Raw genomic sequence first — 57,671 nt, forward strand, 5'->3', positions numbered from 1 at the left:
CCACCCACCGGGCCGCGGCCTCGGGGCCGGGAACCCGGGGCACGGCCCCGGCGCCGAGCCCGGACGATGCCGCCGCTGACGTACCTGTCGTTGCGCGAGCGCCCGCTGGCCCGGCTGCCCAGGCTCTTCGGCGGGCTGGCCCTCTACGGGTTCAGCCTGGCGCTCATGGTCCGGGCCCGGCTGGGCGTCAACCCGTGGAGCGTCCTCTACGAGGGGCTGGAGCGGCACACCCCGCTGAGTTTCGGCACGATCAGCGCCGTCGTCGGGGTGCTCGTACTGCTGCTGTGGGTGCCGCTGCGGCAGCGGCCCACGTTCGGGACCGGCGCCAACGTCGCCGTGCTCGCCGTCGCCTCGGACCTCGGCCTCGGCCTCGTCGCGCCGCCCGCCGGGCTGCCCGCGCGGGTCGCGCTGCTGGCCGCGGGGGTGCTGCTCAACGGCCTGTCCGTCGCCGTGTACGTCGGCGCCCGCTACGGGCCCGGTCCGCGCGACGGGCTGATGACCGGGGGCGCCGCGCTCACCGGCCGCTCGGTACGGGCGGTGCGGACGGCGATGGAGGCGGCCGTCCTGGCAGCGGGGTGGCTGCTGGGCGGTTCGGTGGGTGCCGGCACCGTGCTGTACGCGCTCGCCGTCGGCCCTGTCACCCAGTTCCTGCTGCCCCGCCTGGCCTTCCGCGATCCGGGGAAAGCGGAAGCGACCGGAGGGCGTCGGGGGCATTGACAGCGGGCGACGCGCGGTCGAGCCTTGACCGGCACCGCGGGGCCACGGGGCGGCGCGGGCCACCAGGGGAGGGTGCGATGCGCGGGAAGACGGCCGGGCACACCGCGGGGCAGGGATCGGGAGCAGGCGGCAGGGGACGGCGGGCGCCGGCCCTCGGGATCGCGGCCCTCGGCGCCGCCCTCGCCCTCACGGCGGGGGCCGTCACCCCGGCCGCCGCGGGTACGACCGGGACGGGGCTCGGCTCGCACGCCCCCGGCCACGGCTCGCACGCCCCCGGCCACCCCGGGTACGGGCACTACACCGCGCTCGGCGACTCCTACACCTCGGGCCCGCTCATCCCGACCCAGGTGGACGCGGCCTGCGAGCGCTCCGACCACGACTACCCGTCGCTGGTCACCGCCGCCGGCGCGGCCCGGCGGCTCGACGACGTGAGCTGTGGCGGCGCCACCACCGTCCAGATGCGGCAGGCCCAGGGCGCCAACCCGCCGCAGCTGGACGCGGTGCGGCGCGACACCGACCTGGTCACCCTCCAGATCGGCGGCAACGACATCGGCTTCGGCTCGATCATCTCCACCTGCGCCTCGCTGGGCGCCACCGCTCCGGCCGGCGACCCCTGCGAGCGGCACTACACCTCGGGCGGCACCGACCAGCTGGCCGGCGCCGTCCGGGCCACCGCGCCCAAGGTGGCCGCCGTGCTGCGGGCGGTCCGCGAGCGCGCCCCGCACGCGAGCGTGGTCGTCGTCGGCTACCCGGACCTGCTGCCCGACCGCGGCCCCGGCTGCTTCCCGACGGTGCCCTTCGCCGCCGGGGACGTCGCCTACCTGCGGAGCACCGAGAAGCGGCTCAACGCCATGCTGGAGGCCGAGGCGCTGCTGCACGGTGCCCGGTACGCCGACACCTACACGCCCACGGTCGGGCACGACATGTGCCGGCCGGAGGGCGTGCGGTGGATCGAGCCGCTCGTCCCCGCCGCGCCCGCCGCCCCGGCCCACCCCAACGCCCAGGGCGAGCGGGTGATGGCCCACGTGGTCCAGGAGCGCCTCGGCTCCCCGGTCCTCTCCGGCTGGTGACGTTCGTGACGTTCCCGGGGGCGGCGGCCTGACGGTCCGGCCGCCGCCCCCGGACCGTCACCGCAGGTCGGGCCGTACGGCGGCGGCCGGTGCGGCCGCCGGGCCGGAGCCGCGGAACCCGGACCCGGATTCGCTCCTGACCGGCGTGTCATGGATCATGTCTCCATGCCCGTCCTGGTAGCCGCTGGCGCTTTCGTGATGACCCTGATCGGCGGACTCGTCGCCCAGCGCATCGGAGACCGCCGCCACATGGTGCTCGGGCTGGCCGCCGGACTGATGCTCGGAGTCGTCGGCTTCGACCTGCTGCCGGAGGCGCTGGACAACCACCCGGGACACGTCTTCGGCGTCCCCGCCGGGCTGCTGATGTTCGTGACCGGCTTCCTGGCCCTGCACGTGGTGGAGCGCTCGGTGGCCATCCACCGCGCCCACGAGGGCGAGTACGCCTCCCACACCCACGGCCACGGGCACGCCCACGAGCCGGTCAAGGGCATCGGGGTGGCGGCGGCGGGTGCCCTGGTGGGCCACAGCGTCATGGACGGCTTCGCGATCGGCGCCGCCTTCCAGGCCGGCCAGACCGTCGGCATCGTGGTGGCCATCGCGGTCATCGCCCACGACTTCGCCGACGGCTTCAACACGTACACGATCACCCGGCTCTACGGGAACGGCCGCCGGCGCGCCCAGGCGCTGCTCACCGCCGACGCGCTGGCCCCCGTGGTCGGCGCCGCGATCACCCTGGCGTTCACCATCCCCAGCGGCGTGCTCGGGCTCTACCTGGGCTTCTTCGCCGGCTTCCTGCTCTACCTGGCGACGTCCGACATCCTGCCCGAGGCGCACACCCCGCACCCGTCCACCTCGACGCTGGTGTGCACGGTGGCCGGGGCCGGGCTGATGTGGCTGGTCATCGGCCTGGCCGACTGAGAGCGGGTCCCGGGGAGCGGGTCCCCGGGCCCCGGCGCCGTCACGACCCGGCCGCACCCTCGCGGTCGGCGTCCCCCGGTGCCTCCGCGCGGTTCGCGGCGGACTCCTTCCCGTCCCGGCCCGCACCGCGGCCGATGCCCCTGCCCAGCCCCCGTCCGCCTGTCCGCGCCGAGCGGGCCGGGCCGGTGGCGGCCCTCGTGACGTCCCCGACCAGCTCCACCACGTCGGCGCCGTACGCCTGCGAGTTCACCACCCGCAGCAGCAGGCAGAACGTCGCGTCCAGGCCGTACCGGCGGGCGAGGCGGACCTGGTGGCGGGCCAGGTAGCGGGTGGCCGCCTGGTCGGCGATGCCGCGCTGCCCCGAGGCGAGGAAGACCGGCCGGTCGTTGCCGGACTCGCGGTTCGACGCCAGCCGGGCCAGCAGCACGTACTCCACCGCGCCCTTCTCCATCCGGTAGGTCTCCCCGCCGACGGTGATCGCGCCCTGGTCCGGCCCCGGCGCCGGGCTGGTGTCGACCTCCAGGCCCGGCAGCATCGACCTCAGGTGAGCGGCCAGCCGCAGGTTGGAGGCGGGGTTGCCGACGCAGAACTCGGTACGGGCGCCGAACCCCTGCCACGCCGTGTCGTGCGCCAGCACCTCCGCGTGCGCTCCGCACTCCTTGATCGCGGCGGACAGCTCCAGCAGCGCGAAGGCGTCGTGCCGAGCCAGGCTCCAGCCCCGGGAACCGGGGTCCCGGGGCACCACCAGCAAGCACTCCGACTCCGGTGGCAGGCCGAGGAAGCGCTGCTTGCGGGCGAGCCGCCGTCGCCCCAGCTGCCCGTGGAGGAGCCAGCCCGCCAGGCCGCCGACGACCAGGGCGGCTGTGACCAGAACGAGGTCGAGCACGTCGTCGCTCATGGCGCGGCATCGTAGCGGTGTTCGAGCCGGGCTGTGGCCCTTCGCGCGCACCCGACAGGCCGGCCTGCCCTTCGGCGCCCGTCCTCCCGCCCCCAGGGGCCCGCGCTCCCGCCCCCGGACGCACGCCGGCCCCGCCGTCCGGGGGTCGGGGTGGACGGCGGGGCCGGTGTCGCGACGGGCCCGGCCTGACGGCCGGACCCGCGGGCGTGTTACTTCGCGGCCAGCAGCGCCAGCACGTCGTCGGTGCCGCAGGTCTCGCCCAGGCGCGGGAAGATGCGGGTCACGGCGTTGTGGTGGGCGTCCGCGTCGGTGTCGGTCACGGCGTCCACGGCGACGGTCACGTTGTAGCCGTGCTCGTACGCGTCACGGGCGGTGGACTCCACGCCGATGCTGGTGGAGATGCCCGTCAGCACGATCTGGGTCACGCCGCGGCGGCGCAGCTCCAGGTCCAGGTTGGTGCCGTAGAAGGCGCCCCACTGCTTCTTGGAGACGGTGATGTCGCCGGACTCCTGGCCCAGCTCCTTCACGAGCTCGGTCCAGCCCTCGGGGAACTGCACGGAGCCGCCGGGGCCACCGTCGTTGCGGCCGGGCGCGACGTCCACGACGTTCACCAGGACAACCGGCAGGCCCTTCTCACGGAAGGCCGCGGCCAGCTTGGCGCTGCGCGAGATGACCTCGGCGGCCGGGTGCACGGTCGGCAGCGCGACGATCCCCTGCTGGAGGTCGATGACGACCAGGGCGGTACGGGGGTCAAGGGTGGTGGCGGGCATGTGCGCTCTCTTCCTTGGGTGTGGTTCTCGTTCGGGACCTTCCGGGGTGACCCGGGAGGCGGGGATGGTCTTGGGGGTGGCGGCGCCGGTCGCGGGCGGTCGGCGCCGCGGTGCGCGCGGGTGGCCCGGCGCCGGCCGGTTCGGGCCCGGACGGCCGGGCCCGGCGGGGCCGGACCGGCGGTCCGGGCACGTCCGGCTCATTCCTTCGCGGTCCGCAGCGAGCGGTCCAGCACGGTCAGCAGCAGCACGGCCACACCGAGGGCGGCCGAGGTCAGCGCCATGTCGTGCAGGCCCGAGTCCGTGGCGCGGTTCCCGTAGAACAGGCCGATCAGGCTGGCCGCGGTGATCGCGCCGATGTACTGGGCGGTGCGCTGGAGCCCCGCCGCGCTGCCGATCTGCCCGGCCGGCGCCTGGCCGTACACGGCGGCCTGGTTGGCGGTCGAGGCCAGGCCCTGCGGCAGGCCGAACAGCGCGCCGGCCGCACCCAGCGCCAGCCCGGGGGCGGTGTGCCCGGCGACCAGCAGCGTCCCGCAGCCGGCCAGCATCAGCACGGCCGCGACGGTCAGCGGCGCCCGGATGCCCTTGGTACGGGTGCCCAGCATCGAGGTGACCATGGCCGCCACCGACATGGGCAGCATCAGCAGGCCCGCGGTGGCCGAGGAGTAGCCGTGCGCGTCCTCCAGCCACTGGGCGTAGCCGTACATCATGCAGTAGATGACCAGGTAGGTCATGCCGTGCCGCAGGTACGTCAGCGTCAGAGGACGGTTGGCCGCCAGCATCCGCAGGTCGACGAAGGGCGCCTTCTGGCGCAGCTCCCACACGGCCATCAGGGCGGCGAGCACGGCGGCTCCGCCGAGCACCGGCCAGTTCGGCGCGTCGAGCCGCATGAGGAAGAGCATCAGGCAGATCAGCACGGCGGCGAAGAGCAGCACGCCCACCGGGTCCATGCCCGAGCCGGCCCTCCCGGCCGCCCCCTGCGCTTCGGAGCCCTGCTCGGCGGGCTTCGTACGGATCTCCGGCAGCCACAGCAGCGCCAGGAGGAAGCCGACCAGGGCCAGCGGCAGGTTCACCGCGAACACCGCGCGCCAGCTGAGCGTGGACGCCAGCACACCGCCGAGGACCGGGCCGACGGCGGCACTGGACAGGCCGGCCAGCGACAGCAGCCCCAGGACCGGGCGCGGGGTGGGTACCCCGAGTGCCTGCGAGTGCGCGCGCAGCAGCGCCATGGCCGCCGGGTAGGCCGCCGAGGTGCCGATGCCCAGCAGGACGCGGGAGGCGATCAGCCAGCCCAGCGACGGCCCGAACAGGCCGACGGCGCCGGCCGCGGCGACCACGAGCAGGCCCGCGAGGAAGACCCGGCGCGGCCCGAGCCGGTCGGCCAGCCGGCCCATGGCCGGCTGGGCCACGGCGCTGGCCACGTACAGGCTCGACACCAGCCAGGCGGTGTCGGCCGCGCCGACGTGGAAGCTGCCGCCGATCGCCACCAGGACGGTGGCGATCATGGTCGAGTTGATCGGGTTCAGGACCGAGCCCAGCATCAGCGGGACGATGAGGCGGGGGCCGAAGTTGCCGCGGCCCTCGGCCGCTCCGCCCTGGCCGGCGGACGTGTTCGCGGAGGTCTTCGCGGACGTGCCGGCGGGCTGGTCGACGGAAGGGGCCGCGGCCGCGCCGCGGCCGGATATCCGGGGGGCGCTCATGCTTCCACCAGCCGGCGCAGCAGCGGCAGCACGGCGGCGAGCGCCTGGTGCTCCTCGGGGGTCAGCTCGGCGTCGAGGGCCTCGGCGAGCCAGCCGCGGCGGGCGCGCCGCCCTGAGCCGAGCAACTCGACGCCCTCCGGGGTGAGCGAGAAGACGACCTGACGGCCGTCGGTCGGATGCGGGGCGCGCACCACGAGGGCGCGCTCCTCCAGGGCGGCGAGGGTGGCCCGCATCGACTGCGGGCGCACCAGCTCGCCTCGGGCGAGTGCGGCGGTGGTTGCCGGGCCGGTCCGCTCCAGTCGCCCCATGACGGAGTTCTGGGAGGGGGTCAGCTCGGCTTCGGAGGAGACAGCCCGCAGTTTGCGCGACATCTGCGAGACAAGCGTCGTCAGCTCGTCGGCGGTGCGGGCCCGGTCGGAACGTGGCATGGCCCCACCATACGAGTTCGACAGGCAAACTTGCAAGTTTGCCTGTCGGCATGTCGCTCTGGCCTGCAACTTTACTCTCCTGGTCATGAGAGTCCGCACCGGCGGTCCAACCGGTCGGCGCGATCCGCCGCGCGCGGGGCCGCTCCCCGCTACCGTGGGTGGTGAAGCCGACGCGGACGGGGGCGGGCCATGGACGGCGTGTCGGCGGCGGCGCTCGCCGCACTGGCGGGCGGTGCCGGCGGGGAAGCGGGCCGCCAGGCGTGGGCCGCGCTGGCCGCACTGGTTCGCCGACCCTTCCGGCGAGCCGGGGCCGAAGAGGCCGAAGAGGCCGAGGGGGGCGAAGAGGCCGGGCAGGCCGCTGAGGCCGTGGCCGGAGAGGGCGACGTCGAGGCGACGGCCCCCGCCCCCGGCGAAGCCGCGCTCGCCGCGCTCCAGGCCGCCCCGCACGACCTCCCGCGGGCCGAGGCCCTGCGCTCCGCCCTGGCCGCCCGGGTGGCCGCCGAGCCGGAGTTCGCCGCCGCCCTCGCCGAGTGGCGGGCCGCGCTGCCGTCCCTGGACGCCTCCACGGCCACCAACACCCTGTCCGGCACCGCCTACGGACCGGTCGTCCAGGCCCGGGACATCTCCGGCGGCCTGACCTTCGGCTACCCGGCCGTCTCCAACGCCCCGCCCCCGCCCCCGCCGCCTCCCGCGGACCCCTCCTGAGCGGGGGCCGCGGCCTCCCCGCAGTCGGCCCACGCGGCGCGAACCGGCCCAGGCGGAGGGTGTGTTGGGGTCGCGGTGGACCCGGGCCGGGCGCGGGCGGGGGGACGACCGGCTGACCGCGGGCGCCCGCCGTCTGCTTTGATGGCCGTATGGGCAACGAGGTCGGTACACCGGCTGGCGGGGTGGACGCGCAGGACGTCGACGGGGAGCTGCTGGCCGCCGTCGAGCGGATCGTCAGGGCGGTCGTCGCCGAGGAGGTCGTGCCGCGGTGGCGGCGGCTGGCCGCGTCCGACATCGCCGAGAAGAACGGCCCGCACGACCTGGTCACCACCGCGGACCGCGCCGCCGAGGCCCAACTCGCCCAGCGGCTGACCGCGTTGCTGCCCGGCTCGGTCGTGGTCGGCGAGGAGGCGGTGAGCGCCGATCCCGGCCTGCTCGACCTGCTGCGCGGCGACGCCCCGGTGTGGGTGGTCGACCCGGTCGACGGCACGGCGGCGTTCGTCCGCGGCGAGACCGGCTTCTCCACCCTCGTCTCGCTGGTGCGCGGCGGCCGGCCGATTGCCAGCTGGACCTACGCCCCGCAGCGCGGCCAGTTCGCCACCGCCCGGCGCGGCGGCGGTGCCCACCTCAACGGCGAGCGGCTGCGCACCGCCACCGACCCCGGCCGGCTGCGGCTGTGGATCTCCAACCCCGTCTTCCGCACCCCCGCCGAGCAGACCGCCGTCGCCCGCCTGGCCGCCGCCGCCGAGACGGTGCCGTGCGTGACCAGTGCCGGCCTCGGCTACCTGGAGGTCGCCCGGGGCGACGCCGACGGCGTGGCGTTCTTCTGGGAGGCGCCCTGGGACCACTCGGCCGGGCTGCTGCTGGTCCAGGAGGCCGGCGGGACCAGCCGCACCACCGCCGGGCAGCCGTTCCAGGTGGCCGGCGGCAACGCGCTGCCCTTCACCGTGGCCCGTGACGTCGCCACCGCCGACCGCGTGATCGACCTGCTCACCGGGGCCGAGGAGGATCGGTGAGCCGGGCGGTGGTGGCCGACGCGGTCGTGGTGGGCGCGGGCCCCAACGGCCTCACCGCGGCCGTCGAACTCGCCCGCGCCGGGCTGTCGGTGCGGGTCTACGAGGCGGCCGACACGGTCGGCGGGGGAGCGCGTACCGAGGAGCTGACCCTCCCCGGCTTCCGGCACGACCCGTGCTCCGCGGTGCACCCCTTCGGTGTCGGCTCACCGGTGTTCGCCGGGCTGCCGCTGGCCCGGCACGGACTGGAGTGGCTGCACCCCGAGGTGCCCATGGCGCACCCCTTCCCCGACGGCACCGCGGCCGTGCTGGCCCGCACCGTCGGGCAGACCGCCGCCTCGCTCGGTCCGCGCGACGCCCCCGCCTACCGGCGGCTGCTCAGCCCCTACGTCGGGCACTGGGACACCGTCGCCGCCGACTTCTTCCGCCCGCCGTGGGCCGGACCACCCAAGGACCTCTACCGGTTCGCCCGCTTCGGGCTCACCGGCACCCCGCCGGTGGCGGTGCTGGCCCGGCGCTTCCACGACCCCAAGGCCCGCGCCCTGTTCGCCGGGCTGAGCGGCCACGCGATCTGCCGGCTCACCGAGCCGTTCACCGGCGCGATGGCGATGATGTTCGCCCTCGCCGCGCACGAGCGGGGCTGGCCCGTGGCCCGTGGCGGCTCGCAGGCCATCTCCGACGCGCTCGCCGCCCACCTGGTCGAACTCGGCGGCACCATCGCCACCGGGACGACCGTCCGCAAGCTCGACGAGCTGCCGCCGGCCCGTGCCTACGTCTTCGACACCTCGCCGACCGCGCTGGCGCGCATCGCCTCGCTCGGCGGCCACTACCGCGGCTACCGGTACGGCCCGTCCGTCTACAAGATCGACTACGCGCTCGACGGGCCGGTGCCGTGGACCGCCGAGGCCGCCCGCCGGGCCGGCACCGTCCACGTCGGCCCCACCTACACCGAGATCGGCGACGCCCTCAACCGCGCCGTCACCGGCCGCGCCCCCCAGACGCCGTTCCTGATCACCGCGCAGCCGACCGTCGTCGACCCCGGCCGCGCGCCCGAGGGCAAGCACGTCTTCTGGGCGTACGGGCACGTGCCGCGCGGCTGGCGCGGCGACGCGACCGACGCCGTCGAGCGGCAGATCGAACGGTTCGCCCCCGGCTTCCGCGACCTGGTGCTCGCCCGCTGCGTCACCGGCCCGGCCGGGCTGGCCGCCCGCAACGCCAACTACGTGGAGGGCGACATCGCCTCCGGCGCGTTCAGCGGCCTGCAGAGCGTGCTGCGGCCGAAGCTGGCCGCGAACCCCTATGCCACCCCCCGGCCCGGGGTCTTCCTCTGCTCCTCCGCGACCCCGCCCGGACCGGGCGTGCACGGCATGAGCGGCCACAACGCGGCGAAGGCGGTCCTGCGCCACCTGCGGCTGAGCGCCCGGCGCTGAGCGCCGCGCCCGCGCGGCCCCGCGGCCTGTCGGCGAGGGCCCGGCGGGGCGGTTCCGCCAGGTGGTTGGGCCGGCGTGGCCGACGGCCCGACCACCGCTGGTGCCGGCCGTGTTCAGACGGCCGGCTGGCCCGTCTGCGGCGGCACCGCGTAGCCGGTGGCCGCGAGTGCCGCCGGCCCGCCCTCGCGGACCTCGCTGAGCGCCTTCTTGATGATCGTCTTGTGGAAGTAGCCCGCGCCGAAGCCGACGCACTGCAGCACGTACCAGAACTTCTCCGCGCCGGTCATCTCGACCAGGCCGTACTCGCTCAGCGCCTTCTTCACCGGGACCTTGGCGAAGTAGGCGGCGCCGAAGCCGATGCAGCCCAGGACGTACCAGAGGCCCTCCCAGGAGGTGGTGACGCCCCGCCCGAGGAACTGCCGCTCTGCCATTGGACTTCAACTTTCTGACATCGTGTCAACTGGCACCGAAGGTGCCGGGGCCTGGGAAGTCCACCGCCCCCCGGCCGTCGCGTACCGCGCCGCGGCGGCCGCCGCACGCGGGCGTACGGAAGCCGCCGGGCATACGGAAGCCCGGGACGGAGTCGACGTGGACGCGCACGACCGCCGAGCCGTCGAACCCGCGTGCGGCTGGGCGCCCCCTGGTGCGCAAGCCGCAGCCTAGGCGAGTTCAGGCCACCTGTCCCCGCCTTCGCGTCAACTCCTCGTCATCGCTGGGTGTCCAGGGCCTTTCCGTCCGCTGCTGCTGCTGCTGCCGCCGCCGGCCCGGCCTGGGCCAACGCCGCCTGGTCGGCGAGGTGTCCGTCGACGAGTTCCGCCGGCCCGGTGCCCGCCGCGAGCGCGGCGAGCGCCGCCCGCACCCGGCGGGCGGCGTTGGCGGGGAGGTAGGCGTCCAACTCGCCGACCGGGACCAGCTTCCAGGAGTCCAGCTCCTCCTCCTGGATCCGGATCGCGGCCAGTTGCGGCTCGGTGAGCACGCCGCCGTCGTAGAGGTAGACCGACAGCGGCGGCCGGTCCGCCCCCGGTACCCAGTCCACCGCCAGCAGCGCCCCCGGCGGCAGGTCGAGGCCGATCTCCTCCGCGGTCTCACGGCGGGCGCCCTGCCGCGGGCCCTCGCCGCTGTCGGACTCGATGGTGCCGCCCGGCAGCGTCCAGGTGCCGTCGTCGCGGTAGTTGGGCTCGACCAGCAGCACCCGGCCGTCGGCGGACCGGAAGAGGCTGCTGGCGCTGGCGAGGATCTTCGGCAGTGACGCGATGTAGGCGGCGTAGTCGGAGGTCATGGGCCCAAACCTACGGCGCCGCCGGGACGGTGGCGGTGCGGTCCGCCCGAGCGGGCCGGGATAGGGTCCGGTGGCGCGACGTTCCCAACGGAGGTTCGACAGGTGTCGACGGGTGGTTCTCAGAATTCCGCGGTCGGACGGGTGCTGGTGGCCGCCGACAAGTTCAAGGGTTCGCTGACGGCGGCGGAGGTCGCCGCGCACGTCGCGGCCGGACTGCGGACGGTGGCCCCGGCGGTGCGGGTGGCGGCGCTGCCGGTGGCCGACGGCGGCGACGGCACGGTGGCCGCGGCCGTGGCCGGCGGCTTCGACGAGCACACCGCCCGGGTGACCGGGCCGCTGGGCGAGCCGGTGGCGGCCCGCTACGCCCTGCGCGGGAGCACCGCGGTGGTCGAGATGGCCGAGGCGTCCGGACTGCGGCACCTGCCGCCCGGGGGCTTCGCGCCGCTGACCGCCACCACCTACGGCACCGGCGAGCTGCTGCGGGCCGTCCTCGACGCGGGTGCCCGCACCATCGTGCTCGGCGTCGGCGGCAGCGCCACCACGGACGGCGGCGCGGGCATGCTCAGCGCGCTCGGCGCGCGGCTGCTGGACGCCGGCGGGGCCCCGCTCGCCCCCGGCGGTGCCGCCCTGGGCGGCCTGGCCGAGGCCGACCTGTCCGGGCTCGACCCCCGGCTGGCCGCCGCCGAGGTGGTGCTGGCCAGCGACGTCGACAACCCGCTGTGCGGGCCGGCCGGCGCCGCGGCCGTCTACGGCCCGCAGAAGGGCGCCGCCCCCGCCGACGTCGAGCTGCTGGACGCCGCGCTGGCCCGCTTCGCCGCGGTGCTCGGCCCCGAGGCGGCCGGCCGTCCCGGCGCGGGCGCCGCCGGCGGGGTCGGCTACGGCGCCCTGGTGGGCCTCGGCGCCGTCTTCCGGCCCGGTATCGACGTGATGCTCGACGTCCTCGGGTTCGCCACCGCGCTGGACGGGGCCGACCTGGTGATCACCGGTGAGGGCTCCTTGGACGCCCAGACCCTGCACGGCAAGGCCCCGGCCGGGGTGGCCGCGCGGGCCCGCGCCCAGGGCGTGCCGGTGGCGGCGGTGTGCGGGCGGCTGGCGCTCAGCCGCGAGGAGCTGGCCGCCGCGGGGATCTCCCGCGCCTACGCGCTGACCGACCTGGAACCCGACCCGGAGCGCTGCATGGCCGAGGCGGGCCCGCTGCTGGAGCGGGCGGCGGCGGCGCTGGCCGCGGACTTCCTCAGCTGATCGGACCGGAGCGGGGCCCGCTGATCGGACCCGGGCGGCCCTGCCCGGCCCTCCCCGGTACCCCCGGTCCTCCCCCCGGCCTGCCCTGCCCGGCCTGCCGGTTCCGAGCCGTCCCCGGCCTGGTCCGGACATCCCGTCCCGGCCCCGGACAGGGCGCGCCGTCGGCCGTCGGCCCCCTGGCCTCGTCCGGGCCTCAGGGCCCCGTGCGCTCCCCACCGGAGTCCGAGCCGGTGCATCCCGAACGGCTTGCGTGGGCTTGCGCGGCCTTGTACGGGCCGCTGCGGGCTTGTGGCCATTGCCTCCTGGAATCCCCCCAGCTCCCCCCGCCCGCCCGCCTGAAGGGCCTCTGGTGGCCTCCTGGACGGCTTCGCCGTCATGTGCCAGGGAGCGCGACGCGGCGCCAAGCCGGCCAAAACGCCGGATTCCCCGCCCCAGCCACCCTGCGGGCGGGTGGATGGGAGCGGGGAATCCGAGGGATCTCAGCGGCCCTCAGGAGGGCCTTCCGGGCGTCCGGGCCTCAGCGGGCCGCGGCGCGGGCCTCCCGGCGGGCGGCCCGCATGGTGTGCACCCGGCGGGTCGTGGCGAAGCACGGGATGGTCGCCGCCGCCACGCACTGGAGCGCGCACCCGGCCTGGAGGAGCTGGTGGCCGCCGGGCACGTCGAACGTCCAGGCGGCGAGGCAGCCCATGCTGACCAGCGTCCAGCAGAAGGTGATCAGCGCCAGCCGGCCGCGCGGCTTGGGGTACTCGACCCGGCTCACCATGAGCCAGGCCACTCCGACGATCGCCACCACCGTGGGCAGGAACGGCAGCTCCAGCAGGACCAGCGACATCACCGTCATCGCCCCGAAGGGGCTCGGCATGCCCTGGAAGAAGCCCTCCCGGACCGTGGTGCACGAGAAGCGGGCCAGTCGCAGCACCACCGCGAGCACCACGAGGACCGCGGCCGCCGTGGCCACCTTGCCGTGGGCGCCGTCCGTGACGATGCCCCACACCACCACGAAGTACGCCGGCGCCAGCCCGAAGCTGATCAGGTCCGACAGGTTGTCCAGCTCCGCGCCCATCGCCGAGCTGCGCAGCTTGCGTGCCACCAGCCCGTCGAAGAGGTCGAAGACCGACGCCATGAGCATCAGCGTCACGGCGTTGCCGGCGCTCTGCTTGGACATCGCGCTGCTGCCGGTGCCCATCAGGTGCGGGATCAGCACCCCGGTGGTGGTGAAGTACACGGCCATGAAGCCGCAGATCGCGTTGCCGAGAGTGAGCGCGTCGGCGATGGACAGCCGGGTGGACACCGGCAGCTCGTCCGCGTCGGTCTCCAGCTCCGTGACCCAGTCCGAGCTGCCGGCCTTCGTATCGTGCTCAGTCACGGTCAAGGCGCGTCACCCCAGCGGTGGTCTTCTGCCCCACGTCCACCCCGGGCTCGACGCCCTCGGGCAGGTAGACGTCGACGCGCGACCCGAACCGGATCAGCCCGATCCGCTCACCCTGCTCGACCTTGCATCCGCGCGGCACGTACGGAACGATCCGCCGCGCCACCGCCCCGGCGATCTGGATCACCTCGACGTCGCCGATCTCGGTGTCGAAGTGCCAGACAACCCGCTCGTTGTCCTCGCTCTCCTTGTTGAACGCCGGCACGTACCCGCCGGGGACGTGCTCGACGGAGGCGACCGTGCCGGCCAGCGGAGCGCGGTTGACGTGCACGTTGAGGGGGCTCATGAAGATCGCCACCCGGGTGCGCCCGTCCTTCCACGGCATGACGCTCTGCACCACGCCGTCGGCCGGGGACACGACGCGGGCGTCGGTGATCTCCCGCTCCGGGTCGCGGAAGAACCACAGCATCCCGGCGGTCAGGGCGGCGGAAGGGACGGCCAGCGCCGCCCAGCGGCCGGAGCGGCGGGCGCGCAGCAGGCTCACGGCCGCCGTGGCCGCGGTGGGCAGGAGCCACGGCGTCGCACCCCGCGCGAGGCGGACCCGGCCGCGGGGTGCAGAGGGTTGGCTGTGGGGCATGGAAGACCTTCGTAGCGGAGGATGCCGCGAGATGGTGCAGGGGACGGCGGCTTTGGTGGTCGATGGTATCGGCAGACACCGGCAACTCGGCAAGCTGGTGGGCGAGTCGATGGCCGGTAACCATACATGCCGTTCTCACACAGGGTGAACCTTCGCGCGGGTAGCGCGGCGCCGGGCCACCCGAACCGGGACGTTCACCCCTCGACACGGTACTCCTCCAGCAGCCGGCGGCCGATGATCATTTTCTGGATCTCGGCGGTTCCCTCGCCGATCAGCAGCATCGGCGCCTCCCGGTAGAGGCGCTCGATCTCGTACTCCTTGGAGAAGCCGTAGCCGCCGTGGATGCGGAAGGAGTCCTCCACGACCTCCTTGCAGAACTCGGCGGCCAGGTACTTGGCCATGCCCGCCTCCAGGTCGTTGCGCCGGCCCGAGTCCTTGCGGCGGGCCGCGTTGACCGTCATCTGGTGCGCGGCCTCCACCTTGACGCCCATCTCGGCCAGTCTGAACTGCACGGCCTGGTGCTCGGCGATCGGCTTGCCGAAGGTGTGCCGGGTCTGCGCGTACGCGACCGCCAGCTCGAAGGCGCGCCGGGCCACCCCGCAGCCCCGGGCCGCGACGTTCACCCGGCCCACCTCGACGCCGTCCATCATCTGGTAGAAGCCGCGGCCGCCGGCGCCGCCCAGCACGCGGTCGGCCGGCACCCGGACGTCCTCCAGCACCAGCTCGGTGGTGTCGACGCCCTTGTAGCCCATCTTCTCGATCCTGCCCGGCACCGTGAGGCCGGTCACCCTGGGATTCGGGCCGAAACCCGGCTCCTTCTCGACCAGGAACGTGGTCATCGAGCGGTGCGGCGGGGCGTCCTCGGGCTGCCCCTCGTCGGTGCGGCAGAGCACCGCCACCAGGTTGGAGGTGCCGCCGTTGGTCAGCCACATCTTCTGCCCGTTGAGGACGTACGCGTCGCCCTCGCGGACCGCCTTCGTGCGGATCGCCGACACGTCCGAGCCCAGGCCCGGCTCGGACATCGAGAACGCGCCGCGCACCTCGCCGACGGCCATTCTCGGCAGGAAGTACTCCTTCTGCTCCGGCGTGCCGTGCTGCTGGATCATGTACGCCACGATGAAGTGGGTGTTGATGATCCCCGACACGCTCATCCAGCCGCGGGCGATCTCCTCCACCACCAGTGCGTAGGTCAGCAGCGACTCGCCGAGCCCGCCGTACTCCTCGGGGATCGTCAGCCCGAAGACGCCCATCGCCTTCAGGCCCTCGACGATGGCCGACGGGTACTCGTCGCGGTGCTCCAGCTCGGTGGCGACCGGCAGGATCTCCCTGTCGACGAACGACCGTACGGTGCGCAGGATCTCCTGCTGGACGTCGGTCAGTCCGTCGGTCTGCGCGAGGCGGTCGGCCATCTCAGTCCCCTTCCCTCTCCCTGGCGGTCGTCGCGGTTTCGGTGCCGGTCGCTGTCGTCGCTGTCGTCCCTGTGGCGGGGCGGGGCGGGGCGGGGTCTCGGGCCGGCGGCCGCCGGGGTGCGGGCTCCGGGCGGCTCGGCTGCCTGCCGCCACGCGCCTCGACGTGGCGCTCGGTGGGCACCATCACCCGGCGGCGGAAGACGCACACCAGGGTGCCGTCCTGCTTGTGGCCGCGGGTCTCCACGAAGACGACGCCCCGGTCGTCCCTGGAACGCGAGCGCCGCTTGTCCAGCACGGTCGTCTCCCCGTAGACGGTGTCGCCGTGGAAGGTGGGCGCCACGTGCCGCAGCGACTCGACCTCCAGGTTGGCGATGGCCAGCCCCGAGACGTCGGCCACCGACATGCCCAGCAGCAGCGAGTAGACGTAGGTGCCCACCACCACGTTGCGGCCGAACTCGGTCGAGCCCTCCGCGTAGTGGGCGTCCAGGTGCAGGGGGTGGTGGTTCATGGTCAGCAGGCAGAAGAGATGGTCGTCGTACTCCGTGACCGTCTTGCCCGGCCAGTGCCTGTACACGGCGCCGACCTCGAACTCCTCGAAGGTGCGTCCGAACCGCACAGTCAGACCTCCAGCTCGTTCGACTCGTCATGATCGTCCGGCACGTCCCGCTCGCCCGCCGTCTCCGGGGAGTCCGGGGCCTCCAGGGCGTGCAGAGCCTCCAGGGCGGCCCGGGTGTCCAGGCCGTTGGCACGCCGGATCTCGTCCGTGATCCGGCCGATGATCGCCGTGATACCGAAGTCCCTGGGCGTGAACACCGCGGCCACACCCGCCGCCAGCAGCCGCTCGGCGTCCCCGGCCGGGATGATGCCGCCCACCACGACCGGTACGTCCCCCGCCCCGGCCCGGCGCAGCCGCTCCAGCACGTCGGGTACCAGCGCCGTGTGCCCCCCGGAGAGAACGGACAGGCCCACGCAGTGCACGTCCTCGGCGACCGCCGCGGCCACGATCTGCTCCGGGGTGAGCCGGATGCCCTGGTAGACCACCTCGAAGCCGGCGTCCCTGGCCCGTACGGCGATCTGCTCGGCGCCGTTGGAGTGCCCGTCCAGGCCCGGCTTGCCGACCAGCAGCCGCAGCCGCCCGCCACCCAGCTCCCCGGCGGTGGCGGCCACCTTCCGGCGCACCGCCGCCAGCTCCACGGCCCCCTCCCCGGACAGCGCGGCCGGCGCGCCGCCCACCCCGGTCGGCGCGCGGAACTCGCCGAACACCTCCCGCAGCGCCCCCGCCCACTCACCGGTGGTGACGCCCGCGCGGGCGCACTCCACGGAGGCCGCCATCAGGTCCCCCCGCTCCTGCCGCCCCCGCGCGGACGTCCGCAGGGCCGCCAGCGCCCGCGCCGCACGCGGTTCGTCCCGCTCGCGGCGCCACGCGTCGAGCCCGGCCAGCACCCGCGCCTCGTCGGCCGGGTCCACCGTGAGCACCGCCGTCCCCAGGTCGGCGGTGAGGGGGCTGGGCTCGGTGTCCTGGAAGACGTTCAGCCCGACCACCGGCTCGTCGCCGGACTCGATCCGGGCCCGCCGCTCGGCGTGCGAGGCGACCAGCCGCCCCTTCAGGTAGCCGGACTCCACCGCGGCCACCGCCCCGCCCAGCTCCTCGACGTGCCGCATCTCGGCCTCGGCGCCCGCCACCAGCGCGGCCGTCTTCTCCTCCACCACCCGGCTGCCGTCGAAGAGGTCCCCGTACTCCAGCAGGTCGCTCTCCAGCGCCAGCACCTGCTGGATGCGCAGACTCCACTGCTGGTCCCAGGGACGCGGCAGGCCCAGCGCCTCGTTCCAGGCGGGCAGCTGCACCGCGCGGGCCCGGGCGTCCCTGGAGAGGGTGACGGCCAGCATCTCCAGCACGATGCGCTGCACGTTGTTCTCCGGCTGTACCTCGGTCAGGCCCAGAGAATTCACCTGAACGCCATACCGGAACCGCCGCTGCCGCGGGTCCGCCACGCCGTACCGCTCCTCGGTGAGGTGATCCCAGATCCGCCCGAAAGCGCGCATCTTGCACATCTCCTCGACGAACCGCACACCGGCGTTGACGAAGAACGAGATCCGCCCCACCACCTCGCCGCGCCGCTCCCACGGCACCTGCCCGGAGGCGAACACCGCGTCCAGCACGGCCACGGCGGTGGACATCGCGTACGCGATCTCCTGCACGGGCGTGGCCCCGGCCTCCTGGAGGTGGTAGCTGCAGATGTTGACCGGGTTCCACTTCGGCATCTCGCGCACCGTGTACGCGATCACGTCCGTGGTCAGCCGCAGCGACGGCCCGGGCGGGAAGACGTGCGTGCCGCGCGACAGGTACTCCTTGACGATGTCGTTCTGCGTGGTGCCCTTCAGCTCCGCCAGGTCGCAGCCCTGCTCCTCGGCGACGACCCGCAGCAGCGCCAGCAGCCACATGGCGGTGGCGTTGATGGTCATCGAGGTGTTCATCCGGTCCAGCGGGATGCCCGCGAACAGCCGCCGCATGTCGCCGAGGTGGGCCACCGGCACCCCGACCCGCCCCACCTCGCCGCGTGCCAGCGCGTGGTCCGGGTCGTACCCGGTCTGGGTCGGCAGGTCGAACGCGACGGACAGGCCCGTCTGCCCCTTGGCCAGGTTGCGCCGGTACAGCGCGTTGGACGCCTCGGCGGTGGAGTGCCCGGCGTAGGTGCGCATCAGCCAGGGGCGGTCCTTCCGGCGGGGGCCGCCCTCCCGGGGCCCACCCGCGGGGGCGGCCGGGGGCCGCACCTCCCGCGGGTCCTCGTTCGTCGTCACGGCGGCCTCACACCCCCCGGAAGCGGTTGATGGCGGGCAGGTGGCGTTCGCGCAGCTCCGGGTCGGTGACGCCCAGGCCCTCGGCGGGGGAGAGCGCGAGGACGCCGACCTTGCCCTGGTGGAGGTTGCCGTGCACGTCGTAGGCGGCCTGCCCGGTCTGCTCCAGCGGGTAGACGCGCGACAGGGTCGGGTGGATACGGCCCTTGGAGACGAGCCGGTTGGCCTCCCACGCCTCGCGGTAGTTGGCGAAGTGCGAGCCGACGATCCGCTTCAGGCTCATCCACAGGTACCGGTTGTCGTACTCGTGCCGGTAGCCGCTGGTGGAGGCGCAGGTGACGATGGTGCCGCCCTTGCGGGTGACGTACACCGAGGCGCCGAACGTCTCCCGGCCCGGGTGCTCGAAGACGATGTCGACGTCCTCGCCGCCGGTCAGCTCGCGGATGCGGGCGCCGAACCGCTTCCACTCGCGCGGGTCCTGCCGGTGCTCGTCCGGCCAGAACCGGTAGCCCTCGGCGGTGCGGTCGATGACGGCCCCGGCGCCCATCCGGCGACAGACCTCCGCCTTCCGGGGGCTGGAGACGACGCAGATCGGGGTGGCCCCGCCGGCCAGCGCCAACTGGGTGGCGTAGGAGCCGAGTCCGCCGCTGGCGCCCCAGATGAGGACGTTGTCGCCCTGCTTCATCCCGGCGCCGTTGCGGGAGACCAGCTGCCGGTAGGCGGTGGAGTTGACCAGCCCCGGCGCGGCGGCCTCCTCCCAGGACAGGTGGGCGGGCTTGGGCATCAGCTGGTTGGCCTTGACCAGGGCCAGTTCGGCCAGGCCGCCGAAGTTGGTCTCGAAGCCCCAGATCCGCTGCTCCGGGTCGAGCATGGTGTCGTTGTGGCCGTCGGCGGACTCCAGCTCCACGCTCAGGCAGTGCGCGACCACCCGGTCGCCGGGCTGCCACCTGTTGACGCCGGCGCCGGTGCGCAGCACCACGCCGGCCAGGTCGGAGCCGATCACGTGGTAGGGCAGGTCGTGCCGGCGGCCCAGCGGCGACTGGCGGCCGTACCGTTCGAGGAACGCGAAGGTCGGCACCGGCTCGAAGATCGACGTCCACACCGAGTTGTAGTTCACCGAGCTGGCCATGACCGCCACCAGCGCCTCACCGGGGCCGAGTTCGGGCACCGGGACGTCGTCGAGGTGGAGCGAGGCGCGCGGGTCCTTGGCGCGGCTCTCCTGCCCGGCGAACATCTCCGCCTCGTCCTTGTGCACGGTCACCGCGCGGTAGGACTCCGGCAGCGGCAGGGCGGCGAAGTCGGCGGTGGTGCTGCCGGGCGCCTCGACCGCGTCCAGGATCTCCTTGATCTCCTTCGTGGAACTGCTCATGTCACTCGCCTCCGCGATACGCCTCCCGGCCGGCGTGGCCGGGGTGCGCGAGGGTGGGTCGGATGGGCTGCTGAGCTGTGCTGCGCCGTCGTCGGTTCGGCGGATGCGAGACGGGGCCGGTGGGCCCCGGGGGAGAGCTGCGGTGTGCTCGGGGTGGGCGCGGGCCGCGCGGGTGCGGTCGAGGTGCTCGACGGGCTCCGGGGTGGCGCGAGCGGGCACGGCGTTCAGGGGCGGGCCGTCCCCGGGGGGACGGTGAAGGGCCGCGCGGGTGGCGCGGCATGACCTGTGACGCGGGCGGCCCGGACGCCGGGGGACAGCCGGGGTGCGCGGAATCGCGCACCGTCCGTCCGGGCTCCTCTCAAGGTATGGCACGGGGTGTCAGTCGTAAAGACACTGCGTGCCATTTACTTGCCTCGAATATGAAGCCGGCCCGTCAGCCGGGCGGATGAGGGGCCGTCCTGACCCTCCCGGACGGCCGTGACGCGGTGTCGGTGGTGATCCCGCCCGCCGTACGGCGCGTGCGGCGGCCGCGCGCGGGCGGTGCGAACCGGACCGGGGGCTTGGCGCCCGCTCGGCGCCGCGTCGTGATCCTTCTCGGTGGCGACGGCGGAGGCGGACAGGAGCGTCGCAGCGGAGAGGCCGCCCCAGAGGGCGGTCGGGCCGTGGGAGGCGAGAGCGGTGATGACCGCCGGGGAGACGGCGAGGCCGAAGCCCGTGGAGAGCTGGAATCGGGCGAGGGCACGTCCCAGGACAGGGGCCGGGGCGAGGGCGGTGACAAGTGCGGTGGCGCTGCCGGCGTAGATGATCTCGCCGATGGCGCAGACCACGGACACCGAGGCGACGGCCGGGGCACCCCAGCCGTGTCCCAGCGGGGTGGCCGCGAGGAAGCCCAGGTAGGCAGCGGCGAGGACCAGGCCGGCGAGAGCCAGCACGGCCCGCCGGGAGAAGCGGGACATGAAGACGGTGACCGGCACCTGCAAGGTGACCACCAGCACCGTGTTCGCCACGAAGACGGCCCCCGACCACACCGGGGACGCGTGCAGCTGTTCCACCAGGACCAGGGGGAGCGCGATTTCGGGGACGTTGAGGCAGAAGACGTAGACGACGTTGGCGGCCAGCAGCACGCGCATCCGGGGTGCGGGCCCGTCGGCCCTGGCCCCGCCCCTGTCCCCGCCCTTGTTCCTGTCCTCGGCCGGAGCAGCGGCCGGACGCGCGCACAGGTGGACCGACCATGCCAGGGCCGCAGCGGCGAGGTAGGCGAGCCCTGTGAGGGCTGCCAGCGCCTGCAACGCGGCGGTACCGCCCGCCAGGCACGCGGTGGCGAGGAGGGCGCCCGCGCCCAGGCCGGCGTTGCGCAGGGCGCGGCCGGCCGCGAGAGCGGCGTCGCGTTCGCGGCCGTGGGCGACCGTGGCCACGAGAGCCGCGTGGGCGGCCGGCCACGCCTGGTTTCCGAGGCCGAGGAAGAGCGCCGCCGTGGCGAACAGCCGGACGTGCCCGGCCGGGGTGGCCAGCAGCAGCGCCACGCCCAGCACCCGCACCAGCATCGACGCCGCCACGACCGTGCTGCGTGCGCCCCGGTCCAGCCAACGGCCCACCGCGGGCACGCACACCAGACCCGCGACGGTGCCGACCGTCATGGCGATGCCGGTGGCCGACGCGGACAGCTTCAGCACCGTCACCCCGTAGAGCAGCAGAAAGGGCCGCAGCAGGCCGGTGCCGAGCGCGTCCACGGCCAGAGCGACGGCATAGCGGGGGCCTCCGGAGGCACGGACGAGGGCGCGCGGCTGGATCCCGGTGGTGGTTGCCATGGCGTCAACGGTGCGTTCGGCCGCCGGGCCGGCGGCGTCGGTTGACGGAAACCGTCAACCGACGCGGCGGTCGGCCGTCTGACCGGAAAGGATGAGGGGGTGACGTTGAGAATCGACATCGGCGGTCCGCCGGGCGGGCGGCTGCGGTTCGCCGCCTCCCCGCTGGCCGAGCTGACCGCGATGCTGCACGTGCTGGCCGAACCCGGACATCACCCGCGGCTCGCCGGCTGGGCCGGGGACGTCTGGGCCGGGCTGCGGCCGGAGCTGGCCGAGCGGCTCAGGGAGGCGGAGTTCCTCTGGCGTTCCTCACGAGCCGACTTCCTGGTTCCCGCCCGTCCCCGGCCGACCCTCGCCGAGGAGTTGGACGACGTGGACCGGATCGACGACGAGACCTACGTGACCGCCGCGCTCGTCACCACGTGCGGCAGCAACAGGGTCCACTTCGCCGGTCCTTCGCCGCTCGCCGACGCGACGGCGCGCGAACGGGCCCTGGACCTGGCCCAGGCCCGCGGCGCGCTCCAGGAGGCCTTCGCGGAGCGGCTGCTCGCGGACCCGGCCGCCGTGCGGGCGCGGGTGCGGCACACCCTCGAACAGTGCGCCGAGGCGTTCTTCGACACGGCCTGGACGGGCATAGCCGTGCGGCTCGCCACCGATCTGCGTCTGAAGAACGACCTGTTGAAGCGCCAGGGCATCGGGGCGGCACTCGCATCGGTCTCCGGCGCCGTCACCCTGGCACCGGACGGCGACAGCGTCATCGTGGACAAACTCCAGGACAGTGCGACCAGCGCCCACGGCACCGGGGTCACGTTCCTCCCCAGCGTCTTCGGCCGCCCGCACCTGGTAGCCGTCCACGCGCCCGGATGGCAGCCGGTGGTGCAGTACCCCGTGGCCGAGTCGAGCCCCTCGGAGCCGGTACCGCTGGAGACGGTCACGCTACGGCTGGAGGCACTCGCGCATCCGGTACGGCTGCGCCTGCTGCGCACCCTGGCGCGCGGCCCGCACACCACCGGCGAGCTGGCGCACGCCTGGGAGCTCTCGCCCCCGGAGGTCTCCCGCCACCTCGCCGTGCTGCGCCGCTCGGGCCTGCTCACGACCCGGCGGCACGGTCGCTACGTCCGCTACGCCCTCAACCTGCCCGATCTGACGGCGCTGGGGGCCGACCTGCTGGCGGCCGTGCTGCGCTGAGCGGCCTCGGCCTTCCTGATCAGTGCTTGCGCAGAGCCGCCTCGATGCTGCGCATGATCTCGGCCGGCGAGGCGTCCGTCCGTGCGACGGCGACCACCACCTCGCCCTGGCGGGAGACCGACGGGGCCGCCGGGCCGGCCTTGGACGGTATCCGGCCGGCTCCGATGCCCGTGCCGAACGTCCGCTTGATGACGGCGAAGGCGTGGTCCAGTTGCGCCTCGACGTCGCCCTTCCCGCCGGCCCGCAGCCAGCGCCGCAGCACGTGGTTGTGGGCGGCCACCACCGCGGAGGCCGCGACCTCGGCCAGCAGCGGGTCGTCGTCGCCGTCGCGTTGGGCGCCCTCGTCGAAGTGGCCCAGCAGGTAGCGGGTGAAGAGCCGCTCGTAGCGCGCCACCGAGGCGATCTCGCGTTCGCGCAGGGTGGGCACCTCGCGGGTCAGCCGGTACCGCTCGACCGACACCTCGGGCATGTACGCGTACATCCGCAGCACCTCGGTGATGCCCCGGCACACGGTGTCCAGCGGGTGCTCGCGTGGATCGGCGGAGTCCAGCACCTCCTGCACCCTGACCAGCGTGTCGTCGTGGTCGGGGAAGATCGCCTCCTCCTTGGAGCGGAAGTGGCGGAAGAAGGTGCGCCTGGCGACACCCGCGCTCGCCGCGATCTCGTCGACGGTGGTGGCCTCGTAACCCTGCGTGGCGAACAGCCGCATGGCCGCCGCCGCGAGGTCCTGCCGTACCCGTTGACGCTGGGCAGCCGCGCGGCCGCCGGCGGTGTCCGCTGAGGCGGTCTTCACAGGCTGGGGCATGTGGGGAACCTAACACGGCCAGGTAAAGCGGCTCCCAGGTGGCCGGAAACAACCGTTCGCGGCCCGGCCCGGGACGCGCGGTCCGGCGGGCGGCCGCGGCAGGGTGGTCGGAGGGGGCGGACGTGTGTTCCCGCGCGCGGGAACACGCGTGGGCGAAGAGCGGGACCGGACGGCGGGCGGGGACGCGCGGCCGACCGCGGTCGGTGGGCCGGGACGGCTGTGCGGGCGTACGCAGGGGCCGGCGTCCGGAGCCGCCGGGTAAGGACCGCACGCCCCTGGGCGCCGCCCCTTACCCGGTCCAGGGGGCGGCCGGGGTCCGCTGCTGGTAAGGACCGTGCTCCAAGGCGTACGCCCCTTACCCGTCATGCGCGGCCGGACCCCTTGAGGGCGCGGGGCCGGGCCGGGCCTGCCGCTGACCAGCCCACGACGGCCCGGGCTCGACGGCCCCGCGCCGACCGCCCCGGCTCGACGCCCGGCCCCGTGGCGGCGCCTCAGCGGCGGGCGTGCTCGCGGAAGCCCCGGCCGGTCTTGCGGCCCAGGCAGCCCGCCGACACCAGGTGCTCCAGCAGCGGCGCCGGCGCGAGCCCCGGGTCGCGGAACTCCCGGTGGAGGACCCGCTCGATGGCCAGGGAGACGTCCAGGCCCACCACGTCGAGGAGCTCGAACGGCCCCATGGGGTAGCCGCCGCCGAGCTTCATCGCCGCGTCCACGGCGTCCACCGTGGCGTAGTGGTCCTGCACCATCTTCACCGCGTTGTTCAGGTACGGGAACAGCAGCGCGTTGACGATGAAACCGGCCCGGTCGGCGCAGTCCACCGGGTGCTTGCCCAGCCGCGCCGACACCTCGCGGACGGTGGCGGCCGCCTCCTCGCCGGTGAGCACCGTGGAGACCACCTCCACCAGCCGCATCGCCGGCGCCGGGTTGAAGAAGTGCATGCCCACGACGGCGTCCGGGCGGCCGGTGGCGCGGGCGACGGCCACGACGGGCAGCGACGAGGTGGTGGTGGCCAGCACCGCGCCCGGCCGGCAGACCTTGTCGAGGGTCCGGAACAGCTCCTGCTTCACGAACAGGTCCTCCGCGACCGCCTCGACCACCAGGTCGGCCGCCGCCAGGTCGTCGTACGACACGGCCGGCGCGACCAGCCCCACGGCCTCGTCGCGCCGCGCCGGCGTCAGCCGCCCCTTCGCCGCCGACCGGTCCAGCGAGGCCACGACCCGCGCGACGGCCCGCTCGGCCTTCGCCGGCGTCCTCGCCGCCAGCACCACCGGCAGCCCGGCCCTGGCGAAGACCTCGGCGATACCGGCCGCCATGGTGCCCGATCCGGCCACGCCCACCCGCCGCACCGGCCGCCCGCCGGAGTTCCGTCCGGACGTCCCGCCCAGGGCCGTTCCGGAGGCCGTTCGGGACGTCGCGCCCGGCACGGCCCCCGGCTTCGCGCCCGGCGTCCGCGCGTCGGCCACCACCTGCGAGGAACCGGGTTCGGCGTAGGTGTAGAAGCCGCGCCCGGACTTGCGGCCGAGCAGCCCCGCGGCGGTGAGCTGCCGGAGCACCGGCGCGGGCGCGAGCAGCCGGTCCCGGGTCGCCTCGTACATCGCGTCCAGGACGGTGGTGGCGGTGTCCACGCCGACGAGGTCCAGAAGCGCCAGCGGGCCCATCGGCAGCCCGCAGCCCAGCCGCATGGCCGCGTCGATGTCCTCCCGGGTCGCGTAGCGCGCCTCGTACATCGCGGCGGCCTGGTTGAGGTAGCCGAAGAGCAGGCCGTCGGCGATGAAGCCCGGCCGGTCGCCGACGGGCACCGGCTCCTTGCCGAGGCCGCGCACCAGCGCGGTGACCGCGTCGGTGGACTGGGGCGAGGTCAGCACCGTGGAGACCACCTCCACCAGCCGCATCGCCGGCGCCGGCGCGAAGAAGTGCAGGCCCAGCACCCGGTCGGGGCGGGCGGTGCCGGCGGCCAGCCGGGTCACCGACAGGGCGTTGGTGCCGGTGGCCAGGATGGTGTGCGGGGCGGTGACCCGGTCGAGGGCGGCGAACACCTCGCGCTTGACGTCGTACCGCTCGTCCACCACCTCCACCACCAGGTCGGCGCCGGCGGCGGCGCCGAGGTCGCCGTAGGCGCGGAAGCGGGCGAGCACGTCGGGCCGCTCGTCCGCGGCGAGCCGGCCGCGCTCCACCGCCCGGGCGGTGCGCGCCTCCAGCACGGCCGCGGCCCGCCGGGCCGCGTGCCGGTTCACGTCGATGCCGACCACCTCGTGGCCGGCGCTGACCAGTACTTCGGCGATGCCGGTCCCCATGGTGCCCAGGCCGACCACGGCGATCATGGAGGGCACGGAGAGCGGGGCGGGGGCGGCACCGGCGGATCGGGCCTCGGGCCGGGCGCCCGCGGCGGGCACGGACCCGGAGGGGGCGGACGCGGTTCCCGGCGCGGGCCGAGCGGAGGGGACGGAGGGACGGCAGCGGGGGACGTCGGACGGTCCATCGCGTGACTCCAGTGACAGCGGGACACCCGGGCGCGTCGGCGTGCGGGCGTGAGGGTGGGAGTGGAGTCGCGGGGCCCTGCGGCCGCGGCCGTGCGGGCGACCCGCGCGAGCGGCGGGCCCTGTCCCGGGCCCGCCGTGAAGTGCCGAACCGACAACGGCAGTCCACCCGGCGGCGCGTCACCACCGGCCGGGCGATCCCCTTCACGGTAACCGGCGGGTAACGTGCCCGCCACCCTTTTGCGCAGGTGATCTGTGAAGTGTTCAGATGAGCGGGGCGGGTGGCAGGTCGCGGACGTAGCGGACCTCGGTCACCGGCGCGCCCCCGTACAGCTCCACCGCCGCCGTGCCGTCCGGGGCGAAGCCGGCGGCGGCGTAGAAGCGCCGGGCCCGCGCGTTCTCCGCGACCACCCACAGGGCGAGGCGGGAGCATCCCAGGGCGGCGGCGCGGCGCAGTACCTCGGCGGTGAGGGCGCGTCCGACGCCGGTTCCCACCCGCGCCGGCAGAACGTAGAGGGTGTACAGCTCGGCGAGCGGGCCGCCGGCCGGCTCGCCCCGGTAGGGCCCGAACGCCGCCCACCCCACGACCTCGCCAACGGCGTCCTCGGCGACCAGGTTGTGCGCCCGGCCGGCGCCCCGGACGAGCATCTCCCGGCGCTCGGCGGCGTCCACCTCGACGTCCATCGCGTCCAGGTACGGCTGCGGCACGATGCCGGCATAGGCCCACCGCCATCCGGCCACCCGGAGCCCGGCCACCGCCCGGACGTCCGCCTCGACCATCGCCCTGACCACCGTCACGCCCGCGACCCTAGGGGCCGGGCCCGGCGGCGGCCCAACGGTTTTCAGCGCCGCCGCCGGGTGGCACCGCCGCCCCGTCACATCAGGGTGAGCTGGGTGCCGCCCTCCTCCGGCACGCGGCCGCCGTCCCCCCTCGCCGGCGCGCCGCCGGTGTCGGGCTCCTCGGCGCCGTCGGCGGCGGCGTCCCGGAACCCCCGAGCCGGGCCGCACCCGAACTCGGCGGCGAACTCGTGGACCTGGCGGGTGATCCGCCGCTGGTACCACTTCGGCGCGTAGGAGCCTCCCGCGTACAGCGCCTCGTAGCGCCGCAGCAGGTGCGGGTGGCGGCGGGCGAGCCAGGCCGTGTACCACTCCCTCGCCCCCGGACGCAGATGCAGCACCAGAGGCGTGACGGAGGTGGCGCCGGCCCCGGCTATGGCCCGCACGGTGGCCCGAAGCTGCGCGGGGGAGTCGCTGAGGAACGGCAGCACCGGCGCCATCAGCACGGAGGTCGGTATGCCGTTGGCGGCCAGGGTGCGGCACACCGCCAGCCGCGTCTCGGGGGAGGGGGTGCCCGGCTCGACGTCGCGCCACAGTCCGCCGTCGGTGAACCCGACCGACAGCGCCACGGACACCGAGGTGACCCGCGCCGCGTCCCGCAGCAGCTCCAGGTCCCGCAGGATCAGGGAGCCCTTGGTCAGGATGGAGAACGGGTTCGCCCGGTCGCGCAGCGCGCCCAGGATGCCGGGCATCAGCTGGTAGCGGCCCTCCGCCCGCTGGTAGCAGTCCACATTGGTGCCCATGGCGACGTGCTCGCCCCGCCACCGCGGCGAGGCCAGCTCCTGGCGGAGCAGCTCGGGCGCGTTCACCTTCACCACGATCTGGCTGTCGAAGTCGCGGCCGGTGTCCAGGTCCAGGTAGCTGTGCGTGCGGCGGGCGAAGCAGTAGACACACGCGTGGGAGCAGCCCCGGTAGGGGTTCACCGTCCAGTCGAAGCGCATCCGGGAGCCGGCCGGCACCCGGTTGAGGATCGAGCGGGCCCGCACCTCGTGGAAGGTGATGCCCCGGAAGCCCGGGGTGTCGAAAGTCCTGCTGGTGACCGCCGACGTGCCGAAGAGCGCGCCCGCGGAGTCGTCGGCGCCCAGCCCGTCCCAGCGCATGGCGCCCTCCTTCCGTCGTCCGTTCCCCCGCTGCCTCGCCGTTTCCGGCCGTCCCCCGTCCTGCTGTCGGCGCCGCGCGGTGCGGCGCCGACACCCACAATAGAACACAGTTTCGAAAATGGGGTGTGGTTGGCTGTGTGTCGCGTGAAACAGCACGCCGGACAACTAAACCGAGGAGAAGTCATGGCGCTGGTCGAGGCCACCACGGAGCGGATCGTCGCCGCGGACCCGGAGCGGGTCCACGCCGCCCTTGCCGACTACGCCGGCACCCGCGGCCGCCTGCTCCCTGCGCAGTACACCGAGTACGAGGTGCGCGAGGGCGGCCAGGGCGCCGGCACCGTCGTGCACTGGCGGCTCCAGGCCACGAGCAAGCGGGTGCGGGACTGCCTGTTCGAGGTCACCGAGCCCGGCCCCGGGCAACTGGTCGAGACCGACCGCAACTCCTCGATGGTGACGACCTGGACGGTCACCCCGGCCGGTGCGGGCCGCAGCAAGGTGGTCGTCAGCACCACCTGGCAGGGGGCCACGGGCGTCGGCGGGTTCTTCGAGCGGACCTTCGCCCCCAAGGGCCTCAACCGCATCCAGGACGAGGTGCTCGCCGCGCTCGCCTCCGACGTGGAGAAGTGACGGCCTGATCCGCTCCCCGTCGCGCACCGGCCCGTAACGCCCCCGGCCGCCCTCCGGTTTCGCCCGCATTCACTGGTACGGGTGAATCTCCCCGCTTTGCGGGAATCGTCGCGCCCGCGTCTCGTTGTCGCCTCATGGCGGGTGAGGTGGCTGACGGTCGCGCGGCAGGCGCGGCGAGGGGAGTGGCTCAGGTGGGCAGCACGCTGGTCGAACGGACGGCGGCGGCGGAGGGCGACGGGGCCGGGGACCGGAGCGCGGGCGGTGCGGCGCCGCCGGGCGGTGTGCCCGCGGCGGGCGGCGGCCCGGAAGCCGCGCCGGCGGCCCCGGCCGCCGGCGCGCCCGGCCCGGCGCCGGGGAGCACGGCCGAGGCCGGCTTCGAGGACGGCGCGGCTTCCGCGCCGCCGACCGCGGGAGCCGACGAGGGGCCTGCGGCCGGCGGTGCGGAAGGGAGCGCCCGCGGCACCGAGGGCGAGGTCTGGACCGGCGCCGGCGAAGGGCTGACCCCGCGCGGGATCAGGCTGGTCTTCGTCGGACTCATGCTGGCGCTGCTGCTGGCCGCGCTGGACCAGATGATCGTGGCCACCGCCCTGCCCAAGATCGTCGGCGAACTGCACGGCCTGGACCGCATGTCCTGGGTCGTCACCGCCTACCTGCTCGCCTCCACCATCGGCCTGCCCGTCTACGGCAAGCTGGGCGACCTCTTCGGCCGCAAGCGCGTGTTCCAGTTCGCGATCCTCACCTTCGTCGCCGGCTCGGCGCTCGCCGCGTGGTCGCGGTCGATGAACGAGCTGATCGCCTTCCGCGCCGTCCAGGGCGTCGGCGGCGGCGGGCTGATGATCGGGGTGCAGGCGATCATCGCCGACATCGTGCCGCCCCGGCAGCGGGGCCGCTTCATGGGCCTGATCGGCGCGGCCTACGGCGTCGCCTCCGTCGCCGGGCCGCTGCTCGGCGGCTTCTTCACCGACCACGCCTCCTGGCGCTGGTGCTTCTCCATCAACGTTCCCTTCGGCCTGCTCACCCTCCTGGTGATCAGCCTGGTGCTCAAGCTGCCCAAGCCCGCCGCCAGACCCCGCCTGGACCTGCTCGGCGCCCTCCTGCTCGCCGCCGGCTCCACCTGCCTGGTGCTGCTGACCACCTGGGGCGGCTCGACGTACGGCTGGCGCTCCCGCGAGATCACCGGCCTCGCGGTCGGCACCGTCGTCTGCGCCCTGCTGTTCCTCCTCGTCGAGCGGTTCGCCAAGGAGCCGATCATCCCCCTGCGGCTGTTCCGGGACGGGGTGTTCAACACGACGGCGCTCATCGGCGCGGTCGTCGGCGTCGCCCTCTTCGGCGCGGCCAGCTACCTGCCCACCTTCCTCCAGATGGTGGACGGCGCCAGCGCCACCGGCTCCGGCCTGCTGATGCTGCCGATGATGCTCGGCGTCGTGGTCGCCTCCATCGTCTCCGGCCAGCTCATCAGCCGCACCGGCCGCTACAAGGTCTTCCCGGTGCTGGGTGCCGCCCTGTCGGCCGTCGGCATGTACCTGCTGTCGCTGCTCGACGTGCACACCGGCCGCCCCGAGTACAGCGCCTACATGGCCGTGCTGGGCCTGGGCATCGGCATGATCATGCCCGTGCTGGTGCTGGCCGTGCAGAACTCCGTGCGGCCCGCCGACATCGGCTCCGCCACCAGTGCCAACAACTACTTCCGGCAGATCGGCGGCTCGGTCGGCGCCGCCGTCTTCGGGACCCTGTTCGCCGACCGGCTCACCCGCCGGCTGGCCGTCGAACTGCCGCACGGCGTGCGGCTGCCCGACGCCCAGTCCGTCACCCCGCAGCTGGTCCGCACCCTGCCGCCCGCGGTACGCGAGGGCTACGTCCACGCATACGCCGAGGCCATGCCGCGGATCTTCCTCTACCTGGTGCCGGTCCTCGTCCTCGGCTTCCTCTTCGCCTTCCTGCTCAAGGAGAAACCCCTGGTGACCCAGCACGGCCCCGCCGCCCAGACGGCGTACGAACCCGGTTTCGACCCCGGCTACGCCGTGGCCCACGACCCGGCGGGAGAGCTCGGCCACGGCGCCGGCGGCTTCACGGCGGCCACCGGCACGCTCCCGCCGCCCGTCGAGTCGGCGGTGCCCGGCGCCCGGCGCGGCGCGTCCGGCGGCATCCCGGTCTGCGGCACCGTCCAGCACTCCGACGGCACCTCGGTGGGCCGGGCCGCGCTCACCCTGATCGACGGCGCGGGACGGCAGATCGGCCGCGGCGCCACCGCCGAGGACGGCCGCTACGCGGTCAGCACCCCCGGCCCGGGCAGCTACGTACTGATCGCCGCGGCCGGCGGCCACCAGCCGCAGGCCGTCACCGTCACCGTGGCGGACCACCCGGTCGAGCTGGACGTGGTGCTCGGTGGAGCCGGGCGGCTGGCCGGCACCGTGCACACCGCCGACGGCACGCCGGTCCGGGAGGCCGTGGTCACCCTCACCGACGTGCGCGGCGACGTCGTGGCCACCGCCCGCAGCGGCCGTGAGGGGGCGTTCGCGCTCACCGAACTCGTCGCCGGCGAGTACACCCTGGCCGCAAGCGCGCCCGCCTTCCGCCCGGCTGCCCTGCCCGTGTCGGTGCAGGCGTCCCGGGAGACCCGGCAGGACATCGAGCTGGCCGGCGGCGCCGTGCTGCGCGGCACCGTACGGGCGCCCGGCGGCCGGCTGGTGGAGGACGCGCGGGTGACCCTGCTGGACGCGGCGGGCAACGTCGTGGACTCCGTCACCACCGCCGGCGACGGCCACTTCCGCTTCGTCGACCTGGCCGCGGGGGAGTACACCGTGATCGCCGCCGGCTACCCGCCGGTCGCCACGGTGCTCCAGGTCGCCGGTGGCGGCCGCACCGAGCGGGACCTGCAACTGGGCCACGCGGACTGAGCCGCCCCCGGCCGCCCGGGGACTGGGCCCGGCAGCGCACCGCCTCGGAACTCCGGGGCGCGCTGCCGGGCCCAGCCATGTAGGGGGCGGGGGCTCCGCCGGCCGACTGACGCCGCCGTGACGAGCGCGCTGCCGCCCCCTACGACGCCGCGGTCCCGAGACCCACGCCGCCGAAGCAGGCCGGACAGGAGCGGTGCTGCCCACCTGCTGCCGTCAGCAGCCCTCGTGGTGGCAGCCTCCGGAGCCCGGTCGGCCACCTTCCGGGCCGGTCCTCGCGGGCGCGTCCTCCCCTCGGCACCACCGGGTGCGGGCGCCGAGGCCGGAGGCTTGGCTCCGGCCCCCGGCGGCGGCGCGCGGCAGACCAGGACCGCCGGGCTCAGGCTCGGCGGTCGGGAGGGTCAGGACGGTCAGGCTTGGCGGGCTCCGGCTGGGCGTCAGGCGTGGCGGCGTCAGGCGTGGCGGGCTCGGTTCAGGTCTTGGCGGGCTCGCGCCCCGCGCCGCTCTGGATCTGTGCCTTGTCGCACTGGGTGCCGCGGATCAGCGCGAAGGAACCGCCGATCTTGTAGGTGCCGGCGGCGGGTGCGTACAGCCGCGTCCAGTCGCCGTCCGGCGCCAGGCAGCCGTGGTCGGAGTCGTTGGAGCCCTCGATGCCCAGCACCGGGGACCACGGGATTCGCAGCAGCGCCGACCCGCTGCTGGTCATCCGCACCGTCAGGTCGGCCGGCCCGGCCCGCTCCACGACGGCAGGGTGCTCGGCCAGCGGCAGCGGGTCCTTGACGGAGAACACCCGCCAGTCCGCGTCCTGCCAGACCTCGGTCAGCCCCGGGGGGCCGGCTGCCACCAGCCGGGCCTCGGCGACAGCCGCGCCGTCCGGCGGCGCCGAGGGCAGCACCACGTACCGCACCCCCCAGTTGCGCAGCCACTTGTAGTAGGTGGCCCCCGACAGAGTCCCGTCGTAGAAGAGCGCGTTGCGCTCGACGTCCGCCTGCCGGTTCCAGCCGCGCGCCAGGTTCACGTAGGGCGACAGGCCCGACGCCTCCCAGTGCGAGCGCAGCGGCACCACCTCGACACGACCCAGGTCGGCGTGGAGCGTTTTGAGTTCGTCGATGAGCGGGGCCGCGTGGTAGGAGGCCACCGCCGACGAGGTGATGACCTGGTCCACTATCGGCGTGACGATCTGCCAGGTCGCGGCACTGGCGAAGGAGAGCCAGAGCAGCACCGAGCGGCGGGTCCGCCGGGTGCTCGCCATCGCGACGATGAGCAGCACCGTGCCGCCGAACAGGAGCGCCAGGCGCTCCACGTTGCTGCCGATCGGGGAGGGGATGACGAACGTCAGCACCACGCCCAGGGCGTAGACCCAGGACCCGATGAACACCGCCCGCCAGGTCCGCGGCACCACCAGGCCCACCACGACCGACACCGCGAACGGGATGATCGCGAAGTACCACTTGAAGGGCTGCACCCCGTAGAACGGGAAGAGCAGCGACGTGGCCCCGATCACGACGGGCGGGGCCGCGGCGATCAGGTACGCCTCCTTGTGGCGCCTGGTCAGGAACAGCACCGCGGCCACGACCATCATGAAGAGCCCCGCCACCGGGCTGGCCATGGTGGCCAGGGCCGTCAGCGCGGTGGCGGCGACCACCCGGGAGGGCCGCCCGCGGGCCGCCCGCTCGTCCGGGTAGAGCAGGGCCGCGGCGATCAGGGCGAAGAGCATGCCGAGCGCGAACGTCACCCGGCCGGAGACGACATCACCCCAAAGAGCGAGCGTGGTCCACAGCACCGGGATCAGCGGCCGCTTGATCCGCGCCCGGGTGAGCATCAGCGCGGCCACCCCGGCGGTCAGCGTGCCGGCCAGCACCCCCGTGGTGCGCACCCCGAGTATCGCCATGATGTAGGGCGACAGGATGCTGTACGAGGCCGGATGCATGCCGCCGTACCAGGAGAGGTTGTACGTGGCGGAGGGGTGCGCCCTTATGAACTCGGTCCAGGCGTACTGGGCGGCCATGTCGCCGGAGTCCTTGGCCAGGTAGAGCGCCCACAGCAGGTGGAGCACCGCGGCGAGGACGGTGGCGACGGCGACCGGGTGCCGCCAGTCGATCCGCTGGATGAGCGCCCGTGGACCCCGGACGGCGGCAACGCGGCGCGCGGGCTGCAGGGTGGTCACGTGACCTCTTCCGTTGCGGTACGGGGGCTCCCGGCCGGAGTCCCGTCCGGCGGAGTCGGGCCGACGGCGCCACCCGGGGGCCCTTCATGGTTCGAAAAACAGGATTCGGACGCTAGCACGGCGGGCAGGGTTCCCACCGCGCGGGCGCGTACCCGAGGCGTGCGGGACGCGCGCGGAACAGGGCCTCTTGTCGCAGCCCCCTCGCCCGTACCCGTGCCCCACCCCGCGCCCACGCCGTTCGCCTGCCCCCTGTCGGCCACCGTAGTCGGCCGCGGCCCGGCCGCCGTCCTCGGGTGGGACGTTTCCGGCCGGCCCCGCGGGCACACCAACCAACCACGGACGGGCCCGGGTCCGCCACCGGTTTCCCGGGGAGGAGAACGGCACGCGGCAGCGGTCGGTAGGCGGCGACGGGACGGGGTGCGGGGCGGCGGTGGCCGCCGGCCGGGCGCGGGTACCGCCGCCGGCCACGGAGGGTGCCCGCCGCCCGCGGTGCACCGGGGCGTCCGAGGGTGGGGCCGCAGACCGAGGCGGAATGCGCGGAGCGCCGAGAGCCCGCCCTGAAGCCTGGAGAAGGGGCTGGTCGCGAGTGACGGACGGGCCGGCGACGGGCCTTTGGCGGAGGCGGATAAAGGTATAGACCACTGGTTATCCACAGGGCGGGCAAGGGGTGGCACAGGCACGTGGTCGCCGCGTAACGTGACGTGCCATGACGAAGATCCTGATCTCGGCGGACATGGAAGGCGCGACCGGTGTGACGTGGCCGGCCGACGTCCTGCCGGGCAGCGAGCAGTGGCAGCGGTGCCGCCACATGTTCACCTCCGATGTCAACGCCGCGATCGCCGGTTTCTACGACGGCGGCGCCGACGAGGTGCTCATCAACGAGGCCCACTGGACCATGCGCAACCTCCTGCTGGAGAAGCTGGACGAGCGGGCCCAGATGCTCACCGGCCGCCACAAGGAGCTGTCCATGGTCGAGGGCGTCCAGCACGGGGACGTCGACGGCGTGGCCTTCGTGGGCTACCACACCGGGGCCGGCACCGAGGGCGTCCTCGCGCACACCTACCTCGCCAACTCCATCACCGGAGTGTGGGTGAACGGCGAGCCCGCCAGCGAGGGTCGCCTGAACGCCCTGGTCGTCGCCGAGTACGGCGTGCCCGTCGTCCTCGTCACCGGGGACGACCGCACCGGCCTCGACGCGCACGGGTACGCCCCGCACGCCAGGACCGTCGCGGTCAAGGACTACGTCTCCCGCTATGCCGCGGTCTGCCGGCCGCCGGCCCGCACCGCCGCCGACATCCGCGCCGCCGCCCGGGAGGCCGTCCCGCTCGCGGTGCGCCACGAGCCGGCACGACCCGGCTCGTACACGGTGGAGCTGGAGTTCGACGCCACCCACCTGGCCGGCGCGGCCACCGCGGTCCCCGGGGTCGAGCACTCCGGCCCGCGCCGCGTCGCCTACACCCTTCCGACGATGTACGAGGCCGTCCGGGCCTTCAAAGCCGTCACCACTCTCGTGTCCCAGGCCGTGGAGGAGCAGTATGGCTGAGCACACCGCCCCTGGCGCCGTCGGCGCCCTCGCCCCCTTCGGGGCGTCAGCGGTAGACGACCAGGCGCTCGAAGAGGTGGTCCGCTTCACCTCCGAGCTCATCCGCATCGACACCACCAACCGCGGCGGCGGCGAGGGCAACGAGCGGCCCGCCGCCGAGTACGTCGCCGAGAAGCTGGCCGAGGCGGGTATAGAGCCGTGCCTCCTGGAGTCCGCGCCGGGCCGTGCCAACGTTGTCGCCCGGGTACCCGGCACCGACCCCTCGGCCCCGGCCCTGCTGGTCCACGGCCACCTCGACGTGGTGCCCGCCGAAGCCGCCGACTGGTCCGTGCACCCGTTCTCCGGCGAGGTCCGCGACGGTGTCGTGTGGGGCCGCGGCGCCATCGACATGAAGAACATGGACGCGATGGTGCTGGCCACCGTCCGCGCGTGGGCCCGCACCGGCCACCGCCCGGCCCGCGACATCGTCCTCGCCTTCACCGCCGACGAGGAGGACAGCGCCGACTACGGCTCCGGCTTCCTCGCGAACAAGCACGCCGAGCTCTTCGAGGGCTGCACCGAGGGCATCAGCGAGTCCGGCGCCTACACCTTCCACGCCGGCGACGGCCTGCGCCTCTACCCGGTGGCCGCCGGCGAGCGCGGCACCGCCTGGCTGCGGCTGACCGCCCGCGGCAAGGCCGGCCACGGCTCGAAGGTCAACCACGCCAACGCCGTCAGCCGGCTGGCCGCCGCCGTCTCGCGGATCGGCGAGCACCGCTGGCCTCTGCGGCTCACTCCCACCGTCCGCGCCGCCCTCATCGAGCTGGCCGCGCTGCACGGGGTGCCCGCCGACCTCAGCAGCGACGAGAGCGTCGACGCCCTGCTGGACCGCCTGGGCGCGTCCGCCTCCCTGGTGCGGCCCACCGTCCGCAACAGCTCGAACCCCACGATGCTCCAGGCCGGCTACAAGGTGAACGTCATCCCCGGCTCGGCCACCGCCCACGTCGACGGGCGCGTGGTGCCCGGCGGCGAGGAGGAGTTCGTGACCACCATGGACGCCCTCACCGGCCCCGACGTCGAATGGGAGTACCACCACAAGGAGGTCGCCCTCCAGGCCCCGGTCGACTCGCCCACCTACGCGGTCATGCGCGAGTCCCTGGAGCACTTCGACCCGGACGCCCACGTCGTGCCGTTCTGCATGTCGGGCGGTACCGACGCCAAGCAGTTCTCCCGCCTCGGCATCACCGGCTACGGCTTCTCGCCGCTGAAGCTGCCGCCGGACTTCGACTACCAGGCGCTCTTCCACGGCGTGGACGAGCGCGTGCCCGTGGACGCCCTGCACTTCGGCGTGCGGGTCCTCGACCGCTTCCTGCGCCGCACCGGCGCCCCCGCAGAGAAGGAGACCCGGTGACCACCGACGCCACGACCGCCACTCTCGCGTACGGCACCTGGCCGTCCCCGATCGACGCCGCCGGCGCGGCCGCCCACGACGGTGCCCCGGAGTTCGTCGGCACCATCGGCGAGGAGGTGTGGTGGACCGCGCCCCGGCCCGCGGAGGCCGGCCGCCGCGCCCTGGTGCGCCGGCTGCCCGACGGCACCGAGCAGATCCCGCTGGCCGCGCCCTGGAACGTGCGCAGCCGCGTCATCGAGTACGGCGGCACCCCCTGGGCCGGCGCGATCGTCGACGGCTCCGTGCTGGTGGCCTTCGTCCACCACGCCGACCAGCGGCTGTACGTCTTCCGCCCCGACGCCCCCGACGCCGCCGGCCGGGAGCCGCGCCCGCTCACCCCGCTGTCCGCCGTCGGCGGCGGCCTGCGTCTCGCCGACCTCACCGTCGACGCCGCGCGGGGCGAGGTGCATGCGGTGCTGGAGGAGTTCACCGGCGAGGGCTCCCAGGACTGCCGGCGGCTGCCGGTCGCCGTACCGCTGGACGGCTCCGCCGCCGAGGACCGCGCCGCGATCCGCGAACTCGCGCCCGCCGCCCACCGCTTCGTCACCGCCCCCCGGACCTCCCCGGACGGCAGCCGCGCCGTCTGGCTGGCCTGGGACCACCCCCGGATGCCCTGGGACGGCACCGAGCTGCGGATCGCCCCGGTGGCCGCCGACGGCACGCTCGGCGAGGGCCGCACCCTCATCGGCGGCCCGGAGGAGTCCGTCACCCAGGCCGAATGGGCGCCCGACGGCAGCCTGCTCGCCGTCACCGACCGCACCGGCTGGTGGAACCTGCACCGCGTCGACCCCGAGACGGGCGACGCGGTCAACCTCTGCCCGCGCGAGGAGGAGTTCGGCGGCGCGCTGTGGCGCCTGGGCCAGCGCTGGTTCCGGCCGCTCGACAACGGGCTGATCGCCGTCCTGCACGGCGTCGGGGCGCCCCGCCTCGGGGTCCTCGACCCGGCGACGGGCGAGGTCACCGACGCCCCCGGCGGCTGGACCGAGTGGAGCCCCGTCCTCGCCGCCGCCGGCACCCGGGTCATCGGCATCGGCGCCGGCTCCCGCACCGGGCACGAGGTCGTCGAGCTCGACACCGCGACCGGGCGCACCCGCGTGCTCGGCAACGCCCACCACGACACCGTCGACCCGGCGTACCTGCCCGAGCCGCAGGCCCGCGTCTTCACCGGCCCCGGCGGGCGCGAGGTGCACGCCAGCGTCTACCCGCCGCGCAACCCCGCCGCCACCGGCGAGGGCCCCGCACCCTACGTGATGTGGGCGCACGGCGGCCCGACCAGCCGCGCCGCGACCGTCCTCGACCTGGAGATCGCGTACTTCACCTCGCGCGGCATCGGCGTGGCGGAGGTCAACTACGGCGGCTCCACCGGCTACGGCCGCGCCTACCGCAACCGGCTGCGCGACCAGTGGGGCGTCGTCGACGTCGAAGACTGCGCGGCCGTCGCCGAGGGACTGGTGGCCGAGGGTGCCGCCGACCCGCGGCGGCTGGCCGTCCGCGGCGGCAGCGCCGGCGGCTGGACCAGCGCCGCCGCGCTCACCAGCAGCACCACCTACGCCTGCGGCACGATCATCTACCCGATCCTGGACCTCACCGGCTGGTCCCTGAGCGGCGGTGAGACCCACGACTTCGAGTCCCACTACCTGGAGTCCCTGATCGGCCCGTTCGCCGAGGTGCCCGAGCGCTACCGCGACCGCTCGCCGGTCAACCGCGCGGACCGGGTCACCGTGCCGTTCCTGCTCCTCCAGGGCCTGGACGACCCGATCTGCCCGCCCGTGCAGTGCGAGCGGTTCCTCGAAGCCATCGCGGGCCGCGGCATCCCGCACGCCTACATCGCCTTCGAGGGCGAGAGCCACGGCTTCCGCAAGCTGGAGACCATGGTGGCCAGCCTGGAGGCCGAACTCTCGCTCTACGGGCAGGTCTTCGGCTTCGAGCCGGACGTGCCGCACCTGGGGCTGACCACATGACCGATCGGCTCACCAGGGTGTCCGACGTGGTCGGAGTGCCGGTGCCGGCCCTCATCCGGCCGCGCCGGCTCACCCCGGGCGACCGCGTCTCCGTGGTCGCCCCCAGCGGTCCGGTCCCCGCCGAACGGCTGGAGGCCGGTCTGGAACTGCTGCGGAGCTGGGAGCTGGAACCGGTCGTCGCTCCGCACGTCCTGGACGGCCACCCCTCCGGCTACCTCGCCGGGGCCGACCGGGCCAGGGCCGACGACCTCCAGGACGCCTGGTGCGACCCGACCACCGCCGCGGTCCTGTGCGCCCGCGGCGGCTACGGGGTGCAGCGGATGGTCGACCTGCTGGACTGGGACGAGATGCGCGCCGCGGCCCCCAAGGCGTTCATCGGCTACAGCGACATCACCGCCCTCCACGAGGCGTTCGCCACGAGGCTGGGGCTGGCGACGCTGCACGGGCCGATGGCCGCCACCGAGACCTTCCTCAAGGACGGTCCCACCCAGGAGGGCCTGCGCACGGCGCTGTTCGAGCCGGAGAAGGCCCTCGTGCTCGGCCCGGCCGGCGCCCGCACCCTGGTGCCCGGGCGGGCCGAGGGGGTCACCCTCGGCGGCTGCGTCAGCCTGCTTGCCGCCGACCTCGGCACCCCCTACGGCCGCCCCTCGGCCGCCGGGGGCATCCTCGCCATCGAGGACGTCGGCGAGGAGGTCTACCGGCTGGACCGCATCCTCACCCAGCTGCTCCGCTCCGGCTGGCTGGACGGGGTGTGCGGCATCGTCCTGGGCTCCTGGCAGGACTGCGGCCCCTACGAGAACGTACGGGCGCTCTTCCTGGACCTGCTCGGGCCGCTCGGGGTGCCCGTCGTCGAGGAGTTCGGCTTCGGCCACTGCCCCTCCACGATCACCCTGCCGTTCGGCGTCCCGGCCGTCCTGGACGCGCCCGCCGACCCGCAGGCCGCGCCGACCCTCACCTTCGGCGTCCCCGCGCTGGTTTGAACCGGCTCCGGCTCCGAGCCGTACGTCCGTGCCCGGCCGGGCGGGCCGGTCCGGGTGGGCACGGCCGGTCTGCCCGGCGACCGCTCCGGCGACGTTCCAGCCGTCGCCGGAGCGGGTTCGGAGCGGGGCCGGGACGGGTCCCGTGCGGTCCTGGATGGACCCGGGGCTGGGGAGGCGGGAGAGCCGGCCCCCGGGCCTCCGCGCGCGCCGTCGAGTCCCGTCGACGCTACGGAACGTGACGAATTGTCATATGCTTCCGGCCCATCCGCCGGGTCCCCCGTGAGAACCGCGACGGCCCGCGGGGGCAACCGGTTTCTGCGGGAGCCCGGTCCCCGCGGGGGTGCCGACCGGGCCGAGGGGGAGGCGGATCGGGTCGCACGCGGCGCCGCGCCATGCCGGGTGTGTCCGCCCCGCTGACTCCGGATGCGCTCCCGGGACCGCTGCGTCCACGGCGTGCTGCGTAGCGGCCCTGCGGCGCCTGACGTCCACGCACCGCCGGTGTCCTCCGTAGCCGGTCCGGTCGGCTCCACGGCCGGACCGCCGCCGACCTGCCCCGACGCGGCCGGCGTCCGGGCCGCCCGGCCGGTTCCCTTCCGGCGGGGGCCGGCGCGGACGTTTCGACTCGGCTCCGAGCGGTTCGGCGAGGCGTCGGTAGCACCGTTGACACCTCAGCGGCGCCATGACCTACTAACGGAACCGACTCGCAGGTCGCGTCGGGCTGGCGCGGGCGGGGGCCCGCAGCAGGGGGACTGCTGTGACGACCGAGCGATATCCGTCGACACGTGATGTTACTGAGAGTGCACGATTTCTGACGCTGAGATATGCGGGAATCTGCCGCCTGGAGGAGGTGGGCAGATCCCGGGCGGGCCGGCCGCTGCTGATGCTGAGCGTGGGCCAGGGGGAGCGCAGCGTCCTCGTCGTGGCGGGGCCGCACGCCAACGAGGCCGCGGTGGGCGGCGCCACGGCGCTGCACCTGGCCGAGCGGATCGCCGCCGACCGTGAGCTGGGCGTCGACGACGGCACCGCCTGGCACTTCCTGCTCTGTATCGACCCGGACGGCGCCGCCCTCAACGAGTCGTGGCTGTCGGGCCCCTACACGCTGCGCGGGCACTACGAGCACTTCTTCCGCCCGTGCGCCGCCGAGCAGCCCGAGTGGCTGCCCCGGGACGGCGCGCTGCGGGCCGCGCTGCCCGAGACCCGCGCGCTGGTGGGGGTGCTGGACCGGCTGCGGCCGGTGCTCCAGTGCTCCCTGCACTCCATCGACGTCGGCGGCAGCTTCGTCCAGCTCACCCGGGACGTGCCCGGAGTGCCGGAACGCATCGGCAAGTCCGCGGCGGAACTCGACATCCCGCTGGAGAGCGGCTCCTCCGACGCCTTCCAGTGGCCCAGCCCCGGGCCGGGCGTCTACGTGATGCCGGACAGCGACCGGGCCGTCGGCGACGGAGCCCACTCCACCTGGGCGCACGCCGAACGCTACGACGGGGTGACCGCCGTGGTCGAGGTGCCCATGTGGGCCTGCGACCGGTCCGCCGACACCACCCCGCACCCCGATCCGGACCGCGCCCTGCGGCTGGCGGGAGCCGCGCTGCGCCGGGACCTCCCGACCGTGGCGCGGGTGATGGCCCGCGTCGACCCCGAGCTGATCGGCGCCGACACGCCGATGCTGCGCACGGTCCGCGAACTGGTGGGCATCGGTCCGCAGCTGAGCGCCGAGTGGGACCCGGCGGTGCGCCCGCCGGACGCCGACCCGCTGCCGGAGATGACCACCGCGCGCGTCACCAGTATCGAGGTCTACGCCCAGCGCATTCCCCTGCGCGCGGCGGCGATGCTGCGCCGCATCGTCGGGGTGCCCGCGGTGACCGGGCTGGTGGACGACTGGTGCGAGGCGTACGAGACGGCCTACCGGCCGCGCTGGGTGCCGGTGGCCGATCAGGTGGAGCAGCAGGCGCGCAGCGTGCTGGCGGTGTACGAGGAGCTGAGCGGCTGATCCGCCCGGACCCGCGATCCCGGGTCACGTACCCCGTGCCGCCCCGCGTCCCGGTGCGGTGGGGCGCGGCCGGTGCGGGCTCAGGCGGACAGCGGCTTGCCCATGTGGACGCTCAGGTCGGCGTACCGGTAGTAGCCGAACGCGCCCACCGGCTCGTACCCGCACGACGTGTACAGCCGTATCGCCTCAGGCTGCTTCAGGCCCGTCTCCAGCACCATGCGGACACGCCCCGCCGCGGCGGCCGACGCCTCCAGCTCGGCCAGCACCGCCCGGGCGTGACCGCGCCCCCGGGCCGTGGGCACGACGAACATCCGCTTCAGCTCGGCGTCGCCCGGCTCGAAGCCCTCCGCGGCGTCGTCCTGGGCGCGCCAGCCGCCGCTGGCCACGGGCAGCCCGTCGGCGTCGTAGCCGAGCAGGTAGAGGCCCGCCGGCGGGTCGAAGTGGTCGGCGGCCATCGGCGTCCGGTCGCCCTCGTCGCCGTACCGCTCGGCGTACTCCTTCTGCACCAGGTCGTTGAGCAGCACCGCGTCCGGATGGTCGAAACGTGTCTTTCTGATCTCCACGCGCCCATGCTAGTGCCGCTCTCAGCAGGGTCTGCCCCGCTCGCCGCCCTGGCACGACCGTCCGCCGCGTTGCCGTACCGGCCGAGCAGGCCCGCTACGAGGCCGGTTCGGCGCCTTGCGGCTGACCGCACCAGGACACCTCGCTACCGGGCAGACCCCGCCGGTCACGGCCCGAGGCGCCCGCGCCGACAGCGCGGTCTCCCCCTGTGGACAAGTGATCCTCACCACCACCGTCCCGCGACCTGCCACGCCCCGCCGCCGTCCCGGCGGTGCGAGCCCCCGGCCGGCCCCGCACCGTGCGGCCGCCGGACGTCCGCCCCCGCGAGGCCCCGCCCCGTCCGCCGGGGCGGGCCGGGCCTCGCCCCGGGGTATCGTCCCCGGGTGAGTCTTACCGTCACCACCGTGAACGTCAACGGCCTGCGGGCCGCGGCCAAGAAGGGCTTCTCCGCCTGGCTGGAGGAGACCTCCGCCGACGTGGTCTGCCTCCAGGAAGTACGGGCCGAGCCCGACCAGCTGCCGGCCGAACTGCGCGAGCCCGCCGGATGGCACGCCTTCCACGCGCCCGCCGCCGCCAAGGGCCGCGCCGGTGTGTCCGTTCTCACCCGCCGCGAGCCGGTGGCCGTCCGCACCGGCTTCGCGGCCGACGAGTTCGCCGACTCGGGGCGCTATCTGGAGGTCGACCTGGGCCGGCCCGGCGTCACGGTGGGCTCCCTGTACCTGCCCTCGGGTGAGGTGGGAACGGAGCGGCAGGAGGAGAAGTACCGCTTCATGGCGGCCTTCGCCGACCACCTGGCCCGGCTGGAGGCCCGCGCCGCCGAGGAGGGCGGCCACGCGCTCGTGGTCGGCGACTGGAACATCGCCCACCGCGAGGCCGACATCCGCAACTGGCGGGCCAACCGGAACCGCGCCGGCTTCCTCCCCGAGGAGCGGGCCTGGCTCGACGGCCTCCTCGGCACCTGGACGGACGTGGTGCGCGCCCTCCACCCCGAGGGGGAGGGCCCCTACACGTGGTGGTCCTACCGCGGCCGCGCCTTCGACAACGACGCCGGCTGGCGCATCGACCACCACCTGGCCACCCCGGACCTGGCCAAGTCCGCTCTGCGCGCCACCGTCGAGCGCGCTCCCGCCTACGACCTCCGCTGGTCCGACCACGCTCCTGTGACGGTCACGTACGCCGTGTGACGTCCGCGCCGCCCGTCTCGTCGGCCGAGGCGGCGGCCTGGGTACCGGCCGGGCGACGTCCGCCCGGGCGGGTCCCGGGAACGCCCGCCGGGGCGGCGGCAATCCCGTGGAGCGGCGCGGTGGGGGGTGGCATGCTGGGCGTTGTGAGCCATGCCACGCGGCAGCGTCCGCTGATCACCGTGCACGTCCCCGCCGAGCTGCGGATCTTCCTGTCGGCGGGGCGGCGCGCGCCCGTGGTCGAGACCGCCGTCGACGGGGTGTCGACGCTGGGCCACCTCGTGGAGGCGCTGGGCATCCCGCTCACCGAGGTGGGCGGCCTCCGGGTGGACGGCGCGGACGCGCCCCGCAAGCACCTGCCGGCCGCCGGTGCGGACGTCGAGGTACTCCCGGTGCCGCGCCCGCAGCGGGTCCCGGGTGCCCCCCTGCGCTTCCTGCTGGACGTCCATCTCGGCACGCTGGCCCGGCGGTTGCGCCTCCTCGGCATCGACGCGGCCTACGAGAACGAGGACATCGGGGACCCGGCGCTCGCCGCCCGGTCCGCGGCGGAGCGGCGGGTGCTGCTCTCCCGCGACCGGGGCCTGCTGCGGCGGCGCGAGCTGTGGTGCGGCGGCTACGTCTACAGCGACCGCCCCGACGTCCAACTGGCCGACGTCCTGGAGCGGTTCGCCCCCGAACTCGCCCCGTGGACGCGGTGCGTCGCCTGCAACGGCCAACTCGTGCCCGCCGACAAGGCGTCGGTGCGGGACAGCCTCCAGCAGGGCACCCGCGCCACCTACGACGTCTTCGCCCAGTGCGCCGCCTGCGACCGCGTCTACTGGAAGGGCGCGCACCACGCCGACCTGGAGGCCGTCGTGGAGTGGGCGATGGACGCGTACGGCTCGCAGGGCGCGGCCCGCGGCTGATCGTCCTACCGCTGATCGTCCTACCGCTGAACGTCCGTCAACGGCACGTCGCGGGCGGCGGCGAAGGACCCCCGCCCGCGAACGGCCCTCACTCCTGCGGCTGGTCCCGCTCCGCCTCCAGGCGGTCGCGCAGGGCCTCCAGCACGCCCGCCGCGTCCGGCAGCTCCGCCGCTCGGCAGCGGGTGATGCCCTCGGTGAGGCGCGCCACGGCGGCGGGCACGTCCTTCAGGAAGGTGCCCTCGATGTGTGCCGCGACCCGCAGCGCCTCCGCGCGCGGCTGCTCGCCGGCCGGGCCGCCCTCCTCGTGGGACGCGACGGCCTGCTCCAGCTCGGCCACGGCCTCCTCGAAGCGGCCGTCCTCCGCGTAGGCGCGGCCGCGCTGGTAGTGGACCGTGCCGACGTGGAACCAGCGGGGGAAGTCCTTCTCGTCCGAGGGCACCTCGGCGATCAGTGCGTCCGCCTCGGCAAGCCGGGCCAGCGCGTCGGGTACCCCTTCGGGACCGTGCTCCGCCACGCCCAGCCGGGCGAACTCGCGCATCATGTCCAGCACGGCGCCCGGCCGCGGTGCCCGGCCGTTGGAGTCGACGGCCCGCTGGTAGGCCTGATCCGCGGCCTCCCACCGGCCGGCCCGGGCCAGCGCCGTCGCCGCTTCGGAGGCGACCAGGGTGTGCGTGAACTGCTCGTCGCTCCAGCCGCCGACGGTGTCGGCGAGCCGCACGAACTCGTCCGCCGCGGCCCGAGTCTCGCCCAACCCGGCCAGTCCGCGTGCCAGGTTGAGCCGGATCTGCGCCGACAGGCGCGGGTTGACACCGTCCTCGTCGAGCACCGCCGACTCCAGCACCGCCACCGCGTCCGCCGGCCGGTCCAAGGCGCCGAGCACGTCCGCCAGCTCCATCCGGACCTGGGCGGCGTGCTCGTCGCTGCCGCTGGAGCCGTCGCGGTCCAGCCGGTCGGCGGCCTCCGAAAGGTGCCGTACCGCGGCCTCAAGGTCGCCGCTGTGGGCGCAGGCGTGCCCCAGCAGCGCGTACAAGGGGCCCAGCGACAGCGAGTCGTCGGGCCAGCGCGCCGCTGCCGCGAGGGCCTGGTGGCACAACTCCACCGCCTCCACGGGCCGGCCGGCGAAGACCGTGAACTGCGCCAGCAGCGCCAGCGGACGCGGGGTACGCCAGGGCTGCCCGGCCTGCTCCAGCAGCGTGAGCGCCGACTTCAACTCCGCGAGGGCCCGCTCAAGTTCGCCGGAACGGGCGGCCACGTCGGCCGAGTACTGCAGGGCCTGGGCGGGGCGCGGCGGCGACTCCAGCCGCTCCGCCTCGGCCAGCAGATGTCCCACCGCCGCGTCGAACGCCGCCCGTTCGGCGGGTCCCGGCTCGTCCCCACCGCCGACCAGCGGCTCGCGTGCCGCCAGCGCGACGCACTGCAGAACGGTCAGGTAGCGGTTCGGCTCGATGGCCCCGGCGGCCGACAGCTCCGCTGCCCGTGCCTGTTCGGCGGCGAGTGCGGCGCGTGCCTCGGCGACCCCGTTGGCGCCGTCCGCAGCACCGGCCGCGGCGCTGTCCGCCGCGCCGTCCGCAGGGCTGCCCGAGGTGCCGTCCGAGGCACCCTGCGAGGCCGCGGTGACCAGCGCGGTGGCCGCCCGGGCCCGCGCCGTGCACGCGTGGCCCGGCTGCCCGGCGGCCTCGTACGCGTCGGCGGCCCGCAGCAGCGCCTCCCGGCCGCTCGCCCACTCCTCGCGGTGGAGCGCCCGCAGCCCCTGATGCTCCGCCACCTCGGCCCGCAGCACCTCCAACGGGCCCAGCGTCTCGTCGTGTGCGTACTGCGGGGTGTCCAGCAGGGCGGCGAGGCGGTCCCACAACGCGTCCGCGGCGGGGCGGCCCTCGGCTGCCCACTCCCGGACCTGCCGCACCAGCGCCGGCCCGTCCACCGGCTGCTGTCCGGCGGCGGCCGGCGGTTGGGCCGGCGCGGCCTGCGGCAGCCGGGTCGTGGCCCGCAGGCCCAGGGCCAGCGGTTCGTCGAGCAGCGGCAGCCGCTCCAGCCGCTCGCGCCGCCGGTCGCTCACCGCCGTGGTCCCGTTGCGGGCGTCGAACGCGGCGGCCAGCGCGTCGCCCCGCCCGCCGACGTGCACCAGCAGTTCGGCCACCGTCCAGTTGCGGCCGGGCGGCCCGGCCACCGCCAGCGCGCCGTGCCCCTGCCCGGCCAGCCGCGCCAGCAGCACCTGCACCCCGGTCAGCCAGGACAGCAGGGTCAGCGGGGCGCCCGCGCTCTCGAACAGCACCCGGTTCTCGGCCAGGATCTCCAGGCCGCGCGCCTCGTTGCGGGTGAGCGCGCAGAACTCCACGTGCCGGCCGACACTCTCGGCCATGTCCTGCTTGCCGCGGGCGAACCGGTAACCGGACAGGTGGTAGGAGCGGGCGTCGTCCAGCCGGCCCGCCCGGACCAGCGGCAGCAGCGCGTAGGCCATGCTGGCGTACGGCTCCTCCAGGCAGGTCTGCCTGCCGCCGAGCACCGGCTCCCACTCCCGCATCGCCCGCGCCTCGTCGCCGAACGCGATCAGGTGCAGCGCCCGGTTGCGGGTCTCACACGCCTCGCAGTCACTCAGGTCGGTGCGGCCGCGAGTGGCCCACAACTCGTACGCCCGCTCCCGGCCGACACCGGTGTGCGCGGCCACGTGGTGGCGCATCGCGTACACCGGCTGGAGGCCGTGGCCCGCGGCGCGGTAGCGGGAGGCCATCTCGTCCAGCCACTTCTCCACCGCGGCCAGCGGCATCTCCGGCACCTGGAGCAGCGCGGTCGCCACCCACTTGAAGCGCCAGTAGAGCTGGTGCTCCTCCCACTCGCTGAAGTCCTCGCGCCGGTCGTCCCACATCCGCACGATCCGCGCGAAGACCACCGGCGACTTGCGGTCCTCGGCGGAGTACGTGTACGCCGACATCAGCTCGAAGAGCGCCGTCACCAGGGCGCCCCTGTCGTCGAACTGCTCGGCCGCCTCGACCAGTTCCTCCGCACGCACGGTCCGCGGCCGGCCGTAGGGCCGCTCGCTGTTCTCGCGCAGCGCCTCGAAGACGGCCTCGGGTGTCTCCAGCATCACCGCTCCTCGTGCATCGCGTGGTCCAGCAGGCCGATGAAGGCCCGGTTCAGCAGCGCGCTCTCGGTCGGCCGCAGCGGCCGCCGGGTGAGCAGCAGCGCCTGCCCGTACAGCGCCTCCACGGCGGTGACCGCCAGTTCCCGGCCGGTCACCGAAGCAGCCCGGCGCACCAGGGGGTTGAGATGGTTGAGCACCAACTGGGCGCGTGGCGACTCCGATCGCAGCGAGCCCAGGATGTCCGCCCAGACGCCGTCGGCGCTGCCGGCCAGCTCGCCGCGCCTGCGCTCGTGCCGCGCCTCCCGGTTGTCCAGCAGCAGCGCCGGCGCGCTGACCGGATGGAAGGCGCGCAGCACCACGTCGCACTCGAACTGCGCCAGCGCCTCGCGCGCGATGTGCAGGAAGGACGCCGCGGCGAGCTCGACCGAGGGGTCCACCGCGTCCAGGTGCGCGGTCACCGTCGCCGGGTCCAGGTCGAGCACGGCGGTGCCGGGGCGGATCTCCGGGAGCCGGTGCACCAGGTCCCGGTCGTAGGTGTAGCCGCCGTTGACCACGCCCAGCCCGGCGGCCGAGGCGATCGACGCCACCTGCTGGAACTCCTCGACGGTCTGCGCGACCAGCACCGTCGGGTGGGAGCGCGCGAACTCGTCCAGCGTCACGTGCCCGTCGGTCGTCTCGAACGGCAGCCACGGCAGCAGCAGCCGCAGCAGCTCGTCGTCGAACCGGGCCAGTGCCTTGACGGCCAGGTGGTGGACGGCGATGAACCGGTGCAGCAGCGCCGGGTCGCTGGCCGACAGCCCCGTCAGCCAGTCGCGGATGCGGGCACCGAGCGCGTCGCGGACGGCGGCCAGTGTCTCGTCCTCGTACAGCGCCTCCCGGGAGGCGGTGGGCCGCAGCTGGTCGGCGTCCACCACGCAGCGGACGAAGAACGCCCACTCCGGGAGGAGTTCCGACGCCTTGTCGGAGAGCAGCATGCCCTTGACGTGCACCCGGTGCCCGCTGTGCCGGGAGGGGTGCACGGCCGTGGGGAGTACGAACGCCGCGCCGCGCAGGCCCACGAGCGGCAGGTCCAGCTCCACCACGTCCAGCGGGGTGAAGTCGAAGGTGGACCGGCACAGTTCGAGCAGGGCCTCGCGCCGGGCGGCCGGCGAGGGGTACGTCGCCTGCCAGGGCGGGGCGACGGCGTTGACGCGTACGGCGGAGCCGTCTGCCGCGGCCACCACGACCTCGTGGCGCAGCAGCCCGCCGTAGTGGCGGGCCAGGTCCAGCACCGTGTCGTGCCGGGTCCACTCCGCCGCGTCCGGGCGCGGCAGCAGCGTGACGGTGGTGCCCGGCTGCGGCACCGCGCCGGCCGGCAGGGTGCGGATCGCGTAGCGCCCGTCCGAGCCGCCGCGCCACTCCACGGCCGGCGCCTCCGGGTCCGCCGCCGACCGGGTGGTCACCGTGATCTCGTCGGCCACCACGAAGCACGCCAGCAGACCGATGCCGAACTGCCCGATGAAGTCACCCCGTTCGGCGACCAGCTGGTCTCCGTCCAAGGCGGCCGCAGCACCCTGGGCGGCGCGTTTGGAGCTGCGCCCGATGGTGGCGAGGAAGCGGTGCACGTCCTCCTCGGTGAGCCCGACGCCGGTGTCGGTGACCGTCAGCCGGTCCGTTCCGGCGGTCACCGTGATCCGGCCCGGCGCGGCCGGGTCGAGGGCCTGCCGCGCGGTGATCGCGTCCACCGCGTTCTGCAGCAGCTCGCGCAGGTAGACCCGGGGGCTGGAGTAGAGGTGGTGCGACAGGAGGTCGACCAGGCCGCGCAGGTCGACCTGGAAGGTGTGCGTGGCCGGGTCGGACTGCGGGGACACGGCGGTCTGCGCGGACCGGGGCGTCTGGGGGATCTGGGGTATCTGTGGATCTGACACCGGTTGCGGCTCCAAATCGGCCGAGGAGAAAGGGGAGTGGCGTGCGCGCCGGGGCCGCGTCGGGACCGGGCACGCCGCCACGACGGGGGATGCGGCGGTCTCCGGACGAGGAATCCCCGGTGGCACGACGGTGTGACGCGACGCCGGCTCGACGGTGGCGTCGACGCCCGTAGCGGCGCCATGGGCGGTCGTCAGCGGCGGATCAGCGCAGCATGCGGGCCTGCCACCGCGTGTACGTGCCCACGGGGTCGTCGGCGCCGCCCTTGAGACGGTTCCAAGGGGACCTGCATACCGCGCCGTTGAGCATGGCGAAGACCTCGACCGCCGACTGCTTGCGGCCGGCGAGGGAGAAGGTCATCGCGAAGGTGTTCGCCGACGCCGTCCACCCCGGGTGCCGTTGGAAGGCGGCATGCCCCAGCGACCGCTCCCATGCCTGGCCCAGCCGGCCGGCGGCCTCCGGTTGGGCCAGGCTGCTCGTCCCGTTCTCCTTCGGCTCGCCGTACCACTCCTCCAGCTGGGCCAGCGCCACCAACTCGCCGAAGGGCGAACCCTCGGGCGCCGCCAGCATGGCCGTCCGGGCGAAGTCGTGCATCTTCTCGTGCGAGCCGCCCCACTTGGCGCAGACCTGCTGGAGGTGGACCCGATGGGCCGGCAGGTGGTGGGGGAAGCGCGCGACGACGGCGTCGAGCCGCCGCCGCGCCGCGTCCTGCCCGACCTGGAGCCCCCGTCCCGAGGTCAGGAGGAAGTACCAGGGAGCGACCCATTCCGGGGCCAGCTCGGCGGCCTCGTAGAGGTGCTCCTCCGCGTCCCGCAGCCGGGCGTGGAAGACGGCGAACTGCTCCTTGGACACGTACTTGGCCAGCTTCGCCGACCGCGCCTCCCACGCCCAGCCGATCTGGCGGGTACCCAGCGCCAGCCGCGCCAGCGGGTCCCGAGGGTCGTCGGCGACCGCACGGGCCAGCCACTCCTCGGCGCCGTCCACGTCCATGACCTCGTTGACCAGCCAGCTCAGGTCGTCTGTCCACGGCCCGGCCAGACCGGGCCCCTCCGCGGCCGACGCCAGCAACTCCCGCACCCCGGCCCAGTCGCCGGACCGAGCCGCGCCGAGCACGGCGGTGAGGCGGGGATCACCCAGATCCGTGTCGAGCCGCGGCGGAGCGACCAGGCCCCACGACTGGCGCCGCTCGCGCGCCTTCTTCTCCTGCTTCTCCGCCGTACGGCGGCCGAAAAGCGGCATACGGCACCCCCCTCAGCTGTACTCGGGGCGTGTTCGTCCCGCCCCCCCGGTGAGTACATATCACGGCCGGGCGACAGCACGCCGATCCCGGTCCGGGCCGGTCGGTGGCGCGAGCGGGGCCACCACGACCGTCCGCCGTCGATCCGCGCGGGGCCTACTTGTAGACCTTGCCCGCCACCGGCTTGCCCGGCGCCAGCAGCTGCTTGACCGTCACGAAGGTGTAACCGCGCTTCTGGAGCGTGGAGATGATGGGGGCGACCGAGGCGACCGTGCCGTTGTAGCCGCGGTTGGTCGGGTCCACCAGGTCGTGCAGCAGGATGATCCCGTCCGGCTTGGTCTGCTTGAGTATGCGGCTGGCTATGAGCTTGGAGTCGGTGGTCTTGTAGTCGGCGCCGTTGGCGCTCCACACCACCTCGGCCATGCCCAACTCCTTCGCCACCTTGGTGACTTTGGCGCTGGTGCGGCCCTGCGGGGGGCGCAGCAGTGTCGGCCGCTGGCCGGTGGCCTTCTCGACGGCGTCCCGCCCCTCGGTGATCTCCTTGCGGACCTCGTCCGTGCTGATCTTGGTGAGGATCTGGTGGCTCCAGGTGAGCGTCTCCACCTCGTGGCCCTGCGCGACCATGTCCCGCACCATCTCCGGGTGCACCCGCACATGGTTCTTGCCGAGCGTGAAGAACGTCGCGTGGACGTGGTACTTGGCGAGTATGGCCAGGATCTGCGGGGTGCGCACGCTGGGGCCCGCGTCGAACGTGAGCGCCACGCACTTGACGTGGCGGCAGTCCACGGCGCCGTCGGGTCCCTGCGCGAAGGCCGCGGTGCCCGCGGCGGGAGCCCCCTTGCGCGCGGCCGCCGGCGAGGTCGCCGTGTAGCCGTCGCAGCCGGAGACGCCGAACGCCAGCGCACCCGCGGCCAGCAAGGTGATCAGCGCGCGGGTGCGGCGCGCCGTGGTCGTACGCATGCGGGATTCCCCCTCGTTTCTGCGGTCCGGAGCCCGATGGGGTGGGCTCCGGACCGGAACCCTACACACTGCGTATACACAGGTTATCTACCGGGGGGTTGTACTGATCCCTGGCCAGATCTGTCTGAACAGTGGCGATTTGCCGTCGTTTTGGATGGGATCTGTGCGGTCGAATGTGCTGGGAGCGACGGCAGGGGCTGCGGTGGGAAAGGGGTGCGGGGGTGAACCGGCGGTGCCTGAGGGGCGGCCGGACGTCGGGGGCATGGGCCGGCGAGCGGTGGCTGCGGAAGGGAGCAGGCTCGTGCTGTCGCGGCCGACGCGGCGTCGGGACGGCGTCGGCAACGGCACCGGTTGCCGCCTCCCGCGTCCGTCCTGGAGGGGGTGGTCGGCGCGCTCCCGTGGCGGGGCGGTGTCGGGGCTCCGTCGGGTGGGGAGCGATGACCCGCCGGGCGCGCGCCGCCCCTGGGGGTGCGTCGCGGGACGGCGCGGTCGTACGAGGCCGGGGGTGGGGGAGTGCCGCGTGCGCCGTGTGCTCCGGAGGCGAGTCGGACCAGGGGTAGGCTGCTCGCGCGGCCCACCACCCGTTCGGGGCCGCGTAGTCGACCAACCGGCCGGGTACGGCGCGGTTCCGTGCGCCACGAAGGTGACGTATGGGGCGAATCGGGCCTTGCCGGGGGTGGGGTGCCCGACCGGCGGCCCGGGTTTGCGAGGATCGTTGCGATGACTGCCGCTCCCTCTGACGCTCTCACCGAGCGCTCAAGCCCTCCGGGCCGTGACCGTCGACGGCACCGGCGTCCTCGTCGTACCGCCAAACGCGTGGTGATCGCCGTGTCGGTGGTCGCCGCCGCGGTGGGCCTGCTCGGCGCGGGCTACGTCGCCACCCAGCACTCGGGCGGAGGCCGGACCGCCGCGGCCGACAACGGCCGTGACACCGGCAAGCCCGCTGGTACGCCAGCCGCCGCGGCCCCGGCGGCCACCGCGTCGCGGGACCCGATGCCCGCCACCATTCCGGGGCTGGGCCCCAAGACGCTGGCCGACGTGCCGGCTGCCAGCCGCCAGGTGCTGGTGGCCTCCGGTCAGGCCAAGGACTCCTCCAACACGCTGGTCACCCTCTGGGTCAAGCTCCCGGACGGCCACTGGCGTCCGGGCGCGACCTGGCGCGGCCACAACGCGAAGGACGGCTGGACGACGGACCACCACGCCGGGGACCTGCACAGCCCGATCGGCGTGTTCACCCTCCACGACGCCGGCGGGTTCGACGCCGACCCGGGGTCCCACCTGCCGTACCACCACTCCGACAGCTTCCACGCGGGTGGCGTCGGCTTCGACGGAGAGCCGCTCGACGAGGCGTTCGACTACGTCATCGCCATCGACTACAACCGCGTCCCCGGCACCTCACCCCTGGACGGCACCCAGCCGCTGGGGGCCGACAAGGGCGGCGGCATCTGGGTGCACGTCGACCACGGCGGCCCCACCCACGGCTGCGTCAGTATCCCCGCCCCGGACATGGTCACGCTGCTGCGCGCGCTGCAGCCCGCCGACCACCCGGTCATCGTCATGGGCGACAGCACTTCCCTCCAGAGCTGAAGCCGCGACCGGACCACGCCGCCGCCACGGAGGCAGGGCAAAGCTCCTGTACGACCTCGTCGGCGCGCGGGAGTACACCGACGGCCGGCCGGGACATCCGTCCCTGCCGGCCGTCGGTGTACTCCCGCGCCAGGCGGGTGGGGGCGGTCAGCCGCGCGGCAGGACCAGGGACTGCACGCTCGGCAGCCCGCGCCAGTCGTTGGACGCGATGGTGGCGTGCGCGGCGGCGAGTTGGGCGACCCGGGCCTGCGCGTCGGCCGCGGCCGGAGCGGTGTCGTCCAGGGTCGGCGCCACGTTCTGCGCGTCCGTCATGATCAGCAGGTAGTGGTTGGTGTCGTACCAGCTGGTGTCGATGCTGCCGTTGAGGAACGTGGCGGCGTCACCGTCGAAGACCACGAACCACGGCCGCAGCGAGGCGTCGGAGTAGCGCGAACGCGGGTCGCCGGCCTGGGCGTTGTGCACGGCGGGGAAGACGTTGGCCTGGGAGAGCTTCCCCTGGCTCTGGAGTGATTTGAGGTAGCCCGCGTACTCCTGGTCGGTCCACAGGGAGTCCGTCGGGTTGGCCTCCTCGACCGTCCCCGGGATGGCCTCGATCAGCACCTTGCCGGCCAACTGCGCCCGAGTGGGCCAGTTCCCGGCGATCGCAGCGGCGTCCAGGGACGCGTACTGGCCGCCGCCCGGCTTGGCCAGCAGGTCGGAGGGCTTGAAGACGAGGCTGCCCAGGTGGGCGCTGATCGACTGGTCCAGCTTCGCCGGGCTCATCCCGAAGGTGCTCTGGAAGCCGGCCTTCAACTCCAACTTGATGACCAGGGGCCCGTGTCCGGGGTGGGCGCCCAGCCAGACCCGGACGTCGTCCAGGCAGGTCTCCAGGTCCTTGTTCGCGGCGCCGGTGTAGAGGTCGGCGGCGGAGGAGGCGTTGACGCAGTTGTTGCTGTTGCCCAGCGGGTTGTCGTGGCTGACCTTCCACTCCTGGGTGACGAAGTCGTCCCAGACGTCCAGCTCGATCATCGAGGTGCCGGTGTCCAGCGCCTGGGCGAGGTAGGGGAAGGCCGACGGGTCGTAGGTGTTGTGCAGGCCGGACCCGGTCGTCGACGAGAACGGCAGCGAGTCCGTCTCGGCTGCGGAGGCGGGGGTCCCGCCGGCGAAGAAGGCGAGGCAGGCACTGAGGGCGGCACCGAGGGCGGCGGCGCGAAGCCGACCGGAGATGCGGCGGAGCGGACCGGTCACGTGTCCTCCTGTTGGTTGTGTCTCCGTCAGGACGGTGCCGGGCGCGCGTGAATCGACGGAGACATGACACGTAACACGACCTGTCGGCCTGCTGTCACCTCCTGTGCGTGAACGTGCCTCCTGTTACAGGGGTGTTGGCAGGACGAGCGGTCCGAGCCGAGGTCCGCCGACCCGGGTCGGCGCCGGGTCGGTCGAAACCACGCCCAAAGCGCCAGGCGGTGCCCGCTGTTGGGGCCGTCTGACGCTTCGGGTGATGCGCGGAACGTCACGTTGCCGGTGCGGTTCGGGACACGCGAACGTTCCGCCGCCGGCGGCGCGGACGACGGGTTCCGCGCGCGCTGGCACTGATGGCCCAGGGTGCGGCGCCCGGTTCGAACGGTGGGCGGGGACTCGCCCCGCCCCTGCGCGGAGCCGGCCCGGCGTCGCCGCGCGACAGCCGAACGAGGGCCCGGCCCGAGGTCGTTGAAGGAGGACGATGGGGCTGGTGGGTCGTCAGGAGACGCCGACGAGCCGGAGTACCGCCGCAGTGGCCGCGGCCGCGACCACCACGACCACGAACGGCGCCCGCCGACAGGCGAGCAGGCCACCCACCGCGACCCCCGCCGTGCGGGCGGGACCCGCGTAGCCGTGCCCCTCCATGAGGCCTGAAGTGGCCACCAGCGCCGCCAGCAGGACCACGACGGCCGTGCCCATGAGGCGTTCGGCCAGGGGCGGCAGCGAGAACCGGGCACGCAGTACCTGTCCGGCGCCCCGGAAGGCGAACGTGCCGACGCCGAGCACGCCGGTGGCGGTGAGGAGTCCCGCGGTGCCGGTCATCGCGTGCCCCTCTCGGTGCCGGCCGACCCGTGCGGGGGCCGCGGCAGCTCGTCCCCGCTCCCGCCTGGGGTGCCGGACGGCGGCGCGGTGCCCCGGGCACGGCGCGCGGCAGCGGCTTCCGGGGGCCCGGCCGCGCCCCCGGCGGTGTCCACCGCGTCGTGGGCGGTGCTGCCCTCGTCCGCCAAGGTCTTCGCGGCGGGCGGCGGCTCGTTCCGCGGTACCCCGCGCCCCGCCGCGGCGACGCCGAGCAGGGCGAGGAGGACGGGCAGGCCCGCGGGCAGGAAGGGAGTCGCCGCCAGGGCGACCACGGCCCCGGCCAGCGCCGCGCGCCGAGGTGCCGAACGGTTCAGCGAAGGCAGCAGCAGTGCCAGCAGCACGGCGGGAAAGGCCGCGTCGAGCCCGAAGGCGTCGGTGTCGCCGATGGCCCGGCCGCCGTACGCGCCCGCGACCACCCCCGCGTTCCAGGCCGCGAAGAGCCCGAGTCCGCAGCCCCAGTAGGCGGTTCGGCGCATGGCGGGCGAGGTCTGCGCGAGGGTGAACGCGACCGTCTCGTCGACCATCAGGTGAGTGCCGGCCAGCCGTCGCCAGCCCCCCGAGCCGCGCAGCACGTCTCCCACGGCGAAGCCGAACGGCACGTGCCGCGCGTTGATCAGCAGTCCGGCGGCCACCGCCGCCAGTGGGCTGCCCGCGCTTCCCAGGATGCCGATCACGGCGAACTGCGCCGCGCCGGCGAAGACCACCAGTGACATGAGTACCGGCAGCCACAGCGGTAGGCCGAGCCCCACCGCGATGGCGCCGAAGGACAGGCCGACGAGTGCGTCGGCAGCACACACCAGGCCGATGGAGCGCGCCAGCGCGGATCGCCCGGTCTTCGGGGTTCGCCATATCGAACGCATCGCTGTCTATACTGAACGCACGGAGAGCGTTCGTCAAATAACACGACCGTACGTTTCACCGAACGAACACCTTGTTGTATGGAGGAGTACGCAATGGCACCGTCCGCCCCCCGTACCGGACCTGGCGCGCGCCGGACCCCGGGCGCGACTCCGACCGGTGACCGGTCCGAGGACCAGGAAGGCGACCCGGCCGCGGACCAATCGCCCCGGGCCAAGGACCGACGCGACCCGGCCGCGGACCAGGCTGAACGGGGCGCCGGCCAGCGCGACCGGGCCGGGACCCGGGACCGGACCGCCGGAGGGGAACCAGGCCGGGCCGGTGAGCGCGCCGGCGGCCCCCGCTCGCGGCCATCGCGGCCTCCCTGCAACGCGAACGGCGCCGTGTCGGCCTCTCCCTCGCCGAGGCCGCCCGGCGGGCCGGCATCGCCAAGTCCACGCTCTCCCAGCTCGAATCGGCCACCGGCAACCCCAGCGTGGAGACACTCTGGGCGCTCAGCGTCGCTCTGGACGTTCCCTTCGCCCAACTCGTCGACCCGCCGCGACCGCGCGTACAGGTCATCAGGGCCGGAGAGGGACCGACCTTCACCGCCGAGCACTCCTCGTACGTGGCCACGCTGCTCGCCTCCTGCCCGCCGCACGCGCTCCGCGACATCTACCTGGTCTCCGCCGAACCCGGCAGCGCCCGCGAGTCCGAGCCGCACATGCCGGGCCTGGTGGAACACGTGGTGCTCAGCACCGGCCGCGCACTCGTCGGCCTCACCGGGGACCCGGTCGAACTGCTCCCGGGTGACTACATCAGCTACCCCGGTGACGTCCACCACGTCTTCCGCGCGCTCGAACCGGGTACGTCAGGGGTGTTGCTCTCCGAACACGGCTGATGTCCCCGCACAGCCGATGTCCCCCTAGGGTGGGCCGAGTCGGTCCTGGGACACGAGGGCCGGGCATGCAGGGCCGGTCTCGTCGTCCTACCGGTTGCGGGGGCAGAGCGGTCCGGTCCGGCCGGTCCGGCCGGTCCGTACCGATCCGGCCGGTCCGGCCGGTCCGTGCTGTTCCGGGGCCTTCGGCCCGCGCCGCTCGGCGAGTCGGCAGGCGCGGCCCCAACAGGTCGATGACGCCGCTCTCCTCGCCCGCGCACGCCCCGTTCCGTCGACCTCGTGGAGGCCCCGATGCCCGCACCCGCCGCCGTACGGACCGAGCGCAGCGGTCCGGTCACCACCGTCGTGCTCTCCAGGCCCGAGGTGCGCAACGCCGTCGACGGCCCCACCGCGCGGGCCCTGGCCGACGCCTTCCGCGCCTTCGACGCCGACGACGGTGCCGCCGCGGCGGTGCTCTGGGGCGAGGGCGGCACCTTCTGCTCCGGAGCCGACCTCAAGGCGTTGGGCACCCCCCGCGGCAACCGCTTCGAACCCGACGGAGACGGCCCGATGGGGCCGACCCGCCTGCGGCTGGGCAAGCCGGTGATCGCGGCGGTCAGCGGCCACGCCGTCGCCGGCGGCCTCGAACTCGCCCTCTGGTGTGACCTGCGCGTCGCCGAGGAGGACGCCGTCTTCGGCGTCTTCTGCCGGCGTTGGGGCGTCCCGCTGATCGACGGCGGCACCGTGCGGCTGCCCCGGCTCGTCGGCGCGGGGCGGGCGATGGACCTGGTGCTGACCGGTCGTCCGGTCGGCGCCGACGAGGCACAGGCGATCGGTCTCGCCGACCGGGTGGTACCGACGGGCACCGCGCGCGCCGCCGCCGAGGAACTGGCCGCGAGGATCGCCGCGTTCCCGCAGA

45 protein-coding genes and 1 pseudogene (1 of these 46 cut by a window edge) are annotated in these 57,671 nt (G+C 74.6%); 20 read left to right on the forward strand and 26 right to left on the reverse strand.

Translation table 11 applies throughout. The features are described 5' to 3' along the window. Positions 1-66 precede the first annotated feature (66 nt). The 3 genes from yczE to BS72_RS09010 all read left to right on the forward strand — a co-directional run bounded on the left by yczE (position 67) and on the right by BS72_RS09010 (position 2,705). On the forward strand, positions 67-717 hold the full coding sequence (yczE, locus tag BS72_RS09000; RefSeq protein ID WP_051951006.1) for a membrane protein YczE: 651 nt from the start codon (positions 67-69) through the stop codon (positions 715-717). A gap of 77 nt (positions 718-794) precedes the next feature. Continuing rightward, positions 795-1,787, forward strand: coding sequence for an SGNH/GDSL hydrolase family protein (locus BS72_RS09005; protein ID WP_037908505.1), 993 nt, complete (start codon positions 795-797; stop codon positions 1,785-1,787). A gap of 165 nt (positions 1,788-1,952) precedes the next feature. After that, positions 1,953-2,705, forward strand: a complete 753-nt coding sequence (locus BS72_RS09010; RefSeq protein ID WP_037908507.1) for a ZIP family metal transporter — start codon at positions 1,953-1,955, stop codon at positions 2,703-2,705. A 40-nt stretch (positions 2,706-2,745) separates the two neighbouring features. Here the strand turns inward: BS72_RS09010 and BS72_RS09015 are convergent, their stop codons facing one another. The 4 genes from BS72_RS09015 to BS72_RS09030 form a co-directional block, all read right to left on the reverse strand. Further along, entirely contained in the window at positions 2,746-3,603 is an 858-nt protein-coding gene (locus BS72_RS09015; protein ID WP_063836011.1) for a hypothetical protein, read from the reverse strand. A gap of 209 nt (positions 3,604-3,812) precedes the next feature. Continuing rightward, positions 3,813-4,373 (reverse strand): isochorismatase family protein, encoded by a 561-nt coding sequence (locus BS72_RS09020; RefSeq protein WP_037908510.1) that lies wholly within the window; start codon positions 4,371-4,373, stop codon positions 3,813-3,815. A gap of 197 nt (positions 4,374-4,570) precedes the next feature. Beyond that, positions 4,571-6,070, reverse strand: coding sequence for an MFS transporter (locus BS72_RS09025; protein WP_051950841.1), 1,500 nt, complete (start codon positions 6,068-6,070; stop codon positions 4,571-4,573). Then, on the reverse strand, positions 6,067-6,498 hold the full coding sequence (locus tag BS72_RS09030; RefSeq protein ID WP_107498718.1) for a MarR family winged helix-turn-helix transcriptional regulator: 432 nt from the start codon (positions 6,496-6,498) through the stop codon (positions 6,067-6,069). Before BS72_RS09030 ends, BS72_RS09025 begins: the two co-directional genes overlap by 4 nt. 189 nt (positions 6,499-6,687) lie before the next feature. Between BS72_RS09030 and BS72_RS09035 the strand changes: the two genes are divergently transcribed. The 3 genes from BS72_RS09035 (at position 6,688) to BS72_RS09045 (ending at position 9,646) form a co-directional block, all read left to right on the forward strand. Next, complete coding sequence (locus BS72_RS09035) at positions 6,688-7,203, forward strand: hypothetical protein (RefSeq protein WP_037908512.1); 516 nt, start codon at positions 6,688-6,690, stop codon at positions 7,201-7,203. Positions 7,204-7,352: 149 nt separating this feature from the next. After that, positions 7,353-8,219 carry an inositol monophosphatase family protein gene (locus BS72_RS09040; RefSeq protein ID WP_078901176.1) on the forward strand — a complete coding sequence of 289 codons (867 nt, stop codon included), beginning with the start codon at positions 7,353-7,355 and terminating at the stop codon, positions 8,217-8,219. Next, positions 8,216-9,646 carry a phytoene desaturase family protein gene (locus tag BS72_RS09045; RefSeq protein ID WP_232792289.1) on the forward strand — a complete coding sequence of 477 codons (1,431 nt, stop codon included), beginning with the start codon at positions 8,216-8,218 and terminating at the stop codon, positions 9,644-9,646. Before BS72_RS09040 ends, BS72_RS09045 begins: the two co-directional genes overlap by 4 nt. 113 nt (positions 9,647-9,759) lie before the next feature. On the opposite strand, the gene BS72_RS09050 is transcribed toward BS72_RS09045, so the two are convergent. Both BS72_RS09050 and BS72_RS09055 read right to left on the reverse strand, forming a co-directional pair. Then, positions 9,760-10,077: a hypothetical protein gene (locus tag BS72_RS09050; RefSeq protein WP_037908515.1), complete on the reverse strand. Its 318-nt coding sequence runs from the start codon at positions 10,075-10,077 to the stop codon at positions 9,760-9,762. A 368-nt stretch (positions 10,078-10,445) separates the two neighbouring features. Further along, a pseudogene (locus tag BS72_RS09055) lies at positions 10,446-10,925 on the reverse strand (NUDIX domain-containing protein); the annotation flags it as partial. 141 nt (positions 10,926-11,066) lie between these two features. Here BS72_RS09055 and BS72_RS09060 point away from each other — a divergent pair. Beyond that, the gene (locus tag BS72_RS09060; protein WP_037908517.1) at positions 11,067-12,167 is read left to right on the forward strand and encodes a glycerate kinase; all 1,101 of its coding nucleotides are present in this window, start codon (positions 11,067-11,069) and stop codon (positions 12,165-12,167) included. A gap of 517 nt (positions 12,168-12,684) precedes the next feature. Here BS72_RS09060 and pssA read toward each other — a convergent pair. The 7 genes from pssA to BS72_RS09095 all read right to left on the reverse strand — a co-directional run bounded on the left by pssA (position 12,685) and on the right by BS72_RS09095 (position 21,555). Next, on the reverse strand, positions 12,685-13,539 hold the full coding sequence (gene pssA / locus BS72_RS09065) for a CDP-diacylglycerol--serine O-phosphatidyltransferase (protein WP_037908519.1): 855 nt from the start codon (positions 13,537-13,539) through the stop codon (positions 12,685-12,687). Further along, the gene (locus BS72_RS09070; protein ID WP_037908522.1) at positions 13,526-14,173 is read right to left on the reverse strand and encodes a phosphatidylserine decarboxylase; all 648 of its coding nucleotides are present in this window, start codon (positions 14,171-14,173) and stop codon (positions 13,526-13,528) included. The genes pssA and BS72_RS09070 overlap by 14 nt, the downstream gene beginning before the upstream one ends. 194 nt (positions 14,174-14,367) lie before the next feature. Next, entirely contained in the window at positions 14,368-15,582 is a 1,215-nt protein-coding gene (locus tag BS72_RS09075) for an acyl-CoA dehydrogenase family protein (protein ID WP_037908525.1), read from the reverse strand. A gap of 1 nt (position 15,583) precedes the next feature. After that, positions 15,584-16,198, reverse strand: a complete 615-nt coding sequence (locus tag BS72_RS09080) for a MaoC family dehydratase (protein WP_078901178.1) — start codon at positions 16,196-16,198, stop codon at positions 15,584-15,586. Between the two features lie 2 nt (positions 16,199-16,200). Continuing rightward, a complete protein-coding gene (locus BS72_RS09085; RefSeq protein WP_265736794.1) occupies positions 16,201-18,354 on the reverse strand; it encodes a protein meaA in 2,154 nt (717 codons plus the stop codon). 34 nt (positions 18,355-18,388) lie between these two features. Then, a complete protein-coding gene (gene ccrA, locus BS72_RS09090) occupies positions 18,389-19,726 on the reverse strand; it encodes a crotonyl-CoA carboxylase/reductase (RefSeq protein ID WP_037909710.1) in 1,338 nt (445 codons plus the stop codon). Between the two features lie 425 nt (positions 19,727-20,151). Then, positions 20,152-21,555 (reverse strand): MFS transporter, encoded by a 1,404-nt coding sequence (locus BS72_RS09095; protein ID WP_078901179.1) that lies wholly within the window; start codon positions 21,553-21,555, stop codon positions 20,152-20,154. 99 nt (positions 21,556-21,654) lie between these two features. Between BS72_RS09095 and BS72_RS09100 the strand changes: the two genes are divergently transcribed. Next, positions 21,655-22,740, forward strand: a complete 1,086-nt coding sequence (locus BS72_RS09100; protein WP_037908526.1) for a helix-turn-helix domain-containing protein — start codon at positions 21,655-21,657, stop codon at positions 22,738-22,740. Between the two features lie 19 nt (positions 22,741-22,759). Here BS72_RS09100 and BS72_RS09105 read toward each other — a convergent pair whose 3' ends face one another. The 4 genes from BS72_RS09105 to BS72_RS09125 all read right to left on the reverse strand — a co-directional run bounded on the left by BS72_RS09105 (position 22,760) and on the right by BS72_RS09125 (position 27,956). Beyond that, positions 22,760-23,545 (reverse strand): TetR family transcriptional regulator, encoded by a 786-nt coding sequence (locus tag BS72_RS09105; RefSeq protein ID WP_037908528.1) that lies wholly within the window; start codon positions 23,543-23,545, stop codon positions 22,760-22,762. Positions 23,546-24,036: 491 nt separating this feature from the next. Further along, positions 24,037-25,863 (reverse strand): 3-hydroxyacyl-CoA dehydrogenase family protein, encoded by a 1,827-nt coding sequence (locus tag BS72_RS09110; RefSeq protein WP_037908531.1) that lies wholly within the window; start codon positions 25,861-25,863, stop codon positions 24,037-24,039. Between the two features lie 420 nt (positions 25,864-26,283). Continuing rightward, on the reverse strand, positions 26,284-26,817 hold the full coding sequence (locus tag BS72_RS09120) for a GNAT family N-acetyltransferase (RefSeq protein ID WP_232792290.1): 534 nt from the start codon (positions 26,815-26,817) through the stop codon (positions 26,284-26,286). Between the two features lie 77 nt (positions 26,818-26,894). After that, positions 26,895-27,956, reverse strand: a complete 1,062-nt coding sequence (locus BS72_RS09125; RefSeq protein ID WP_037908540.1) for an Rv2578c family radical SAM protein — start codon at positions 27,954-27,956, stop codon at positions 26,895-26,897. Positions 27,957-28,139: 183 nt separating this feature from the next. On the opposite strand from BS72_RS09125, the gene BS72_RS09130 reads away from it, so the two are divergent. Continuing rightward, positions 28,140-28,583, forward strand: coding sequence for an SRPBCC family protein (locus BS72_RS09130; RefSeq protein WP_037908542.1), 444 nt, complete (start codon positions 28,140-28,142; stop codon positions 28,581-28,583). Between the two features lie 191 nt (positions 28,584-28,774). Next, entirely contained in the window at positions 28,775-31,480 is a 2,706-nt protein-coding gene (locus tag BS72_RS09135; RefSeq protein WP_232792291.1) for an MFS transporter, read from the forward strand. Between the two features lie 469 nt (positions 31,481-31,949). Here BS72_RS09135 and BS72_RS09140 read toward each other — a convergent pair whose 3' ends face one another. After that, positions 31,950-33,644: a hypothetical protein gene (locus tag BS72_RS09140; protein ID WP_051950843.1), complete on the reverse strand. Its 1,695-nt coding sequence runs from the start codon at positions 33,642-33,644 to the stop codon at positions 31,950-31,952. Positions 33,645-34,350: 706 nt separating this feature from the next. Between BS72_RS09140 and BS72_RS09145 the strand changes: the two genes are divergently transcribed. From BS72_RS09145 to BS72_RS09165, 5 genes are all read left to right on the forward strand, one after another. After that, on the forward strand, positions 34,351-35,187 hold the full coding sequence (locus BS72_RS09145) for a M55 family metallopeptidase (RefSeq protein ID WP_037908544.1): 837 nt from the start codon (positions 34,351-34,353) through the stop codon (positions 35,185-35,187). Beyond that, complete coding sequence (locus BS72_RS09150) at positions 35,180-36,577, forward strand: M20/M25/M40 family metallo-hydrolase (protein WP_051950844.1); 1,398 nt, start codon at positions 35,180-35,182, stop codon at positions 36,575-36,577. Before BS72_RS09145 ends, BS72_RS09150 begins: the two co-directional genes overlap by 8 nt. Continuing rightward, a complete protein-coding gene (locus BS72_RS09155) occupies positions 36,574-38,577 on the forward strand; it encodes a dipeptidyl-peptidase 5 (protein ID WP_037908545.1) in 2,004 nt (667 codons plus the stop codon). The genes BS72_RS09150 and BS72_RS09155 overlap by 4 nt, the downstream gene beginning before the upstream one ends. Continuing rightward, entirely contained in the window at positions 38,574-39,557 is a 984-nt protein-coding gene (locus BS72_RS09160; RefSeq protein WP_051950845.1) for a S66 peptidase family protein, read from the forward strand. Before BS72_RS09155 ends, BS72_RS09160 begins: the two co-directional genes overlap by 4 nt. A 754-nt stretch (positions 39,558-40,311) precedes the next feature. Then, entirely contained in the window at positions 40,312-41,544 is a 1,233-nt protein-coding gene (locus BS72_RS09165) for a M14 family zinc carboxypeptidase (RefSeq protein ID WP_037908548.1), read from the forward strand. 80 nt (positions 41,545-41,624) lie between these two features. Here BS72_RS09165 and BS72_RS09170 read toward each other — a convergent pair whose 3' ends face one another. Continuing rightward, positions 41,625-42,107 (reverse strand): GNAT family N-acetyltransferase, encoded by a 483-nt coding sequence (locus tag BS72_RS09170; protein WP_037908550.1) that lies wholly within the window; start codon positions 42,105-42,107, stop codon positions 41,625-41,627. A 381-nt stretch (positions 42,108-42,488) separates the two neighbouring features. Between BS72_RS09170 and BS72_RS09175 the strand changes: the two genes are divergently transcribed. Both BS72_RS09175 and BS72_RS09180 read left to right on the forward strand, forming a co-directional pair. After that, positions 42,489-43,289, forward strand: coding sequence for an exodeoxyribonuclease III (locus BS72_RS09175; protein ID WP_037908552.1), 801 nt, complete (start codon positions 42,489-42,491; stop codon positions 43,287-43,289). A 131-nt stretch (positions 43,290-43,420) separates the two neighbouring features. Continuing rightward, on the forward strand, positions 43,421-44,191 hold the full coding sequence (locus tag BS72_RS09180; protein ID WP_051950846.1) for a Mut7-C RNAse domain-containing protein: 771 nt from the start codon (positions 43,421-43,423) through the stop codon (positions 44,189-44,191). 88 nt (positions 44,192-44,279) lie between these two features. On the opposite strand, the gene BS72_RS09185 is transcribed toward BS72_RS09180, so the two are convergent. The 4 genes from BS72_RS09185 to BS72_RS09200 form a co-directional block, all read right to left on the reverse strand. Further along, positions 44,280-47,273 carry a hypothetical protein gene (locus BS72_RS09185; RefSeq protein WP_037908555.1) on the reverse strand — a complete coding sequence of 998 codons (2,994 nt, stop codon included), beginning with the start codon at positions 47,271-47,273 and terminating at the stop codon, positions 44,280-44,282. Beyond that, complete coding sequence (locus BS72_RS09190; protein WP_037908558.1) at positions 47,273-49,120, reverse strand: HSP90 family protein; 1,848 nt, start codon at positions 49,118-49,120, stop codon at positions 47,273-47,275. Before BS72_RS09190 ends, BS72_RS09185 begins: the two co-directional genes overlap by 1 nt. 259 nt (positions 49,121-49,379) lie before the next feature. After that, positions 49,380-50,414 carry a tetratricopeptide repeat protein gene (locus BS72_RS09195; protein ID WP_051950847.1) on the reverse strand — a complete coding sequence of 345 codons (1,035 nt, stop codon included), beginning with the start codon at positions 50,412-50,414 and terminating at the stop codon, positions 49,380-49,382. Between the two features lie 154 nt (positions 50,415-50,568). Continuing rightward, positions 50,569-51,372, reverse strand: a complete 804-nt coding sequence (locus BS72_RS09200) for a polysaccharide deacetylase family protein (protein ID WP_037908560.1) — start codon at positions 51,370-51,372, stop codon at positions 50,569-50,571. 816 nt (positions 51,373-52,188) lie between these two features. Between BS72_RS09200 and BS72_RS09205 the strand changes: the two genes are divergently transcribed. Then, a complete protein-coding gene (locus BS72_RS09205) occupies positions 52,189-52,959 on the forward strand; it encodes a L,D-transpeptidase family protein (protein WP_322942172.1) in 771 nt (256 codons plus the stop codon). Between the two features lie 147 nt (positions 52,960-53,106). Here the strand turns inward: BS72_RS09205 and BS72_RS09210 are convergent, their stop codons facing one another. From BS72_RS09210 to BS72_RS09220, 3 genes are all read right to left on the reverse strand, one after another. After that, a complete protein-coding gene (locus tag BS72_RS09210) occupies positions 53,107-54,186 on the reverse strand; it encodes a phosphatidylinositol-specific phospholipase C domain-containing protein (protein ID WP_037908563.1) in 1,080 nt (359 codons plus the stop codon). 492 nt (positions 54,187-54,678) lie between these two features. Further along, complete coding sequence (locus tag BS72_RS09215; RefSeq protein WP_037908565.1) at positions 54,679-55,002, reverse strand: AzlD domain-containing protein; 324 nt, start codon at positions 55,000-55,002, stop codon at positions 54,679-54,681. Continuing rightward, positions 54,999-55,898 carry an AzlC family ABC transporter permease gene (locus BS72_RS09220; protein WP_078901183.1) on the reverse strand — a complete coding sequence of 300 codons (900 nt, stop codon included), beginning with the start codon at positions 55,896-55,898 and terminating at the stop codon, positions 54,999-55,001. Before BS72_RS09220 ends, BS72_RS09215 begins: the two co-directional genes overlap by 4 nt. 350 nt (positions 55,899-56,248) lie before the next feature. On the opposite strand from BS72_RS09220, the gene BS72_RS09225 reads away from it, so the two are divergent. Together BS72_RS09225 and BS72_RS09230 are read left to right on the forward strand one after the other, a co-directional pair. Continuing rightward, on the forward strand, positions 56,249-56,776 hold the full coding sequence (locus BS72_RS09225) for a helix-turn-helix domain-containing protein (RefSeq protein ID WP_037908567.1): 528 nt from the start codon (positions 56,249-56,251) through the stop codon (positions 56,774-56,776). Between the two features lie 288 nt (positions 56,777-57,064). After that, positions 57,065-57,671, forward strand: partial view of a crotonase/enoyl-CoA hydratase family protein gene (locus BS72_RS09230; protein WP_037908568.1) — the 5' portion only. The gene runs 167 nt beyond the window's last position; the window shows 607 of its 774 coding nt (coding positions 1-607); its start codon is at positions 57,065-57,067; the stop codon falls past the right edge of the window.

Source organism: Actinacidiphila yeochonensis CN732 (genome assembly GCF_000745345.1).
In the GTDB taxonomy this organism is placed as follows: domain Bacteria; phylum Actinomycetota; class Actinomycetes; order Streptomycetales; family Streptomycetaceae; genus Actinacidiphila; species Actinacidiphila yeochonensis.

Bases quoted from the DNA above. Each gene is read 5' to 3' on its own strand.
- yczE (WP_051951006.1), top strand. From the start codon at position 67: ATGCCGCCGCTGACGTACCTGTCGTTGCGCGAGCGCCCGCTGGCCCGG.
- BS72_RS09005 (WP_037908505.1), top strand. From the start codon at position 795: ATGCGCGGGAAGACGGCCGGGCACACCGCGGGGCAGGGATCGGGAGCA.
- BS72_RS09010 (WP_037908507.1), top strand. From the start codon at position 1,953: ATGCCCGTCCTGGTAGCCGCTGGCGCTTTCGTGATGACCCTGATCGGC.
- BS72_RS09015 (WP_063836011.1), bottom strand. From the start codon at position 3,603: ATGAGCGACGACGTGCTCGACCTCGTTCTGGTCACAGCCGCCCTGGTC.
- BS72_RS09020 (WP_037908510.1), bottom strand. From the start codon at position 4,373: ATGCCCGCCACCACCCTTGACCCCCGTACCGCCCTGGTCGTCATCGAC.
- BS72_RS09025 (WP_051950841.1), bottom strand. From the start codon at position 6,070: ATGAGCGCCCCCCGGATATCCGGCCGCGGCGCGGCCGCGGCCCCTTCC.
- BS72_RS09030 (WP_107498718.1), bottom strand. From the start codon at position 6,498: ATGCCACGTTCCGACCGGGCCCGCACCGCCGACGAGCTGACGACGCTT.
- BS72_RS09035 (WP_037908512.1), top strand. From the start codon at position 6,688: ATGGACGGCGTGTCGGCGGCGGCGCTCGCCGCACTGGCGGGCGGTGCC.
- BS72_RS09040 (WP_078901176.1), top strand. From the start codon at position 7,353: ATGGGCAACGAGGTCGGTACACCGGCTGGCGGGGTGGACGCGCAGGAC.
- BS72_RS09050 (WP_037908515.1), bottom strand. From the start codon at position 10,077: ATGGCAGAGCGGCAGTTCCTCGGGCGGGGCGTCACCACCTCCTGGGAG.
- BS72_RS09070 (WP_037908522.1), bottom strand. From the start codon at position 14,173: ATGCCCCACAGCCAACCCTCTGCACCCCGCGGCCGGGTCCGCCTCGCG.
- BS72_RS09075 (WP_037908525.1), bottom strand. From the start codon at position 15,582: ATGGCCGACCGCCTCGCGCAGACCGACGGACTGACCGACGTCCAGCAG.
- BS72_RS09095 (WP_078901179.1), bottom strand. From the start codon at position 21,555: ATGGCAACCACCACCGGGATCCAGCCGCGCGCCCTCGTCCGTGCCTCC.
- BS72_RS09105 (WP_037908528.1), bottom strand. From the start codon at position 23,545: ATGCCCCAGCCTGTGAAGACCGCCTCAGCGGACACCGCCGGCGGCCGC.
- BS72_RS09110 (WP_037908531.1), bottom strand. From the start codon at position 25,863: ATGATCGCCGTGGTCGGCCTGGGCACCATGGGGACCGGCATCGCCGAA.
- BS72_RS09125 (WP_037908540.1), bottom strand. From the start codon at position 27,956: ATGCGCTGGGACGGGCTGGGCGCCGACGACTCCGCGGGCGCGCTCTTC.
- BS72_RS09130 (WP_037908542.1), top strand. From the start codon at position 28,140: ATGGCGCTGGTCGAGGCCACCACGGAGCGGATCGTCGCCGCGGACCCG.
- BS72_RS09145 (WP_037908544.1), top strand. From the start codon at position 34,351: ATGACGAAGATCCTGATCTCGGCGGACATGGAAGGCGCGACCGGTGTG.
- BS72_RS09150 (WP_051950844.1), top strand. From the start codon at position 35,180: ATGGCTGAGCACACCGCCCCTGGCGCCGTCGGCGCCCTCGCCCCCTTC.
- BS72_RS09160 (WP_051950845.1), top strand. From the start codon at position 38,574: ATGACCGATCGGCTCACCAGGGTGTCCGACGTGGTCGGAGTGCCGGTG.
- BS72_RS09180 (WP_051950846.1), top strand. From the start codon at position 43,421: ATGCTGGGCGTTGTGAGCCATGCCACGCGGCAGCGTCCGCTGATCACC.
- BS72_RS09185 (WP_037908555.1), bottom strand. From the start codon at position 47,273: ATGCTGGAGACACCCGAGGCCGTCTTCGAGGCGCTGCGCGAGAACAGC.
- BS72_RS09195 (WP_051950847.1), bottom strand. From the start codon at position 50,414: ATGCCGCTTTTCGGCCGCCGTACGGCGGAGAAGCAGGAGAAGAAGGCG.
- BS72_RS09200 (WP_037908560.1), bottom strand. From the start codon at position 51,372: ATGCGTACGACCACGGCGCGCCGCACCCGCGCGCTGATCACCTTGCTG.
- BS72_RS09215 (WP_037908565.1), bottom strand. From the start codon at position 55,002: ATGACCGGCACCGCGGGACTCCTCACCGCCACCGGCGTGCTCGGCGTC.
- BS72_RS09220 (WP_078901183.1), bottom strand. From the start codon at position 55,898: ATGCGTTCGATATGGCGAACCCCGAAGACCGGGCGATCCGCGCTGGCG.